The sequence below is a fragment of the Mycobacterium sp. genome (assembly GCF_965229105.1).
In the GTDB taxonomy this organism is placed as follows: domain Bacteria; phylum Actinomycetota; class Actinomycetes; order Mycobacteriales; family Mycobacteriaceae; genus Mycobacterium.
Genome location: NZ_OZ245858.1, coordinates 2555104 through 2612774 on the forward strand (window position 1 = coordinate 2555104; position 57671 = coordinate 2612774).

Below are 57671 nucleotides of genomic sequence, written 5' to 3' on the forward strand. Positions count from 1 at the left end.
CGACTCCTGCCATTCGGGCAACGCCGGATCATGTTCGATGAAGGACACCGCGGTACCGAAATCATAGAAGTACCAGCCGAATCCGCAGTCGTCGAAGTCGATGACGGTGATGGCCGTGCCGTCTGTGAGCAGGTTGGCCAGGCGAAGGTCGGCATGCACGAGTCCGAACCGCTGCGGCCCGGAACCATAGGAGATCAGCCGTTGTTCGAGTAGCTGCGCGGCGCGGTCGAGCAGAGTGTGCTCGTGCTCACCGATACCCACCGCGTCCTGCCATCGGCCCCAGCGGGGCTGGCTTCCGAGGCTGTGCTCCCAGTCCCAGGAGAATCGGCCGAACTCCGGCGGGCGTGCCCAGTTCTGCGAATGATGGTGTAGCGCAGCAGTGATCTGGCCGAGGGTATGGAAGTCCTTGCCGGTCACCGTCGCCTCGTCGGGCTCCGTCCCGGCTACCATCTCGAAATGCACGATGTGGCGCCGGATTCCGTCCACATCTACCGTCACCACCTGTCGCCCGTCGCGGGCGGGTAGCACGGTCGGCACCGTGATATCGCTCTCGTGCCGCAGCGCGTCGAGCCAGGCGAGTTCGGACTCGATCTCGTGTTCCCGGTGATAGTTCTGCCGGTGCACGCGCAGGATGGATCGGGTGCCGGTAGCCGAATCGGTGACCGCGTATGTGGCGTTCTCCGAAAGGTTGAGTAGATTCAGACCGGAATCCGGGGGCAGATTGTACTCGGCGAGCGCTCGTTGCGCGACGGTGATGTCATCGGCAATTGCGTTGTCGGAGTCGGCCATCAGTGATCGCGCCCTACTATCCCGGCCAGCACCTCGGTGATCCGATCCCGCGCGCTGGTCACATCGTCGATGGTGCCGGCGATGTAGAGCCGGCCCGCTGCGCCGATCATCTGGACATCCACCATCGTCAGACCCGGCGCCACCCGTTCTGCTTCGTTGGCGGCTACCGCCGCGAACAGTGCGGGTGTCATCTCATAGACGAGCAGCGCCTGGCCGGGCAAGATCATCGACGCCTGCCGGTTGCGGTTGAGGATGACCGCGTGCTGATCGGTGATGTCTTCGATGATGTCGTGGTAGAGCACCTGCGGTCGGAGCTGCCCCGATGCCTCGTTGCCGGTGCCCGTCAGGATCGCATTCCCGGCGCGCTGTACGTCGGCGAGGTTGTCCGAGTGAATTTCCAGTACACCGAATTGCCGTTCGACGTAGAGGATTCCGGGTTGGATCCCTGGCACTTCCCGCAGCGCGAGGTCGATGACTCGTTCGATCGCCAAGGCGGGGGATACTTCGACGATCAGTGCGTGATCGCCGGCGTAGGGCGGGTAGCCGCGGGCCCGGGTGGGTGTACCGAGGTAGGCGGCGAACTGCTGTTGCAGGTCCTCCACCAGGAGGTACACCCGAATATCGGTGCGTGTCCCCGCACTCGGGTGGGTGTCGGTTGACGTCATGACGGGTCGAGATTACTTATCGGACACGGAGAAGTGCGCGCCGAGTTCGCTGTGCGGGCGGGGGATGACGTGCACGCTGACCAGTTCACCGACCTGTGCGGCGGATTCGGCGCCGGCTTCGGTAGCGGCCTTGACGGCACCGACCTCACCGGTGACGATGACGGCAACCAGACCGTCGCCGACCTGCTGACGGTCGGTGATGGTGACGTTGGCGGCTTTCACCATTGCGTCTGCGGCCGCGAGTGCGGCGACGTAACCCTTGGTCTCGATCATTCCGATAGCGTTGCTGGACATGGTTTTTCTCCTTAGGTGTTGCGGTGCTTGTTCTGTTGGCACCAGTTGATCGCTGAGTTATCCGTTGATATCGGCGTCGATGGATCCGATGATGAGCGCGTCGATCGGTGGCGGGGTGCCGACGAACCAGTTCGCGGCCACCGAGCCCTGCGCCACCAGCACCCGCTCGCCAAGCCCACTACCGAGCACGTCGAAGGCGATGAGACGGGATCCGGCTGATCCGTCCACTTCGACCTCAAGGAGGGCGCCTGCGGGCAACCCGTCGATGCGGCGGGTCGACCAAACGTGGCCGGTGACGGTTGCTGAGATCATGTGCGTTCTTTCTCGATGGTGAGGCCCAGTGCCCTGGCCTTTTCCCTGGCCAACGGTGTGAGCACAGCCTTGCGGCCGAGGACGAGAACCCCGCCGGTCGCCGCCAGATCAGCGATCTGGCGCTCGGTGACCGCACCGTTGTCGAACCGATGGGTCGTCGCGCTACCGGGTCGACCTGGCTCCAGGAGTTGGTAGGTCAGTCGCCCGGCCCGCAGGTCGGCGCGGTTCTTGGGATTGTCAAACAGTGCCAACAGCTTTCGGATGAAGTCCTGCAGGTCGCGGTCGTTGGAGATGCGGACGGTGTCGGTCCGATTCTTCTGGCCGGCGGCCAGCGGGCCGGTGGGAGTGATGCCGATCGGATCGGCCGGGGGAGCGGGCTGCGACTTCGGCGGTGGGGCAGGCCGGGGCTTGGCCGATGCCAGGTCGGGCAGTGCGTCTCGCAACACCTCCCTGACCAACAGGCGCAGTTGCGCGCGGTCGATCGGCAGTGGATTGCGCAGTGGGTCGGTCACGACGAACTCCTGGCCAACGCGTCTTCGGCGGCGGCAGCGGCTTGGCGGACGTCAGCCTCGGTCCCCGATAAATAGACCCGGCCGGTGGCACCCATCATTCGAAAGTCGACAACCTTGATATCGGCCGCCTTCTCGGCCTCGTTGGTGGCCAGGATGGCGTACGACGCAGGCTGGACCTCCAGGACGTACAGCGATTCCCCGGCCAGCACCATCGAGCCGATCTTGTTGCGGTTGACCAGAAATGCATGCTGCTTGTCAATGCTGGAAATGATCCTGGCGGCGAGGATGGTGGGGCGAACAGCGGAGCTGCGATCGCCGCCCAGTTCATCGAGGGCGGCCTCGGCGGCGGCCTTGACCGAGCCCGTCTCCCCGTGGAATTCCAGGTAGCCGAATTGACGCTCGACGACAAGGACACCGGCCTGGACGTCAGCATGTTTGAGCGCGACATCGGTGATGCCTTCGATATCGAGTCCTGGTGCCACCTCGATGATTTGGGCCGCCACATCGGCCCGGGGCAACACACCGCGGGTCCAGGTACCCAGGTAGGACATCGTTTGCGGCTGGAGCCGGTCGATGAAAATGAAAGAACGCAGTTCAGCCACGACTCACCTCTTGATCAATTGTGCGAGCTCTTCGACGACCAGCGCGCGCAGCTCGGCGCGCAACGCGTCGACGTCCGGTCCCAACGCCCGACCATGGCCGACGTTGGTGCTGCGCTGCGATGCAGGCCCAGCCATCGGGTCATTGGAGGCCCGCGGGTATTCGGGCACCGGGGCCACGGGCGCCTGCCACGGCGATATACCCGCGAAACTCGGCATCACCACGGCAGGGTCGCTGTTGTAGGCGATCCGTGCCCAATTCAGCAGGTGCTGCGGCTGTAGGTTCTCGCCGATGGAGCTGCGTCCGATGAATCCGGTACCGATCGTCATCGATGGTGCCAGGTTGGTCTCCAGACCGGAGCTTCCCGTGCTGTTGCCGACGTTGACCGAAACCCGAAGCACCGGCACCTGGGCAGCGAAATCGGTTATCACCGATGGGTTCTCGCTGTGTATTGCGGCGGAGTGCCCCGCGCCGCCGATGCGGACGACGGCCCGCGCCGCGCGGATGCCCCTGGCAGTGTCGGCGACCGTGGTCATACCGAGTACCGGCGAGAGCTTCTCGTGTGCCAGCATCTCTTCGGCGATGACGTGTTCGAAGGGTGCGACCAGCACCCGGGTCTTGGGAGTCACCCGAATGCCGGCTTGGCCGGCGATCCAGGCGGCGTCACGACCGACGACATCGGTGTTGAGGTGGCCATCGGCGAACATGAACGCGCTAAGCCTGCGCGCCCCATCGGCATCGAGAATATGGGCGCCATGGCGGGTCATCGCCGAGCATAACGAGGCCGCGATGGACTCCTCGGCGATCAGCACCGATTCGTTGGTGCACAACAGTGAATTGTCGAAGGCCTTGCTGTCGACGATGCGGCGGGCTGCGGCCGCGATATCGGCGGTCGAGTCGACAAGGACCGGTACGTTACCCGGCCCGACGCCGAGCGCCGGGTTACCCGACGAATAGGCGGCCCGCACCACGCCGGTACCACCGGTTGCCACGATCACGTCGGTGCGCTCGTCGGCCATCAGGGCCTCCACGAGCGGGATGGCCGGCTCGTCGATCACCTGCACAATGCCGTCTGGTGCACCCGCGTTCACCGCGACCTCGGCCAGCATCCGGGCGGCCTGCGCCGAGCAGATCTTGGCGCGCGGATGCGGAGCCACCACCACCGCATTGCGGGTCATCAGAGCGAGGATCACTTTGAAGTACACCGTGGACACCGGGTTTGTGGTCGGGGTCAAGGCCAACACCACGCCGGCGGGGCGCGGAATCTCCACTATCCGACGGGTGTTGTCCACGCGTGGCGAGACGAAATCCTCACCGCGGTAATAGTCGAGGATTCCGCGTGAACAGGCGCGGTTCTTGATGACCTTGTCGGCTACGACACCCATCCCGGTCTCAGCGACCGCCTCGCTGGCGAAGCGTTCAGACTCGACGTAGGCAGCATCGGCCACCGCGGTGACGATGGCGGATACCGCGGCCGCGTCGTAGTCGGCATAAGCCCTGGCCGCCCAGCGGGCGCGCTCGAGCACATGACCGGCGTGCGGAATGGTTGTCATGATCGGCTCCGTTGGGTGGCGACGATGTGGGCACGGCCGATAGCGACCTCGAGCCGATCCAGCACGTCCTCGCACAGGTCGCGGCCGAGCAGGATGCCCGGTTTGAACTGCAGCACTCGGGGATCCAGGGTGGAGAAGATCGCCCACACCCCGTTTTCGTAGAGTTCGCGCATCACATACTTGGCGCCTTCTGGATGATTGAACTCCAACCCGAACACCACGCCGTTCTGTCGGATGCCGATGAACCAGTCCGGGTAGTCGCTCTGGATGCGGCGCATGCCTGCACCAAAAAGGTCGGAGATGTAATGCACCATTGACCGAACTTCGGGCCGGGTGGAGATCTCGAGGGTCTTCAGAGCGGCGACACAACCGAGTTCGGCGCCACCGAATGTCGAGATGTGGCCAAACCCGTCCTGGTTCAGCCATTGGGCGGCTCGGTCGGAAAGCAGTACGGCCGAAATGGGGTACATCCCCCCGGATAGCCCTTTACCGCTGACGATGATGTCCGGCTCGATACCGTGTTTGGTGATTGCCCACAGCTCACCGGTGCGCATCAAGCCGGTCTGCACCTCATCGGCGATGTACAGGGCGCCGTAGCGCACGGTCAGGTCCTTGACTGCTTCCAGGTATCCCATCGGCGGCAACGGGAAGCCGTAGGTTGCCGGGATCGTCTCCATGATGACCGCAGCTACATCGTTGCCGGACAACGCTTTTTCCATCGCGGCGATGTCACCGAAGAGCACCTGGCTGAACTCGTCGGGCCGGTCGGACAGGAAGAGCTTGGCAAATCGATCGTCGCCGGTGGCCACCGCCAAACCGGTGTGGCCGTGATAGGCCTTGACGATCGAGACGATCTTGCGGCGCTGGGTGGCGTGGCGGGCGCTTTTGAGCGCGATATCGATGGCCTCGCCGCCGCCGGAGCCGAAGGCGACCTTGCTGATCGACGCGGGGGCTGTCTCGACGAGCCGTTGAGCCAACGCCGTGCGTGCCACCGAGGGAAAGTGGTGGTTGCCGATGTCGAAATGCGCCATGCCATCGGTAAGTGCCTGCATCACTTCGGGATTGCGATGACCGAGGTTGTAGGTTCCACCGTTGAGATGCATGTCGATGAGGCGTCGCCCCGCCATGTCCCATAGGAAGTAACCTTCTCGGCGATCGATCACCAGATCGACGCCTTCATCGGACCAGAACTGTGTCTTGTCCGGATTCCAGAACGTCTTCGCCCGCTCCAAGACATCTGCCTTGGAATCGAACGAGAACGTGCCGTAGTCGTACATTCGGCCCCTCTGTTCGGATTCGCCGCACCGCGACCCGCCCAACATAAATGGGTGGACCATTTATGTCAACGGTCTGAAATGGGTCTTGCGGATCTCGATCCGCGATGCCAATATACGAACCGGTCGACGTGTGGCCCAGGCCACAACGATCCCCTCTCACAGTCAGGAAGGTTCGTCGGTAGATGACAGAACAAGCGATATCACGCGAGGAAAATGCAGGTGGGGGTGTCCAGCACCTGAAGCGCAACGCCGTCGGCACCGTCGGCGTGATCTTCATGGCGGTGGCAACGGCAGCGCCGATCACCGCAATGGTCGGCAATGTTCCGATTGCGGTTGGGTTCGGAAACGGTTCACACGCCCCGGCGGGGTACATCGTCGCGACGGTCGTACTGGGGCTGTTCGCCATCGGCTACGCCACGATGGCCAAGCACATCACCACCACGGGTGCGTTCTATGGCTACATCTCTCACGGCTTGGGTCGGATCGTCGGCATGGCCAGCGGGCTGCTGATCACGATGGCCTACGTCGTTTTCGAGGCGTCACTGATCGGGATCTTCTCGTTCTTCTTCCAGAACCTGATGAAGACCCAATTCGACGTCAGCATCCACTGGATCGTCCCCGCGCTGCTGATGCTGGTGCTCAACACGATCCTGACGTACTTCGACGTGAACTTGACCGCCAAGGTGCTCGGGGTATTCCTGGTCACCGAGATCGCCATGCTGTCACTCGGTGCCCTGGCGGTGCTGTTCCACGGCGGCGGACCTCAGGGCTTCGCCGTCGCTGAAACCCTCAATCCTGCAGGCGCTTTCCAACCGGCGGCCATCGCAGGGGCGAGCGCGGGCCTTGGGCTGTTCTTCGCCTTCTGGTCCTGGGTTGGTTTCGAATCCACCGCCATGTACGGCGAGGAGTCGCGTGAGCCCAAGAAGATCATCCCTCGGGCCACGATGCTCAGCGTTCTCGGAGTGGGCATCTTCTACGTGTTCGTCTCATGGATGGCGATCGCCGGCACCGGTCCGCAGGAGGCCGTCGCGCTCGCACAGGACCCCAGCACCTCCTCGGAGATCTTCTTCGGGCCGGTGCGGGGATACTTCGGCGAGTGGGCGATCACGATGTTCAATTTCCTGCTGGTCACCGGATCCTTTGCCTGCGGGATGGCGTTCCACAACTGCGCGTCGCGTTACCTGTACGCGCTTGGCCGCGAGGGCTTGTCTGTCGGGCTTCAGAAGAGCATCGGCGCAACACATCCCAAGCACGGCTCGCCCCATATCGCATCTTTCGTGCAGACCGGGATCACCCTGGTGATCATCCTGGCGTTCCTGGCCGCGGGGATGGATCCCTACGTGCACATGTACACGTTGCTGGCCATTCTCGGTACCATGGCGATTCTGATCGTGCAGGCGCTGTGCGCGTTCTCGGTGATCAGCTATTTCCATTTCCACAAGAACCATCCGGTCAGCGCGCACTGGTTCAAGACGTTCCTCGCCCCGCTGCTCGGTGGTCTTGGCATGCTCTATGTGGTCTATCTGCTGTGGGAGCACAAGGACGCAGCCGCAGGTACCGCATCCGGGACCCTGCTGTTCACGCTCACGCCGTGGATTGTGTTGGGACTGTTCCTATTCGGCGCGGCGATGGCCACGTACTTCAAGTTCAAGGACACCCGGCGTTACGAGATGATCGGTCGTATCGTGTACGAGGACAACGTTGTAAGGGACTAGTTGTGAGGGACTAGTTGTCAGGGACTAGTTGTGACGGACTAGTTGTCAGGGATTGAGTAGCTCCAGCACCGCCGTGCGGTGAGAGGATGAAGGCCGGCGACCCAGGACCACTGGGTCGCCGGCTCCAGTACTGAGGAGGGCCGGCCCGGTGGATCACGTCGACAAGGGCGAGGACACGTACGAACGAGATCTCGATCTGGGGCGGATGCGGGTTCTCGACGCCAAACCGGTGAACCTGGACGGCTTCAGCGTCGTCAACCCGGGCCTCGGGTTGGTCGCGATGCACAGTCCTCATGATCCCGAGCCTTCACTGGTCATCCGGGATACCCCCGATGGCAAGCAGGTCGTCGAGCTCGACGGTAAAGCGGCGGCGGACTTCGACGTGATCGACGAGTTCATCGCGCTGTACGGCCTGGATCTCGAATCTGCACAAGAAGCCATGGCGCTCGAGGACAGGACGCTGGCCAGGATGGCCGTCGACGTCAACGTGCCACGGGCCGAAGTGGTGCGCCTGATCGGTGGGACCACGCCGGCCAAGCTGGCCCGCGTCGTGGCACTGCTCACGCCCGTCGAGATGCAGATGGCGATGAGCAAGCTACGCGCCAGGAAGACGCCGAGTAACCAGGCGCACGTCACCAATCAGCTCGACGATCCGCTGTTGATCGCCGCCGACGCGGCCAGCGCCGTCGCCTACGGTTTCCGGGAGGTCGAGACGACCGTCCCGGTGCTTGGCGATGCGCCGTCCAATGCGGTCGCGCTGTTGATCGGCAGCCAAGTGGGAGTCCCAGGAGCGATGGCCCAATGCTCCATCGAGGAGGCGATGGAGTTACGTCTCGGGCTCCGCGGCCTGACCAGCTACGCCGAGACCATCTCGATCTATGGCACCGAACAAGTCTTCATCGACGGGGATGACACCCCGTTCTCCAAAGCGATCCTCACCTCTGCCTACGCCTCGCGCGGACTGAAGATGCGGGTGACCAGTGGGGGTGGCGCCGAGGTGCTGATGGGCGCGGCCGAGCAGTGCTCCATCCTCTACCTGGAATCCCGGTGTGTGTCGCTGGCCCGAGCTTTGGGATCACAGGGTGTGCAGAACGGCGGTATCGACGGTGTCGGTGTGGTGGCGTCGGTACCGGAAGGTATGAAGGAGCTGCTTGCCGAGAACTTGATGGTGATGATGCGCGACCTGGAATCCTGCGCAGGCAATGACAACCTGATCTCCGAATCCGATATCCGCCGCAGCGCGCACACATTGCCGGTGTTGCTTGCAGGCGCAGACTTCGTCTTCTCGGGTTTCGGATCGATCCCGCGTTATGACAATGCCTTCGCCCTGTCGAACTTCAATTCCGACGACATGGACGATTTCCTTGTGTTGCAACGTGACTGGGGAGTCGATGGTGGCCTGCGCACTGTCTCCGTCGAGCATCAGGCGAGGGTGCGCCGGCGCGCGGCGACCGCGGTACAGGCGGTCTACCGCGATCTCGGTCTTGCCGACTTCGGTGACGACCGGGTCGACGCGGCTGTGGTGGCCAATGGGTCGCGTGACCTACCGGCCGGTGACCCGAAGGCCGTCGCAGAGGCGGCTACCGCCATCGAGGCCAAGCAGCTCACCGTGTTCGACGTGATCGCATCGCTGAAGCGAACGGGGTTCGATTCAGAAGCCGAGGCCATCATGGTGTTGACCCGTGAGCGGTTGCGCGGTGATCAGCTGCAGACCTCGGCGATTTTCGACGAGAACATGCAGGTGCTGTCCAAACTGACAGATCCGAACGATTACGCGGGCCCGGGTAGTGGCTACGCGCTGACCGATGCTCGGCGCGCCGAGATCGACGGCATTCGCCAGGAACGGACCACCGCAGAACTGACCGCCGATCAAGCCGAGCATCGGGACCACATCGTCCTCGCCGATGTCGAGCCCGCCCGCCAAGGCAGTGATCCCCGGGAGGTTTGCATCGGGCTCTCGCCGGCGTTCGGCCGCACGGTCTGGCTGAGCCTGTGCGGACTCACCGTGGGTGAAGTGTTGCGCCAACTCTCGGCCGGTCTGGAGGAGGAAGGGTGTGTGCCGCGACTGGTACGTGTTCGCTCGACCATCGACGTCGGGATGATCGGATTGACCGCGGCCCGATTGTCCGGGTCCGGGATCGGAATCGGGTTGCAGGGCAAGGGAACCGCACTCATTCACCGCCGGGATCTGGCTCCGCTGGCCAACCTCGAGCTGTTCAGCGTCGCCCCGCTGTTGACTGCCAAGAACTACCGCGAGCTGGGCAGGAACGCGGCGCGGCATGCCAAGGGAATGGCCCCCGTCCCGATTCTCACCGGCGGTACCGATGAATCGATCTCCGCGCGGTACCACGCGCGGGCAGTTGCGCTGGTCGCACTCGAACGGGACTGTTGCGAACCCGGCCAGGCCCCTATCACGGTGGAGGTGACGCGGCGATGAACGACGAAAAGTTCACCGTCCAAGCTGCGGTCGATGGCAAACTACAGCTAGCGGATCTTCGGATGGACCCGCAGACACTGGCTCATCAAGCCGCCGTCGCCGAAGCCGGCGGGAATCCGCAGCTTGCCGAAAACTTCCGGCGTGCAGCAGAACTCACCAGCATCGATGACGAAGAGGTGATGAACCTCTACGAAGCACTGCGTCCACACCGCTCTTCTGCCGAGCAGTTGGAGGCGCTGCGGGTGTCGCTGGAGGCGCGCGGCGCGTCGCGATGTGCAGAGTTGGTGAGCCAGGCGGCCGAGGTCTACGCCAGGCGAGGCCTATTGCGGTGAGCAGCGGGATTGTTGTCGCTGGCATCGATATCGGCAACCACACCACCGAGATCGTCCTCGCTCGCATCGCGCCAGGAACCCCCGCGGCTCCCGTCGAACCGATCGCCCAGGGTCAGGCTCCGACGCGTGGTCGCAAGGGCTCCACGGAATCGCTGGAAGGCGCTGCCGCGCTGCTGCAGAAGATCGAAGTCGATGTCGGTGTGATGGCCGACCGCTTGTTGTTGTCCGCTCTTCGCCCGGTGGATACGGCGACGGCGCCGCTGCCACCGCCGTCGTCGCCCCGATCGCCGGTGCGAAGTCTGCGCAGGCCCGACGCCAGCACGCCGGCCGGAACGGGCTCGGGAGTCGGCAGGCACGCGCCGTTGAGCTCCCTTGACGGCGACGTCTTCGACGGTCCGGCAATCATTTCCGTTGATTCCAGCACCGATTTCGAAGTGGCGGCGCGTGAGATCAACGCCGCGGTTGACCGCGGCTGGCACGTCGTCGGGGTGATCGCTGCCGAGGACGATGCGGTGCTGATCCGCAACCGGATATCCATCGATGTGCCGGTTGTCGACGAGGTGGAGCTGGCTGGTCTGGCGGCGGGGGCGTTGGTTGCGGTGGAGGTCGTTGCCGAGGGCCGCGCCTACCGCGCGATGGCGGACCCGATAGCGCTGTGCGTCGCTCTGGAACTCGGGCACGAGCAGATTCGGCATGTTGCCGAGTTCACCCGCGAGCTGGCGGATTCCCCGGCGATCGCCGTGGCCCGCCGCACCGGACGCCCTGATCCTCCCGCGGTCGATGACGACTATGTCGATTGCACGGTCGACGGGCAGTTACGGCGCTACTCACCCGCGCAGGCACACAGCGTGCTGCGTGGCCAAGCACCCGGCAATGTGGTGGCGGTCCGGCTGCGTTCAGTTCCCACGGCCAAGCACGGCATCGCAGTGGACGACGCGTTCTTCACTGACCTGTCGTCGATCGATAACGGTGCGTGGCTGCGGCGCGGCGTGGCCGACACCCGCGGCACTGTCGTCGCGCTGCTGGCCGCCGAGCATGCCGCCGACGCAGCCGCGACTCTGCAGGCGTTGACCGGCCGTCCCACCGAGACACTCGCCAGCGAACCGGAGGCTGCGGCAGTCGGGGCGCGAACCACGCCAGGATTGCCTCCGGAGGCCGTGGTGTGCGATATCGGCGGGGGCACAATCGATTTGATCGGCCCACGCCACACGGTGATCGCTGCCGGTGCAGGGGAGGCGATCACCACGGCGGTGGCGCAGGTCCTCGGTATCCCACGAGCGCTGGCGGAACGGGTGAAGCGGTCGCCGGCGCTGCGGGTGGAGGGCCCCCACGTCGCGCATGAGGAGGACGGCCGTCGACTGTTCCTGGACAGCCCTGCCCCGGCTGACGCGATCGGCCGGTTGTGCACGCGCGGCGGGGCAGGCCTGGTGCCGTTTTCCTACAAGCTGGCCGCCGAGGAATGGCGCAGCCTGCGACTGGCAATCAAACAGGAAACGGTCGCGGCGAACATCACCCGGTGTATGCGGGCCTTCGAGGAACCACCTGCGGCGCTGGTGCTGGCCGGCGGAGGTGCGCTTGACGATGAACTCATGCGCACCGTCGGCGAGTCGCTGCGTTCGATCCCCGTCGCGGTGGGCCGGGCGAATATCGATGGCGTGCACGGTCCGCGGTTCGCGGTGGCCTCCGGCCTGGTGCACCTGTATGCCGCCGGACACGGCTAGCGTTTCAACACCCGGTCTGCCGCAGCCCAGTGCTCGTCATCAACCCAGAGGTCAGCGAACGCGCTGACAGCCTCGGCGGGTGTGGCGCCCCTGATGACTCGTTTGATCGACGTGGCAGGCCGGTTGGTCAGCGATCTGGCGATTGCGCGCCAGCCCTCCTCGAAGGAGGCTCGGGGCAGCACCTGATCGACCAGCCCGACGCGTTCGGCCGCGGCCGCATCCAGGATGGTGCCCGCGCCGGCGAGGAGTAGCGCCCGACCCGGTCCGACAAGCGCGGCAAGGCGTTCGGCCCCACCCCAGGCGGGCATGATCGCCAGCGTGACCTGGTTGAAGCCGATCCTGATGTCATCGGCTGCGATGCGGATATCGGCCGAGACCGCAACCTCGGCGCCGCCGCCGAGCGCGTGGCCATTCAGCGCCGCGATAACCGGTGCCGGGAAACCGGCGATCTGATCGCAGATCGATCGCATCCGATTCGCCATCGCCGACGCCTCGTCGAGCGTGCGCAGCTTGGCGAGTTCCTTGAGGTCGCCGCCGGAGACGAAGGCACGGTCCCCGCCGCCGCGGATGACCAGGGCCAAAGCGCCGTGCGCCCGCTGCAGCGCATCCTCCAACTGATCCATGGTTTCCGGCGCAATCGCGTTACGGGCAGCGGGACGGTCGATCGTGATGACGGCAAGGCCCTCGACGCCGCCACTGTCCAGCTCCAGTTCGACCATGAATGCGTTCTCCCGACTCGGTATTGAGATTCTCAAAAAAGAGAATAGTTCGCCCGCCACGGCCGTTCCGCGGCGAGATGCGTGTCGATCCAACCACTCCGGAACCCAGGTCCTCGCGGCAGACGCCGGTCGAGCCGCGTGAGCGGTATCCGAACGGGGTTGGTGTCCGCCAACGACGAGCTCCGAGGGCATTCGGTAGTCGTACCCATTGCCTCCACAGCGGTGTGAGAATATGATTCTCACTAACTGCAAAGGAGAATTCCATGGGACAGCTTTCCCACAGGGTCGATATCCCGTTTCCACTTTTCGACGCGGATAACCATCTCTACGAGCCGCCAGAGGCGCTGACGAAGTTCCTGCCCAAGGAATACAAAGATGTCGTCCAATACGTCGAGATCAACGGCCGGACGAAGATCGCCCTGAAGGGGCAGATCAGCAACTACATCCCCAACCCCACCTTCTCGGTCGTCGCCAAGCCAGGCGCCTGGGAGGAGTACTTCAAGTTCGGCAACCCGGACGGCAAGAGCAAGCGTGAGCTGTTCGGCGAGCCGATGAGGGCGATCCCCGCCTTCTTCGAGCCCGGTCCGCGCCTGGAGAAGATGACCGAACTGGGCATCGACCGATCGCTGATGTTCCCGACCCTGGCCAGCCTGATCGAGGAGCGTCTGTCCGACGACCCGATCGCCATCCACGTCATCGTCCATGCGCTCAACGAATGGCTGCACGAGGTCTGGGGCTTCAACTACAAGAACCGGATCTTCACCACCCCGGTGATCACCCTGCCCATCGTCGAGAAGGCGATCGAGGAGTTGGAGTGGGCGGTCAAGCGCGGTGCCCGCGCCATCCTGATCCGCCCGGCGCCCGTGCCCGGCTTCCGCGGACCGCGGTCCTTCGCGCTGCCGGAATTCGATCCGTTCTGGCAGAAGTGCGTCGAGTACGACATCTTCGTGGGGATGCATTCCAGTGACAGCGGTTACTCCCGCTACACCTCCGAGTGGGACGGCGGCGCCCAGGAGATGCTGCCCTTCCAGACCAACGCGATGGGCATTCTCAACGAGTGGCGCCCGATCCAGGATGCGGTCGCGTCCTGGGTGATCCATGGCGCGCTGTTCCGGTTCCCGACGCTGAAGGTGGGCATCGTCGAGGCGGGTTCGAAGTGGATGTTCCCGCTACTGGACTCGATGGCCGAGGTCTGGAAGAAGGCACCAGAAGCCTTCCTGGGCAACCCGATCGAAGAGATCAAGAACCGTATCTACGTCAGCCCGTTCTACGAAGAGGGCATCGACGACCTGATCAACCTGATCGGCGTCGAGCAGGTGCTCTACGGCTCTGACTGGCCGCACCCAGAGGGCCTCGCGGAGCCGACCCATTACGTCACCGCACTCGAGCACCTCGCCCTGGAAGATCAAGCAAAGATCATGGGCGGCAACCTGAGTCGCCTCGTCACTCTGTGACGGAACATCAATGGCAGACCATCCCGGAAATGGTCTTGAGCGTCGGCGACCGCTTCGGTGATTCCGAAGCGGTCGTCGACGGGTCGACGCGACTGACGTTCAGGCAGTTTGCCGATCGGATCCGCTGTGCTGCCGGGGCGTTCGCCGAGTTCGGGATCGGCAAAGGCGACCGCGTCGCGATCTGGGCCCCGAACTCCTATCGGTGGATGATCGCGGCCTTCGGTCTGATGGCCGCAGGCGGTGTGCTGGTGCCGGTGAACACCAGGTATCGGGCCGAAGAGGCCGCCGATATCATCACCCGCAGCGGGGCCAAAGCCGTGCTGATCCAAAAGGGCTTTCTCGGAATGGATTACGACACCCCGCCGGGGGTGCCGGTGATCGACCTGGAGTCTGAGTTCCTCGCCAGCGGCCCGCCCTTCGAGTTGAACGCCGATGCTCTGAGCGGCGCAGATGTTGCCGATATCGTCTACACGTCGGGAACCACGGGACGCCCCAAGGGCGTCATGATGACCCACCAGCAGACGCTTCGGCTCTATAGCGAGTGGTGCGATCTGGCCGACCTGCGCGAGGCCGACCGCTATCTGATCGTGAACCCCTTTTTCCACACCTTCGGGTGGAAGGCGGGTTGTATAGCGGCGATGATCCGCGGCGCGACGGTATTACCGGTACCGGTTTTCGATATCGACAGGGTGGTCGACCTGATCGAGCGCGAGAATGTCACCATGCTCCCAGGACCGCCGACCCTGTATCACTCGCTGCTCGAAGTGCCGGATAAAGACCGGTTGTCGAGCCTGCGCGCGGCAGTCACCGGATCCGCTGATATCCCGGTCGAACTCATCCGTCGCGTGCGCAGTGAGCTGCCTTTCCGGTCGATCATGACAGGCTACGGACTGACCGAGGGCGGAACTGTCACCGCCTCGCGCCCGGGCGACTCCTTCGAGGACATCGCGACCACCGTCGGGGTGGCCTGTGAGGGGATGGAATTGCGCGTCGCCGACGACGGTGAGCTCTTGGTTCGGGGCTACAACGTGATGAAGGGGTATCTCGACGATCCCGTGGCGACCGCCGAGGCGATTGACATCGACGGTTGGCTGCACACCGGTGATCTGGCCACGATCGACGGTGACGGCCGGGTGCGGATCGTCGGTCGCAAGAAGGACATGTACATCGTCGGTGGATTCAACGCCTACCCGGCCGAGATCGAGGGCTTCCTGATGGAACACCCGGCCGTCGCGCAGGCCGCGGTGATCGGTGTGCCCGACGAGCGACTTGGGCAAGTGGGCAAGGCCTTCTTGGTATTGAAGCAGAACTCGGAATCCGTTGTCACAGAGACGGATCTGATCGCCTGGAGTAAACAGCGGATGGCCGGGTTCAAAGTGCCGCGCTCCCTGGTGATCCTCGAGGCCTTACCGCTGAACGCAACGGGCAAGGTGATGAAAGACCAGTTGCGGTGAGCGTGTCCGACGTTTACCAACACTCCCTGGTGATCGCGTTCGACTACCGCATTCCGGATCCGTCACGGGTGGGCCCGCTCCTGGAGAAGCGGACAGCTGCTCTCGCAGAGATGGGTGCGCATCATGTTCTGGTTTACCGATCGATTCATGAATACGGCCGCGTGCTGGTGATGACCGGCGTGCACAGCCGGGAGCCGATCGTCAATCTGATGCGCTCGGGCCTTCTGATGGATTGGTTCGATTCCGTTGGTGTCGAAGATATTCCGGCAGTCTTCGCCGGCGAGATCGTCGAACGGTTCGATCTGACCGAACCGTCCGAGGCGCCGCTGGCACCCGGTGTTGTGGTGGCGGGAATTGTCTCGGTCGATGATGTGGCGATCCTGACCGCACAGCTGCGGGTAGCGGCGGATCGGTTCAAATCATTCGGGATCAGAAAGCTGTGGGTGTTCCAGGCGTTGGACGACTCGCGGGAGGTCCTGATCCTGCAGGAGGTCGACGACGAGGACAGTGCCCGCCGCTGGATGGATTATCCGGACGTGGCGACCGAATGGATGACGCACTCAGGCGTGGGGGTGTACCCACCGCTTTTCATCGGTGAATTCGATCGCATGGTCCGCATCGCCGGAGCGGAGTAGAGCTGCGCCGATGTATGTCTGCCTGTGCGTCGGCGTGACCAGTCATACCGTCGCTGACGCCGTCGCCGCCGGCGCGTCGACCTCGAACGAGGTGGCCACGATGTGCGGTGCGGGCTCGGAATGCGGGCGCTGCCGCCGGTCCGTGCGGGCGATCATCGAGTCGGCCGCCCGCCCGCGAACCGTCCTCAGACCGGATTGAACTCCGAGATCAGCCAGTTGCCGTCGACCTTCGTCATCTTCACCAGCACGCTGCTGGCGGCCATTGCCGGGTCGGGGCGGTCCTTGCTCAGGGTCGTCTGATTCACGAACACCAGGACCGTCGCTGAATTGGGCTGTATCTCCGAGACGGCTGCCTGCACCACTTTGGCGTCGGTCTTGACCTGCTTCTGCTGCACCGCCGGGCGCACCACCTGATCGGTGAAATCGCTGTAATAGCTGAGGAATTGACCGGTCAGGCGGGATTTTGCGTTGGCGAGATCCTTGTCGAGAGATTCGGGTCCATACGACAACACCGCAACCGTGCCGTCGCGCGCTGCGGCGACCGCGGACTGCTGAGCGCTTGGTCCGACTTGCTGATCAGGCCGAAACTGAAAGAAGTAGAGCCAAGCGGTCAGGCCGGCAGACGCGACCAGGGCTACCGCGAGCACGATGGCGCCGACCAAAGCGTAGGGCCGCCTGCCGTCGCTGCGGGCGAACCGCTTCCGCGGTGCAGCGGCGGATACCGTCTCCGGATCTGACTCTGCGGGCTCTTCGACTGCCTCGGACTCGTCGGAAACCTCGGACTCGTCGGAAACCTCGGACTCGTCGGAAACCTCGCCAGGTTCTGTCAGCGCAGGTTCCGTCAGCGCGGCGGCGGACGTCGTTGTGTCGCTGGTGGTATCGGCAGGTGCATCCCCGCCATCGTTCTTATCGCCATCAGTGCTCACGGGACAAACTCGACTTTCGACATCTTGATCTGGTCGTTCTCTTTGATCACAGTCACCGACAGTCGCCAGTTCCGTGGGCTGGGCTGCTGGCTGGCGTTGTTGGCGACCTGCGATGTTGCGGTCAGCAACACCACGGCTGAGTCATCGGTCATGGACTCTACGGCGGTGGCCGTGACGGCTGTGGAGGTCACGACCTTGGAATCCTTCATCACGGTGAGGAAGTCCTGCTGGCTTTTCTGGAAGTCGTCGTGAAACGAGCCGGTGGTGCTGTCCAGGACGCGCTGCAGATCAGCCTGGCCGTTGTTGAAGTTCAGCGACATCAGGTTGACGACGCCCTGCCTGGCACCGGTGGCGAACGCGTTTGCGCGATCCTCACGTTGCACGGCGTTGCGATGGCTCCAGATCATCAGGCCGCTCAGCACGAGGAAGGCCACCAGCGCGATGACGGCGACACCGACCGCGACGGGCTTCCACCCTGGCACCCATGTGCGTGTGCGTTCGGCCGGGAAATCGACAGGCGCTTCGGGGTCGTCTTCGGTGACAGCTTCTTCGGAAGCAGCCTTTTCGGAAGCAGCGTCCGGTGCGTCGCCCTCGTCGGTATCGACGACGGTGTCGGCCGTGTCAGCAGCGGCAGCCGCTCGTTCGGCGGCCTCACGCTCGATCAGAGCTGCCCGGGATTCTTCAGCTTGTTGGCGTAGGCGGGCCGCCTTGGCGCGGGCGGCGGTGGCGGCGGCCAGGGCCTCCGCTTCGGCGGCGTCGGCCTCAGCGGCGTCGGCCTCGGCCGCGAGTACCGCGGGATCGGTGTCGCTGGCTGGAGTCCCGTTGGTGGAACGTGCCGCCATCAGAGCCCCGACACCGACGGAGAGCCGTCGCCAAATGGGTGCATGACAGTGCGTGTCCGCTCGTTGGACGGCATCGTTACCTCCTGGTCCGTCCTGACGGTACGGGTGAGAATGACGTTACTCCCCGAATCTGAGAGCGCACCCAATCGCACTCGGCCGCAGCAACAAACCACAGCTGATCTGCGGAAATGTCATTTCCGATTTTGAAATTACCCTGTGCGTGACACCGTGTAGGCAGGCCTGCTGACCTGCGGGTGTCCGGCCACGAGGATGACGGTGCCGCCGGGGATTGTCAAGGTTGCGCGCGGCATGTCGATGGCATAAGCCGGCCCGCTCATTGGTCCCCGCTTGTGGGGCTATGCCACTAGCGTTACTGACCATGTCGTTCTCGCTCAGCGATGCTGCGCTGGACGCATTGTTGGAGCAGCTGCCGCTGTTGGCCGGACGACCGCGGCGGGTCGAGGATCTCGCCGGCGGTTTGACGAACCGCAACGTCAAGGTCACCACCGAGACCGGGGTGTACGTCGCTCGTTGCGTGGATCCGGCCAATCTGTTGGGAATCGACCGGGACCAGGAGTACTACAACACCAAGGCCGCCGAACTGGCCGGGGTTGGCGCGCCGGTGTACGACTATCGCCCAGACCTGGGCATCCTGCTGCTTGGCTACCTCAATGGCGCCACGTTGACCAATGACGATTTCGCCCGGCCTGGAGTGATCGCCAAGGTGGCCAAGGCCTGCCGCGCGCTGCACGACGGACCCCGCTTTCGCGGTGAGTTCGATATGTTCGCCCAGCAGCCCGCCTATTTGAAGGTGGTGCTGGATAACGGGTTCCGAATCCCGGATTCCTACCTCGACTTCGCGGACCAGTTCGACAGGATTCGACAGGTACTGGCGGCCACTGCCGAGCCGACCGTCCCGTGCAACAACGATCTGCTGGCCGCGAACTTCGTCGAGGATGGCGACAAGATCTGGCTGATCGACTACGAGTACTCCGGTAACAACGACCCCTGTTTCGAGCTGGGCAATATCTGGCGCGAATGCCGGCTTTCGGTCGACGGACTCGAAGAACTGGTCAGTGTCTACTACGGACGGCCACTGCGGCATAAGCTCGCACGGGCCCGGCTGCAGGGCACCGTTTCCCAGTACGGCTGGACGCTGTGGGGATGTATCCAGAATGGCTCCAGTCCACTGGAATTCGACTTCTGGGAATGGGCGATGGAGCGTTACGACAATGCGGTGGCCGAGTTCGGCCGCCCTGAGTTCAGCCGATTGCTCGACGAGGCGTCGGCCGATGACTGAAGTGAAAGGATGCCCGCCCCGTGGCTTCGATACCTTTACCTGACCGGGCGCAGGTCGTCGTCGTCGGCGGCGGCGTCATCGGAACCAGCGTCGCCTATCACCTGACGAAGCTCGGCCACACCGATGTCGTGCTCATCGAGCAGGGCCAGCTGTCGTCGGGAACGACCTGGCACGCGGCCGGGCTGGTCGGACAGTTACGCGCATCCGAAAGCGGGACCCGCCTCGTTCAGTATTCAACCGAGCTCTACGCCGAACTGGAAGCCGAGACGGGTCTGTCCGCCGGCTACAAACAGTGCGGCGGTGTCACGGTTGCCCGATCCGAAGACCGGATGGTGCAACTGCGCCGGACCGCCGCCAACGCCGCCGCCTACGACCTCGAGTGCGAGCTGCTGACTCCTGCGCAGGCCTTCGAGCGTTATCCGGTGATGCGCGTCGACGATCTCGTCGGGGCCATCTGGCTGCCCGCCGACGGCAAAGCCAACCCGACCGACCTGACCGGTGCCCTGGCCAAGGGCGCACGGCAGCGCGGTGCGCGCGTCATCGAGCACACCAGAGTCATCGACATCCTGATCGCCGACGGGCACGTCACCGGGGTCCGCACGGATGCCGGTGACATCGAGGCGGACATCGTCGTCAACTGCGCGGGCCAGTGGGCGCTGCAGATCGGGCTGATGGCCGGGGTCAATGTGCCGTTGCATTCGGCCGAACACTTCTATGTCGTCAGCGAAACCATCCCGGGTGTCCACCCTGACATGCCGATCCTGCGCGATCCCGACGGCTACACCTATTTCAAAGAAGAGGTCGGCGGCCTGGTCGTCGGCGGTTTTGAACCCGAAGCCAAGCCCTGGGTGTCGCCGAACAACATTCCCTACCCGTTCGAATTTCAGCTGCTGGACGAGGACTGGGACCATTTCCAGATCCTGATGGACAACGCGATGTTGCGGATTCCGGCGCTGGAAGAAACCGGAATCAAGAAGTTCTACAACGGGCCGGAGAGTTTCACTCCCGATAACCAGTTCATCTTGGGCGAGGCGCCGGGACTGAGGAATTTCTTTGTGGCCGCGGGCTTCAACTCAGTCGGTATCGCCTCGGCAGGCGGCGCGGGCCGCGCCCTGGCGGAGTGGATCGTCAACGGTTCGCCCACCAGTGATCTCACCAGCGTCGACATCCGTCGTTTCGCGCCCTTCAACGGTAACGTCACCTGGTTGCATGACCGGGTCGCCGAAATCCTCGGCCTGCATTATGAGATCCCTTGGCCGAACCGGGAAATGACGACCGCGCGGCCGTTCCGTCGCTCGCCGGTCCACCACCTCCTGGTGGACGCGAACGCCAATTTCGGCAGTCGGATGGGGTGGGAACGCGCGAACTTCTTCGCCCCGCCCGCCGCCGCGCCGATCATCGAATACTCCTGGGGTAAGCCGAACTGGTTGCCGTGGTCGGCCGCCGAGCAGACCGCCACCCGCACCGGCGTCACCGTCTTCGACCAGACGTCGTTCTCCAAATATCTCCTCGTCGGCGAGGACGCCGAAGCCGCGCTGCAGTGGCTGTGCACCGCCGATGTGGCGGTGGACATCGGCACCACGGTGTACACCGGCATGTTGAACGCCGGTGGCACCTACGAGTCGGATGTGACGATCACCCGCACCGCGCGCGACGAGTTCCTGATCGTCAGCAGCGCGGCCACCACCGAACGCGATAAGGACCACATCCGGACGAACCTGCCCGACGGTGCACGCGCGACGCTGGTCGACGTGACATCGTCGTTGGCGGTGTTCGGTGTGATGGGTCCACGCTCTCGTGAGCTGTTGGCCGCCTTGAGCGACGCTGACCTATCTGATGAGGCGTTCCCGTTCGGGGCCAGCAGGCAGATCTCACTGGGCTATGCGACCGTTCGGGCGACCCGGATCACCTATGTGGGCGAATTGGGTTGGGAGATCTATGTTCCCACTGAGTTCGCGGTCGGGGTGTATGAGGACCTGATGTCGGCGGGGGCAGAGTTCGGGGTGGTGCGCGGCGGCTATTACGCGATCGAATCGCTGCGATTGGAGAAGGGCTACCGCGCGTTCGGTCGTGAGTTGACCCCCAACGACAGCCCGGTCGAGGCGGGTCTGCTGTTCGCCTGCAAGCTCACAACCGATATCGATTTTCTGGGCCGCGCGGCCGTCGAGCAGGCGAAGGCGGCAGGGCCGCGGCGCAGACTGGTCAGCTTCGCGGTCGACGATCCAGCTGCCATGTTGTGGGGTGGTGAACTGGTCCTGCGCGACGGGGTCGCGGCCGGACAGGTCAGCTCGGCGGCCTGGGGCGAGACGACGGGAGCATGTGTGGGCCTGGCGTATGTGCGGTCCGCCGATGCTGCGCCCGTCACTGCAGATTGGGTCAAGGCCGGCCGCTACCAGGTCAACGTCGGGGGCGAGCTGTTTCCGATCACGGTGTCGCTCAAGGGTATCTACGATCCGGCTAACTCACGGATCCGCTGAGCCCGCGGGCCGATCGGACCGCCCCAATGCAGGCCACCGACACCAGGGCAATAGCCAGATAGCCCAGCGCACCCAACTGCTGCCCGAGCACCAGCCAGCCGGCTATCGCCGCTGTCACCGGTGAGATCGAGGTGAGGATCGCAAACGTCCCTGCCGAAAGTCGTCTCAGCGAAAGCAGTTCCAGCGAGTAGGGAATGACCGAGGACATCAGACCGACGGCCAGGCCGAGGCCGACGACATGCCAGTGCAGCGCGGCGAAGGTGTCCAGCGATGTCACCGCAAAGGGCGCGATGGCGATGGCGCCGATCGCCGTCGCGATGGCCAGCCCGTCCAGCCGAGGGAGCTCCGCACCGGCCCGTGCCGAGGCAAGGATGTACGCCGCCCATGCCACCCCGGCACCGGTAGCGAACACCACACCTTTCGCGTCGATACCGCCGAGCTGGTGCTGCATCAGACCCAGCAGTGCGACCCCCGCGAAGGCCAACGCCGCCCACAGCCATGCGACCCCGCGGCGGCTGACGACCACGGAGAGAACAAGCGGTCCCAGTACTTCGATCGTCACGGCAACGCCAAGTGGAATTCGGTTCAGCGCGAGATAGAAACAGGTGTTCATCACCGTCAACGCCGCTGCCAGCGCGACCGCAGACAGCCAGGCCCGAGAGGTCAGCCCACGCAGCCGGGGGCGCATCACGGCACAGAGCACCAGTCCCGCCACGGCCAGCCGGACGAACACCATGCCCAGCGGTCCCAACGCGTCGAACAGCGTGACCGCCAGGGCGGCGCCGAGTTCTTGGCTGATGGCAGCCAGGACTACCAGGACAACAGGTCCGACCGGTCGATCCCGTCGCGGGCGAGTGTGGACTTCAGCGACGTTTCTCAATGCGGAAGCGTGCCTGAAGTCCACACTCGGCCAACAGCTTTAGACGACGTAACCGTCAGCGACGGTCAATGCAGCGTCCAGGATGCCCAGGCCTTCGGCCACTTCGGCGTCGGTGATATTGCAGGCCGGCACCGCATGGATACGGTTGAAGTTCGCGAACGGCAGCAGGCCGCCGGACTTGCAGGCGGCGATGACGGCGTTCATCGCGGGGCTGCTACCGCCGTAGGGCGCCAACGGCTCACGGGTCTTCTGGTCCTTGACCAGCTCGATGGCCTGGAAGACACCGAGGCCACGGGTTTCACCGACCGATGGGTGCTTGGCAGCCAGCTCGCGCAGACCGGGGCCGAGCACGTCTTCGCCGATGCGCTTGGCGTTGGCCACCATGCCTTCGTCTTCCATCGCATTGATGGTCGCCACGGCGGCAGCACACGCCAGGGGATGACCGGAGTAGGTCAGGCCGCCCGGGTAGGCGCGGTCGGCGAACGTCGAATAGATCGCATCGTTGATGGCGACGCCGCCCAGCGGCACGTAACCGGAGGTGACGCCCTTGGCGAAGGTGATCAGGTCGGGGACGACGTCAAAGTTCTGGATGGCGAACCATTCACCGGTCCGGCCGAACCCGGCCATCACCTCATCAGCGATGAACACCATGCCGTACTTATCGCAGATCTCCCGCACGCCGGCCATATAGCCCGGCGGCGGCACCATGATGCCCGCGGTGCCGGGTATCGACTCCAGGATGATCGCGGCGAACGACGCCGGACCCTCGTGCTGGATGAGCCGCTCCAGGTAGTCCAGTGCGCGCTCGGTCTCCTGCTGTTCGTTCTCGGCGTAGAACGACGAGCGGTAGAGGAACGGGCCGTTGAAGTGCACGACGCCGCCGCTGGCGTAATCGTTGGGGTAACGCCGCGGGTCGCCGGTCAGGTTGACCGCGGTGTCGGTGCCGCCGTGATAGGAGCGGTAGCGCGAGAGCACCTTGTAGCGACCGGTGTGCAGCCGCGCCATCCGGACCGCGTGCTCGACGGCGTCGGCGCCACCGTTGGTGAAGAAGACCCGGTTCAGGTCACCCGGGGTGCGCTCGGCGATGAGCCGGGCCGCTTCCGAGCGGGCCGCGTTGACGTGCTGGGGTGCGATGGTGCACAGCTTGGCCGCCTGTTCGGCAATGGCGGCAACAACTTTCGGATGCTGATGGCCGATGTTGGTGAAGACCAACTGCCCGGAGAAGTCGAGCAGCTTGTTGCCGTCACCGTCCCAGACGTACTGCCCGTCGGCGGCGATGATCGTCATCGGCTTGATCTGCGCCTGCGCCGACCAGGAGTGGAAGACGTGCTTGCGGTCGAGTTCGTAGGCGTGGGCGCCCTCGGCGATCGCGCTCTCGACGTCCTGGCCGTTGGGCAGAAGGTGAGATTCAGTGGTGGTCATGGGATAGGAGCTCCTGACTCAGTTGTTCTGGGGGAAGCCGAGGTTGATCCCACCGTGGCTGGGGTCCAGCCAGCGAGTGGTGACAACCTTGCCGCGGGTGAAGAAGTGCACACCTTCCGTTCCGTGTGCGTGGGTGTCGCCGAACAGCGAGCTCTTCCAGCCGCCGAAGCTGTAATACGCGGTCGGCACCGGGATGGGCACGTTGATGCCGACCATACCGACCTCGACTTCGTTCTGGAACCTGCGCGCGGCGCCACCGTCATTGGTGAAAATGGCGGTGCCGTTGCCGTACGGGTTGGAATTGATCAGGTTGAGCGCTTCTTCGTAGGAGTCGACCCTCACCACCGACAGCACGGGTCCGAAGATCTCGTCGGTGTAGACGCTCATGTCGGTGGTGACATTGTCGATCAGGGTCGGGCCGAGCCAGAAGCCATCGGCCTCGCCGTCGGGTGTGACATCCCGTCCGTCGACCACAATCGTGGCCCCATCGGCTTCGCCTGCGTCGATATAGGAGGCCACCTTGTCGCGATGAGCCTTGGTGACCAGGGGGCCCATATCGCTGTTGCGGGTGCCGTCGCCGGTCTTCAACGGGGTGGTGCGGGCGGCGATCTTGGCGACCAGCTCGTCGGCGATCGGGCCGACCGCCACCAGCGCGGAGATGGCCATGCAGCGCTCGCCTGCGGAGCCGAAACCGGCATTGACCATCGCGTCGGCGGCCAGGTCCAGATCGGCGTCGGGCAAGACGATCGCGTGGTTCTTGGCCCCGCCGAGCGCCTGCACACGCTTGCCGTGACGGGTCCCGGTCTCGTAGACGTACTGCGCGATGGGGGTGGAGCCGACGAACGAGATGGCCCGGATCTTCGGGTTGGTCAGCAGTTCATCGACGGCGACCTTATCGCCCTGGAGCACGTTGAATACGCCGGCGGGCAGGCCGGCCTCGGCCCACAGTTCGGCGATCCACAGCGCGGCCGACGGGTCCTTCTCGGACGGTTTGAGCACCACGGTGTTACCGGCGGCGATGGCGATCGGGAAGAACCACATCGGCACCATGGCCGGGAAGTTGAACGGGGAGATGATGCCGACCGGCCCGAGCGGTTGCCGGATAGATGCCACGTCGACGTTTGTCGAGGCGTTCTCGGTCATCCCGCCCTTGAGTAGATGTGCGATACCGCAGGCGAATTCGACCACTTCCTGGCCGCGGCTGACTTCACCGAGGGCATCGGAGACGACCTTGCCGTGCTCGGAGGTGATGATCTCGGCCAGCTCGTTCTTGCGCGCATTGAGCAGTTCCCGGAAGGCGAAGAGCACGGTGGTCCGCTTGGCCAGGGAGGTGTCACGCCACTCCGGGAAGGCGGCGGCGGCGGCGTCGATCACGGTCCTGGCGTCTTCGACATCGGCCAGGGCCACATCGCCGGTGACCTGACCGGTCGCGGGATTGGTGACAGGGGCGGTGCGGTCGCCGGTGCCGGCGAACTTCTTGCCGTCGGCCCAGTGGCTGATAGTGCGAACGCGGGTGGAAGTCATGCCTTGATTCTCGGGGTATAGGGGAACAATTGGCTCCGACGTTCTGTAACTGATCGGACTAGAACCTTTACACTACGTAAATGCAGCCGACGATTCGGGAGATCCTGGCGCTGCCAGTCGTGACCGCCGGCGAGCCTGAGGTGGTGCTCGGGTCGACGGCGCGGGGAGCGCTGGACCAGCCGGTGCGGTGGGTGCACGTCAGCGACCTCGCTGACCTGTCGAACCTGCTCGAAGGTGGCGAGCTCGTGCTGACCACCGGCCTCGCCCTGACCGACCGCGAACACCGGGTGGATTACCTACCGCGGCTGGCGGCCGCCGGTGCGGTCGCGGTCGTCGTCGAACTTGGGCTGCATGTCGATGCGATACCGGCCGATGTCCTCGATGCGGGCCGTGGACTGACGCTGGTGGTGATCGCGTTGCACCGGCCGGTGCGCTTCGTCGAGGTCACCGAAGAGGTGCACCGCCGGATCGTCGCCGAACAGTACGCCGAGGTCGACTACGCCCGTCGCGTGCACGAGGCATTCACCAACCTGAGCATGAGCCGGGCGTCGCTGGACGAGATTGTCGCGGCCGCGGCCGAAATCCTCTCCACCCCAGTAATATTGGAGGACCTCAACCGGCAGGTGCTGGCTTTCGCCGGCCACGGCGTCCCGACCGCCGAACTGCTCGCGAACTGGGATCGCCGGTCACGGCTGACACCGGCCTCTGGCGACGGGTCATGGTCGGTCACCGCAGTCGGCCCCTACCGCCAGGAGTGGGGCCGCCTGGTGGCGCCGAATGTCGTTGGCCCCGGCGACCCTGCGGTGAGCACCACCCTGGAACGTGCGGCGCAGGCGCTGGTACTGCATCGCATGATTGAGCAGGACCGCACCTCGCTGGAACTGCGGGCGCAGGGTGGGTTGGTCGAGGACCTGCGCCGGGGGCGGATCCGCGACGAGGCCGAGGCCACCAGCCGGGCCTACGCCCTCGGGTTGCGTCCCGCCCTGACCTACGTGCCGGCCTGTGTGCGGTGGGCCGAAAGCACCGGCGTCGATGCGGTGCTGGTGCAACAGCGCAGGGCCAGAACACTCGATGCCGTTGTACACGCGATACGTTCGGCCGGGCATACCGTCCTGGCCGCCGGCTCCGATGGCGGTCAGATCGACCTCCTGCTGGCGCCGCAGCGCACGGCTGCGGGCGCTGGTCTGCCCGTCGCGGTGCTTGCAGAGGTCTGCACCTCGATCCGCCGAGCGGTCACCCGCATCGAGGGCATCGCGGACTGCGTGACCGGGGTCGGGCCGGAGTCAAGCCGCCTTGTCGACGCGGCCGGTGGACTGGCCGAGGCCGAACACGTCGCAGAGGTCGCGATAGCGCTGCCGGTCGGGGACAAGTCCTTCTACCGCGCGGCCGATGTGCGACTGCGCGGACTCGTCGGGTTGATCCGGTCCGATCCGCGGGTGCAGGCGTTCGCGGAGACCGAGCTGCGCGGTCTGCTCGAGTATCGGGCCAAGCACGGCGATCGCGGCGTGCAAGCCTACGAACTGTTGCGCAGCTTCCTCGACGTCGGCGGCAACAAGACTGAACTCGCCAAGCGGACCCACCTGTCCCGTCCCACGCTGTATTCGCGTCTTGCCGCCCTGCAGCGGTTGGTGGGCGTCGACCTTGACGACGCGGAATCGCGAACGTCACTGCATGTGGCGATGCTCGTGCTGGACAGGTAGCGCACTACTCGCGGTAACCGGGCCGGGCCGCCATACGTTCGATGGGCTGGCGCCTGGGCAGTCGTCGGCTCAATCGATGGCAAGGGGGCCATGATGGCGTCGAACAGGACTGGCTGCAGTAAAGCGATGATCATCGTGTGCATCGCAGGTGCTCTGGTAGCGGCGGCCTGGGCAGTACCCCTGGGCAGACTCGCGTACGACACGAGCCTGATCAGGTTCACCTTCGGTGACGCCTTGGGTGTCGTCGATCACCGCAAACTGCTATGGGATCTGGCCTTCATCGCTTGCTATGGCCTCGCACTCCTGTTCTGCGGGTGGCTGTTTCGAAGTCTCGCCATCTCCGGGTTCGGTACGTTGATGGCGAAGATCATTCTCGTGGCGGTTTTCGTCACGATGGTCGCGGACGTGGCCGAGGATGGCTTTTTGTGGTCTGCGCAGGCTGGCACGTGGCTGCAGGATGCCGCGGGCGCGGCGGCAACGGTGAAGTGGTGCTCTGCAATCATCGCGGTGCTGGCAGTGCCCGCGGCCGTTCTCGTAGTGGGGCGGCTGCTGTGGACCAGCTTCCGTTTCCGCTTCGCGAAGACTGGCGACCCGCAGACCGGTAAACCGTGGTGGGAGTCTGTCATCGCCAAAGCAGACCCACCGGAGTTCGCTCCTGAAGAGTTGGACCTCGTCCTGCGAGAACAAGGCGGCTGGGCCAAGGCTTATCGAGTGCCCGGGACAGCCGAAGTTCTGCAGCGAAGCATGACGCGGGGCGAACCGACCACCGCGATCTGTCTTTCCGGCGGTGGCGTCCGGTCCGCATGCGTTGCGATGGGTGCCACCCAGGAATTCGCCGAGAACGGACACCGGGAGGAGAGCAACCTACTGGACAACGTCGACTACATCATCTCGGTATCCGGCGGCGGATACACCGCTGGGGCAAGGCTGCTCACCACCCAGCCCGAGGATCAAAGTCCCACGCTCACTCCTGGCTGGAAGAGGAAGAAGGCCCGGCGGGGGTCATCTGAGGCCGAACCTTGGAAGCCATTGAAATTATCGGACCGATACAGCCAGGGGTCCCTCGAATTCGACTATTTGCGTAGGCATTCCAGCTATATCGCCGATTCACCCAGCGGCCTGGTGGTCGCGCTCGGTGAGGTATTGAAGAATCTGCTCGCCTCACTTGTCGCACTGTTCTGGATCCCTGTGGCACTGGGCTTCGCGGTCGGACTCTTCTACGTCTGGCAGCCGCTTGCCGCCATTGTGCCGGCATCGGCAGATGCCGTGTCCAACGCAGGCGCGGACTCGATGTCTCTGACGGGAAATGCGGTGGCTTGGTGGGCGGTGGTGGTCTTCGTCGTCGGTGCCTTGGCATTCCAAACATTGGCCATGGTGATGGAGTGGCTGGGCGTGGCCGGCGGCTGGGAGTGGCTCCGCGAGCGCTTCACCGTCGCAGCCAACGGCGCGGCCCTGTTCGCGGTGGTCACTCTGGCGATCACCATGGCAGTTCCGGAACTGATGAAACTCTGCGGCAATTTTTTGCCCTACGGCGTTGGTGGCCACGTCGGCGGTATCGCCGGGGTGGTCGGCTTGCAGTACCTCGTGTCGGTCGGTGCCATGGTGTGGCGCAAGAAGTCTGCGGTGCCCAAGAAAGACGGCGGCGTGAAGTGGACGCAGCGCTTACCTCGCGCGATCTTCCAGTACGCCATGGTGGTGCTGACGCTGACGGTATTGACGGCTCTGTGGCTCTTGGTGTTTGGCTCGGTCGCCGCATACGTCTTCAGGTCGGTGATCGGTTCTTCTGGCGTGCTGCTAACGGCGGTGCCGCATTGGCTGATCTGGATCACGGTACTGAGTGGCGTAGCGATCTTCCTCGGCGTCGCCGATGTCACGTCGCTGAGCTTGCATCCGTTCTATCGGGGCAGATTGGCTCGCACGTTCGCGGTGCGTCGGCTACAGATCCTCGGCATGTCACGATGGCGCGCCCAACGGTATGCGGGGAGCGAGGCGACCTGGCTCGACGCCTACGGGACAGTCAAAACCGTTGATGAGAAGGGTGTTCCGTGCCCGGACAAGACGGCGCCTCAATTCGTCTTCGCGGCGGCAGCGCCGATATCCGGTGACGAGAAGCCCGCGCCAGGGCTCAACGCCGTTTCCTTCGTGATGACCGCAGATTACGTGGGAGGGCCAGAACTCGGTTGGCTCAAGACGCCGGAACTCATCCGAGTTGCGCCGCCGCGGGTGCGGCGTGACCTGACAGTGCAAGCCGCAGTCGCGGTCAGCGGTGCCGCCTTCGCCTCAGCGATGGGACGCCAAAGTTCCTGGGCATCAACGCTGCTCGCGGTCTCTGGGGCGCGGCTCGGCACCTGGTTGCCCAATCCGTTCTTTGTCAGGCGGCTCGTGGGTTCGCTCGACGACGACGTCGCGAAGCCGGATGGTAAGGAGCTCGCGAACCTGCGCGCCGACATGGAGTCGGCCAGGACCGCGACGTCTGCGGTGAACACCGATGACACGGTCAGGGTCTGGCCGAAAGGCCTTCCCACGATGCGAGGTAACGGATATTTCTACCGGGAGCTGCTTGGACTGCATAAGAAAGGCGGTAGGTTGCTGCAGGTCACCGACGGCGGACACTACGAGAATCTCGGGCTCGTCGAAGCGCTGCGCCGTCGCTGCCAGTTGATCTACTGTGTCGACGCCAGCGGAGATACGCCCCCGCTGGTCACGGGTTTGGCCGACGCCATCAGGCTGGCCGAGAGTGAGTTGGGTGTCACGATCGCCTTTCGTGAGGGTGAGGACGAGACCTACACGTTGGCGAACCTCGCGCCAGGATCCGGCGAGCAGTTCGCGGAGCCGGATGGTCTCGCGTCATTGAACAAACGCGTGACGCGTCAGGCGGTACTGGTCGCCGATATCACCTACCCGGAGGCGGCAGGCCTGGACAAGAGTCGCCGCCGCGGTGTGCTGATCGTCGCAAAAGCGGTGCTCTGGCAAGACTGCCCACCTTGGCTGCTCACCTATGCTGCGGCGAAGGGCAACGAGATCTTCCCGCACGACCCGACCTCTGATCAGTGGTTCAACGAGGCGCAGTTCAGTGCATACACCGAATTGGGCCGGTTGATCGGAAAGAGCGCGGTCGACGTGGGCACCGCCGAATACGACAAGCTGGTCGAGAACTATCCACGCCCTCCGCAACCGCCGCCGGTGAATGGCGGTGTTGTGCCGAAGACTGTGCTGGGATTGTCCGATGACGGACGGTTCAGAGGATCGACCACCAACCCCCGCGATCACGGCGCGAGGAATCAGGGTAAAGGGGCCGTGGGGTCCGATCTACGGCCCCATCGATCTGGACATCAACGCTGGGGGAGTCACAGCGTTGGTATGTCCTGGTGGTTCAGGGCGCACCGCGCTATTGATGACGCTGGCCGGGCGGATGCGGCCGGACGATGGTGAGCTGACGGTTTTCGGGCATACCCGGGCGAAGGACATCTTCGGCGCATCTGCCCTGGCCGGTATCGACGAACTCGACACGGTGGCCGAATCGGTCACGGTGGGTGACCTGATCACCGAACAACTCCGCTGGGACGCGCCGTGGTACCGCCTCGTCAGGCGATCCGATGAGGCGGATCGCGCGCGGGTCTGCGGCCCGGTGTTCGGTGAACTGCCCTTGCCGTCGCTGACGGAGTATTTCGAGGAGCTCAGTGAACTGGATCGGCTACTGCTGCGGATCGCACTCGCCAACACAGCGCGGCCCCCGCTGCTGGTGGTCGGGCACCTGGACTTCGTCACCAGTGATCTCAACCGGGAGCTCCTCATCGAGCGCCTCGTCGACCTGGGCCGGCAACAGACCGTCATCACCGCAACCGTCAACGAAATCGTCGGTCACGACGTCCGGCAGCTGCCGGTCGCGAATACTTCCCGCGCTGAAGCGGGTCACACGGAAGGTGCCAAGTAGCCGTGCTTGCCGGAATGTCCTTGGGCACCGATCTCAAGAAGTACTCCCGTGGCGTGTTACCGCGGATCGCCCTGGTAACCATCATCTTGATGCCGCTGCTCTACGGAGCCATGTACCTGTGGGCGTTCTGGAATCCGTTCGCCGAGGTCAACAAGGTGCCCGTGGCGCTGGTCAACGAGGACACCGGCGCCGTCGCCGACGGTAAGCCCTTACGCGCAGGAGACGAGGTCGCCGAGGCCCTGCTGAAATCGGGGCAACTGGACTTGCATCAGGTGTCTGCTGCGGACGCGGCTGCCGGTGTCGCGAGCGGCAAGTACTACTTCTCCATCACGTTGCCCGCCGAATTCAGCGCTGATATCGCCTCACCGTCCGGCGGCCAACCCAAGCAGGCGCCGCTGCGGTTCACGTTCAACGATGCCAACAACTATCTCGGCTCGATCATCGGGCAGAACGCGGCCAGGGAGGTGCTCAGCGAGGTCAATGCCAAGATCGGTGAACAAACCGTCGGAACCGTACTGACCGGTTTGACCGATGCCGGTGCCGGATTGGTCAAGGCCGCCGACGGTGCCGATCAGCTGGCCACCGGACTCACCACGGCCAACACCGGAGCGCATCAGCTGGCCACCGGGGCAAACACATTGGCCACCAGCATGGCGGTCGCGCGCGATGGCAGCGCGAAACTTGCCGCGGGAACGCGGCAACTGTCGACGTCCATCGACAAGGCCACCGACCCACTGCTGCACGTGCTGGATCGGGTCGGCAATCTCAATCTCGATCCGAACGAGGTCGGGATGGCGGCGCAGCGTCTCAGCGGTGCGGTGCGCTCGACCACCGACCGGATCGCGGCGCTGAACATCGACCAGCAACAAGCGGCGGCCATCGTCGACCAGGCGGTGAACCTGTTGCGCGCCAACCCAGATCCCAGTGTGCGCGACCTGGGCGACTTTCTCGGCGGTGCGCAGAACCTGCTCAATGCACAAGGGATAAACCCGGCCACCGACGAGGGGCTGGTGAAGCTGCGCGATAGCGCCGCTTCGCTCGAGACCGAGCTGGGTGATCCCAACAGCCAGTTGCGCACCTTCTTGACCTCCGCGCTCAACGGTGGGCTACGGGCGGATGTCGTCAAACTGCGCAGCGGCGTCGACGAGCTCAACTCAGGTGCGCAGCGGTTGTCGTCGGGGCTGGTGGCGCTCACCGACGGCAGCCGCCAATTAGCCGGCGGAGCAACCAAACTCGCCGACGGGACCCAGCAGCTGCAGGCTGGGAGCCAGGAACTTGCGGGCAAGCTACGTGAGGGGTCCACTCAAGTACCGTCCTGGACGCCTACCCAGCGCACCGAGGTGGCGCGCACGCTGGCTGCGCCCGTGGCACTGGATTTGGTGTCGCATAATCAGGCCGCCACCTTCGGTACCGGATTCGCACCGTTCTTCCTGCCGTTGGCGCTGTTCATCGGCGCACTCATCATCTGGATGTTGTTGACGCCGTTGCAATCCCGGCCCATCATCAACGGGCTCGGTGCGCTGCGGGTGGTACTGGCATCCTATTGGCCCGCACTCCTGGTCGCCGTGTGTCAGGTCGTGGTGATGTACGCCGTCGTGCACTTCGGCGTCGGTTTGCACGCCAAATACCCGATCGCGACGGTGGCGTTCCTGCTGCTGGTCGCCGGGTGTTTCCTGGCGCTGATTCAGGCGTTCAACGCGGTGCTCGGCGTCGCTGTCGGCCGGGTGGCGACCCTGGCGTTCCTGATGTTCCAGCTGGTCTCTGCGGGTGGGATCTATCCGGTGGAGACCACCGCCAAGCCGTTCCAGATCATCCATCCCTTCGACCCGATGACGTACGCCGTCAACGGTTTACGTCAGCTCACCGTCGGCGGTATCGATTCGCGGCTGTGGATCTCGATCGCGGTGCTGACCGGGGTGCTGACGGCGGCATTGGCGGCTTCGGCCTGGGCGGCGCGAAGAAACCGGCAGTACACCCCGGCGCGGCTGCACCCGCCGATCGAGGTCTAAACGGCTAACGGGTGCCGAGCAGCGCCTGCGGGCCGCGGTTCATCAACTGGCGGGCCACGATGATCCGCTGAATCTCGCTGGCGCCTTCCCAGATACGCTCCACCCGCAATTCACGGAACATCCGCTCGGCGACGTTCTCGCGCATATAACCCCGGCCACCGAACACCTGCACGGCGCGGTCGGCGATCCGCCCGGCCGTTTCCGAGCAGTACAGCTTCGCCATCGAGGCCTGACCGTGCAGGGTCTTGCGATCGAGACCCGCGTCGATTCCACGGGCCACTTCGTACAACATCGCGCGGGCGGCGAACAGCTCGGTGGCGCTGTCGGCCAGCATGCCCGCGATCAGCTGATAGTCGCCGAGGGGCTTGCCGTCGATGATCCTGGTCTGCGCGAACGCGGTCATCTCGTCGACCAGTCGTTGGGATGCACCGACGCAACGGGCGGCGACCATCTGACGTTCAAACCGGAACCAGTCCTGGGTAAACGTCATGCCCTCACCCTCGGCTCCCACCAGGTGCGAGACCGGTATCCGGACGTCGGTGAAGGACACGATGGGATGCTCGTCGGCGATGTGGTGCGAATAATGCGGTGTGCGAACAACTTCCACTCCCGGCCAGGGCAGATCAACGACCAGCAGCACGTGGTCACCAGCGTGCGGACCGTTCTCCAGGACCGCCTGCACGAAGCAATACTCGGCCAGGTTGTAGGAGGTGACATGCCATTTGACCCCGTTGACCACGTAGTCGTCGCCGTCTCGGCGAGCGCTGGTGCGCAGGTCGGAAACGTCCGAACCCGCGAATTCCTCGGTGATCGCATACGCCTCGTGCTTTTCGCCGCGCACCGCAGGTAGCAGCCAGCGTTCGCGCTGATAGTCGGTGGCCACGTCGACCCACCACTGCGGGGGAGTATGTGCCACCCAGGCAAGTCCGTTGGTGACGCTACCGACCTGCTCCTGCACCAGAACTTGTTGCAGCGCTGTGCATCCCGGACCACCGACGGACACGGGCATATTGGTGGCGAACAGGCCGAGCTCGATGGCGCGGGCCTGATGTTCGGCCGTCAGCTCTTTGGGCAGCACCCCGCCTGCCAGCTCGGCGTCGACTTCGTAGGGCATCAACGATTCGGCGAACTCTCGCGCCGTGTTGCGGATCCGCACATCCTCGTCCGACAGACCGTACATCCGGCTGCACCCGCCCTCTCGAAGTCCCAAAGACCACTTGACTGAGCGTTCAGTCTATGTCAGCGTTTCGTAGTATGACCAGCTCCCAAACCGCTGAAGTTGTCGTGGTGGGTGGTGGAACGGTCGGTGGGTGGACGGCCGTGCTGCTCGCCCAAGCCGGAATCAACCCGAAGAAAATAGTTTTACTTGAGGCGCAGACCCTCGGCGAGGGTGCCAGCAGTCGGGCGGCGGGCATGGTCCGCGCGCAGGGCGGCACCGAGACCGCGATCCGCCTGGGGATGCGGGCGCAGGAGTTTTATCGCGCCAGCGGCGACCGATTCCCGCTGGACTGCGGATTCCGGGCCCAGGGATACCTGATGCCGTGCTTTAGTCAGTTCGAGGTCGACCAGGCGCATGCGCGGATCGCGCTACAGAAATCTCTCGGGCTGGACGTGGAATGGCTCTCGGCCGCCGATGTCGACAACCGCGTGACAGGGATGGCGCCCGGCGTCACCATGGGCGCCTCGAATGCCGACGGTGACGGCTATATCGATGCGCCACGCAACGTGCTTGCCTACACCGCGGCGCTGGCCGCCGTCGGCGTCGATGTGCGGGAACGGTGCGCGTTCACCGGTCTGCGTACCTCGGGCGGGCGGGTGATCGGCGTTGACACCTCCGATGGACCGATCGACACCGACCACGTCGTGCTCACCGGAGGTCCGCAGCTCGGCGAGGTGGGAGCCTTGGCCGGCGGCCGGATCCATGCCGGAGGCACCCGCCATCAGGTGGTGGTGACTGCGCCAGTGCCGTCCCAGAATGTCTATGACCTACCGATGGTGTTCGACGTCGTCTCGGGAATCTACTGGCGGCCAGGGGAATCCGGCGGTCTTCTGTGGGGGATGAGCAATCCCGATGAGGCGCCGGGCGTGGCAGGGGAGTTCGACTGGATCTACTACCAGAAGGCCCGGGACCGGATGGAGGAGCTGTACCCGGCCATCGCCGGCCTCGGTCTGCGCCGCACCTGGGCCGCGACCATCGACTACACGCCGGACCACCTCCCGATCCTCGGCCCGCTGCTGGGTGACGACGGACCCGTCGCGGGCACCGTGGTGGCTAGTGCGGCCGGGCACGGAATGATGTGGGGCCCAGCGGTATCGGAGGTGGCCGCCGATCTGACCACCACCGGTCAGTGCGACTGGCTCGACCTCACCGATTTGGGTCTGGACCGTTTCGACGCGCAGGGACGTAGCCGGGTGGCGCCGGAGCCGATCTCCTTGCCGTTCCCGGAAAGCGTTGCCTGAGAACCTTTTAGCCCGCTGACGAACAACACCAACAGAAAGAACTCCAATGACACAAGCTGTGATCACCCCGATTCTCGCCGGCGCCGTCGATGCCGAACTCGAAGATTGGGGCCCGCTGGATGAAGCCACCGGTGATCCGATGGCTACCCACGGCGTCGAGATCTGGGTCGATGGCGAGTCCTCCGCGGGCATCTGGCAGTGCGCGCCAGGTCCGTCGCATTGGACCCTGGAGACCAACGAGGTCATCTACCTGGTGGCCGGCCGGATGACGGTGACCCCGGATGGGGGAGAGCCCGCCGAGATCGGTGTCGGCGACGTCGCAGTGTTTCCCGTGGGCTGGACCGGAACGTGGGACATCCACGAGACGGTGCGCAAGGTGTACTCAATCTTCTGAGCCGGGCTGTCGACCGCTCGACAGTTAGGTTATCCAATGCTAACTTCGTCCAGTTAACGCTGGTGGAATTAGCGAAGGAGACGCGGGACGGCTGGTGCAGCGTTCTGGATACACGATATGGCCATCGGGACAACCAACCCCCGCGTAGACCGTGACGTGCAATGACCGCGCCGGTCTGGTTCGCCGCGCCGCCTGAAGTGCACTCGGCCCTGCTCAGTAGCGGTCCCGGCCCGGGGGCGCTACTGGCATCGGCCGGTGCGTGGCAAGCGCTCAGTGCCCAATATGCCAGTGCAGCAACCGAACTCATCGCCATCTTGGGCACAGCGCAGGGTGCGTGGGAAGGCCCCAGCGCGACGCAATACGCGGCGGCGCACGCACCGTATCTGACGTGGCTGACGCAGGCCGGCGTCGACAGCGCCGGCATTGCCGCGGCGCAGGAGAGCGCCGCCGCGTCGTACTCGGCGGCGCTGGCGACGATGCCGACGCTGGCTGAACTGGCAGCCAATCACGTCGTGCACGGTGTGCTGCTCGGCACGAATTTTTTCGGAATCAACACCATCCCCATCGCGGTCAACGAGGCCGATTACGCCCGGATGTGGGTCCAGGCGGCCACCGTGATGAGTACCTATCAGGCGATCTCGGCACTCGCCCTGGCGTCCGCGCCGCGGCTCACCCCGGCGCCGGTTGTGCTCATCCCCGGTGTGGGCGAGGCGGGTGCAGCGTCGGCCACGGCGACGGGAACGACCGCACAGCTCCGGGCCGCCGACGCTGGTACGGCGCTGGCGGCTGCCGATCCGATCGAGGAATGGCTCTCGGGGTCCCAGCACTTCCTCAGCATGTACAAGGCCCTCAAAGGGTTGATCACTGACCCGATCGGCACGATTGTCCAGATCATCGCGGACTTCGCAGCGAACCCGGCCGCGGCGGCGGTCACGTGGCTGCCGCTGTTCTACGTATTCGCCTACGCGGCTACCTTCGCCCTGATGGGCTCGCCGATCTATGCCGCGATTGCCGGTGGGGCGGCGGGAATAGCCCTGCCGCTCGTCCTCGGCATCGCCGGACTGGCCCAGATGGCTGAGGCCCCGGCCGCCGCCGTCGACGCGGAGATCGCCCCGCCTGCCGAGCAGGCCAAAGTGTGGCCGGTCGCCGGCATGGCCCCGACCCCCGTCAGTCCTGGCGTCGCCGCGCCGGCGCCGGCGCCCGCCCCCGCACCCGCTCCTGCGGCACCGAGCCCGGCGCCGCTGCCGGCAACCGGTGCTGAAGGTCTCGGCTATGCGGTACGCGGTGACTTTCCTCCCGGTTTCTCCCCGACGCTGCGGACGTCTGCGGTGGCCGTCGCGCCGGATTCGGCTGCCGCGGCGGCAGTGGCCGCGGCGGTGGCCTCCAGTCGGGCGCAGGCCAGGGCTCGTCGCCGCCGCACGTCTACCGCGAAGGACCGCGGATACCGCGACGAGTTCATGACCCTGGATGAGCAGGCTCCTGGCCCGCCTCGCGATGGCGAACCGGCGACAGTGACGGCATCACGTACCGGTGCCGGCACCCTCGGATTCGCCGGTGCCGCAACTACATCAACGACTGCGGCGACGGGGCTGACGACATTGGCCGGGGATTCTTTCGGCAACGGGCCGACCGTTCCGATGGTGCCGGGGTCGTGGGGCGCCGAGAGCACCGCCGAGCACAAGGACTAAATAGGCGCTGCGGACGCTCTGGCCACCGTCTTGTTTCGCCGCGCTTTCGCCACCGTTGTTTCGCTGTAACGCACGCGTCGCCATGGTGCCTCGGCCGTGGTCCCGAGGTGCGTCGCAATAGCCCGTGAGGTAACGCCGTTACCGTCCAACTTTGGAATGTTGCCGACGTCTTGCTATAGACAGGCTAATTAGATAGTTTAACTCAGCTGGACAGCTGTCCAGCTGTGGGGAAACTGGCGTTGGCGGGTGCACTTCTTGGTGCTCGCTGACGGCCTGCGGCTCCGCGGATCGTGACCTACCCGGTCACTGAGCGCCGAAAGGTCAATGAGCGAATGGCATCTCGGCGATGAACCTGTTGAAGCGGGCCTGGATTCCGGTGCTCATTCTGGTGGTCGTGGTCATCGGTGTTTTCACCGTCTTGAGAATCAAGACGTTTTTCGGTGCTCCTGATCCAGCGAGTCAGTCCAGTAAGCCCGCCGAGGACACCAAACCGTTCAACCCCAAGGTCGTCAAATACGAGATCTGGGGCAATGGCAGCTACGCCGATATCAACTATTTGGATCTCGATGCGCAGCCGCAGCGGATCGACGGTGCAGCCCTGCCTTTCACATTGACGTTGAGCACCACCGATCCCTCGGTGTTTCCGAATATCGTCGCCCAGGGTGACAGCACCGATATCACCTGCCGCATCACTGTCGACGATGAGGTCAAGGATGAACGGGCGTCCTCCGGTGTCACCGCCCAGACCTTCTGCTTGGTGAAATCCGCATGAGCGCGACGGAGAACGACGCCAGGACTGATGCCATCCCGACCAGGGATGTGCAGGGTGCGGACAAAGTCGAGCACCACGACAGGCGGCGGGAATCACCCGGCGGGATCGCCCTGTGGATCCGTCGGCTCGCGGTCCCGGTCATCCTGGTCTGGATCTTCATCATCGCGGTTCTCAACGCCGTGGTTCCGCAGCTGGAAGTGGTCGGACAGCTGCGCTCGGTGGCGCTGAGTCCGTTGGATGCGCCGTCGATGGTGGCGATGAAGGAGGTCGGGCACGTCTTCAACGAGTTCACCTCCACGAGCTCGGTGATGGTCGTGCTCGAAGGCGACCAGCCCCTCGGTGATGCGGCCCATGCCTACTACGACGGGCTCGTCGCGAAACTGGAAGCGGACACCAAGCACGTCGAGAACGTGCAGGACTTCTGGGGCGACACGCTGACCGCATCCGGCGCGCAGAGCCCGGACGGGAAAGCGTCCTACGTCCAGGTCCATCTGGCCGGCAATCAGGGCGAGGCCCTGGCCAACGATTCCGTCGGCGCTGTGCAGGACATCGTCAAAAACAGCCAGCCGCCACCGGGGCTGAAGGTCTTCGTCACCGGTCCCGCAGCGATCTCAGCCGATCAGCACATCGCCGCCGACAAGGCCGTCAAGATCATCACCGGGCTGACGTTCACGGTGATCATCGTGATGATGCTGCTGGTCTACCGGTCGATCGTCACGGTCCTGGTCGTGCTGGTCATGGTGGTGCTCGAATTGGCCGCGGCGAGAGGCACAGTGGCATTCCTGGGCTTCCACAACATCATCGGGCTCTCGACGTTCGCGACCAACCTTCTGGTGACGCTGTCCATTGCCGCGGCGACGGATTACGCCATCTTTCTCATCGGCCGGTATCAGGAAGCTCGCGGGGCAGGCGAGGACAAGGAAACCGCCTATTACACGATGTTCCACGGCACGGCCCACGTCGTCCTCGGCTCCGGTCTGACCATCGCCGGCGCCACCTTCTGCCTGCACTTCACCAACCTGCCGTACTTTCAGACTCTTGGTATCCCGTTGGCCATCGGCATGGTCATCGTGGTGTTCGCGGCGCTCACGCTGGGGCCGGCCGTCATCACGGTGGCCAGTCGCTTCGGGCTGTTAGAGCCCAAACGCGCAATCCGGGTGCGGGGCTGGCGCAAGGTCGGTGCCGCCGTGGTGCGTTGGCCGGCGCCGATCCTCATTGGGACGATCGCACTGGCCCTGGTCGGTCTGCTCACGCTGCCGGGCTATCGGACCAATTACAACGACCGGAACTATTTGCCGAAGGATCTGCCCGCGCAGCTGGGATATCAAGCCGCCGACCGGCATTTCTCGCCGGCCCGGATGAATCCTGAACTGTTGTTGATCGAATCCGATCACGATCTGCGGAACTCGGCAGACTTCCTGGTGATCGACAAGATTGCCAAGGCCATCTTCCGGGTGCCGGGAATCTCTCGCGTACAGGCGATTACACGACCGCAGGGCACCCCGATCGAGCACACGTCGATTCCGTTCCAGATCAGCATGCAAAGCACGATGCAGAAGATGAACGAGAAGTACAACCAGGACATGACGGCCAATATGCTCAAACAGGCCGACGATATGCAGACCACCATCAACACGATGACCAAAATGCAGAGCATCACCGAGCAGATGGCGGCCACCATGCACGTCATGGTGGCGCAGATGAAGAACATGACCGTCGATATCCAGCAACTGCGCGATAACATCGCCAACTTCGACGATTTCCTGCGGCCGCTGCGCAACTATTTGTATTGGGAGCCGCACTGTTTCGACATCCCGGTCTGCTACTCGATCCGCTCGGTGTTCGACACCCTTGACGGTATCGACACCATGACCGATGACATCCAGGCGTTGATGCCGCAGATGGAAAAGCTCGACATCCTGATGCCGCAAATGGTGGCGCTGATGCCGTCGATGATCGCGACGATGAAAAGCATGAAGACCATGATGCTGACGATGTATGCCACGCAGAAGGGTTCACAGGATCAGCAGACGGCCGGCTCGGAGAACGCCACCGCGATGGGCCAGGCTTTCGACGCGTCGAAGAACGATGATTCGTTCTATCTGCCACCGGAAACGTTCAACAACCCCGATTTCAAACGCGGTATCAAACAGTTCATCTCGCCGGACGGCAAGGCGGTCCGCTTCATCATCAGCCATGACGGTGATCCGATGACGCCCGAGGGCATCAAGCATATCGACGCCATCAAGCAGGCCGCCAAGGAATCGATCAAGGGCACGCCGCTGGAAGGATCGAAGATCTTCCTCGGCGGCACCGCTGCCACCTTCAAAGACATGCAGGAAGGCTCGAACTACGACCTGTTGATCGCCGGAATCGCCTCGCTCTGTTTGATTTTCATCATCATGTTGATCATCACGCGGGCCGTTGTCGCCGCTGCCGTCATCGTCGGGACGGTGGTGTTATCCCTGGGCGCATCGTTCGGCCTGTCGGTGCTGATCTGGCAGCACATCATCGGGATCGAGCTGCACTGGATGGTGCTGGCGATGTCGGTGATCATCCTGCTGGCCGTGGGAGCTGACTACAACCTGCTACTGGTATCTCGCTTCAAGGAGGAGATCCATGCGGGGTTGAACACCGGGATCATCCGGTCCATGGGTGGCACTGGTTCCGTCGTGACGGCGGCCGGCCTGGTCTTCGCCTTCACCATGAGCTCGATGGCGGTCAGTCCGCTGACGGTGATGGCTCAGGTGGGTACCACCATCGGACTCGGGCTGTTGTTCGACACCCTGGTGGTCCGGTCGTTCATGACGCCGTCCATTGCGGCGTTGATGGGTAAATGGTTCTGGTGGCCGCAGCGGGTCCGGCAGCGCCCGGTTCCCGAACCATGGCCGACTGTTCCTCCCAAAGAGGAAGCGCAGGAAGCTCTTAGCTCATGAGCGGCGTGACTGAGACTGCGACCGACGAACCGGAGACTGCGACCGAACCCCAAGCCGCGACCTTGGACGCGGAACTGCACCAGGTCTTGGTGAAGCTCTCGTTGTTCCTGCGTCGCGGGCAGTCGCATTACCTCAAGACCGGCGGCGGCTTGACAATGGCCCAGTTGTCCATCCTGCTTACGCTATTCGACCAGGGCCCGATGCGACTGGCGAGTTTGGCCGCGCATGAAAGGCTGCGCGCCCCCACCATCACGGTGGCAATACGCAGACTGGAAAAGCTGGGTCTGGTCCAAAGGTCTTCTGACCCAGCGGATCAGCGTGCTGTCCTGATCGAGGTCACGCCGCTGGGGTTGAGAAATCATCAACAATCACTGTCTGATCGACTGGCGGTGCTGACCACGGCGCTGACTGATCTCAGCGACGACGAACTGGCAGCCATTGCGGCGGCGGTGGGACCCCTGGAACGTCTCGCGGGACTCACCGACACGTCGCCGTCAACTGTCTAGGTATCGGATGTTGTCTCCGAGCGGATTGCGCGGGACTGCAAGGTCATTGGCTGGAAAGTCGGGGTCCGGGTACCCGATTGCGATGCCGCACAGCACGCGCATATCCTGGCCGATACCGAGCTGTTCGCGCACCGTATCCGGGTAGCCGGCAATCGATACCTGGACGCAGCTGTCGAGGCCGCGGGCAGTCAGCCCGAGCAGGAATGTCTGCAGAAACATCCCGACGCCAAGGCTGTCGACAAAATCCAGATCGCGGTGCATACAGACGACACAGGCCATCGGGGCCCGGAAGAACTCCCAGTTGCGGCGCACGGCCACCCGCCTGGCCTCCGCGTCGTGCCGGGGAATGCCCATGGATCCGTACACCAGGGAGCCGAGGTCTCGCCGGAACCGAGCGAACTCCTCCGGCAGCGGAGGAACCTGCGGGGGTCCGGCGTCGGCCTCTTCCAACAGCGCCTCGACCAGGCGGTCGCGGGCCGGCCCGGAGGCGATCACCACTTGCCACGGTTGAATATTCGAATTGGAGGGGGCCTGGATGGCGAGCTGGAGGGCGTCAGACACCAACTCCCTGGGTACCGGCTTGTCCCGGAGAAACAGCCGCGTCGAGTGTCGTTGCGAGACTGTCTCTTCGAAGTCGAACATCGCAAGGCTCCTTGCCTAGTCGCGGACGATCAGGACGGTCTTACCGGGCCGCCGGTGCGGCAGCCTGCCGCTTTCGAATGCCGCTCTGCCGTCGGTCAACGCGAAGGTGCCGGCGATGGCGATATGCAGTCGGTCGTTGTCGATGAGATACGCAAGGTGTGCCAGCTGGGACGTGTTGGGCGTGACGATGAAGAACACCGCTTCGACCTCGAAGGCGTCGGCTTTGCCGACCGGGGGAGGGGCAGACAACGTGACCAGTCGACCACCGGGCCTCAGGACGGCGAAGGAACGTTCCAACGTCTCACCTCCGACGGTATCGATGACGACGTCGAACTCGCGATCGGCAGTATCGAAAGCCTCGGTCCGGGAGTCGATCACCCCACCGGCGCCGAGCGCGATGACCTGGTCGTGGGCATCGCTGCGCACCGTGGCGGTGACCTCGGCGCCGAGGCCGCTGGCAAGTTCGACGGCCAACGCACCGACTCCGCCCGCGCCGCCGTGGACCAGCACCCGATCACCCTCGTGTACCTCGGCGTGGTCGACGAGCGCCTGCCAGGCGGTCAGTCCGGCCAGCGGTAGTGCGGCCGAGACGATATGCGAGACCGACCTCGGTCGGGGTGCGAGGTCGGCGGCGGGCACGGTGACGTACTCAGCCGCCGCCCCGTCGCGATCGAACTGGATCAATCCGTAGACTTCGTCGCCGACCGACAGTTCCGTGACGTCGGGACCAACCGTGGCCACGACGCCGGAAACTTCATGGGACGGGATGATCGGCGTCCGGTCGAGGCCGTTGCGGGTCCAAGTTTCCGGCCAGGTCAACTCATCGAAGGTGATGGCCGCCGCGTGCACGGCGACCAGCACTTCTCCGTCGGCGGGCACGGGAACCGGCACCCGCTCGATGATGAGCTCCTCGGGGCCGCCGCGGCGATGGGCACGTAGAGCAATCATCTCACTCATCGTCGTGCTCATCCGTCGTAGCCGTGCTCGGAGAACAACTCCAGCCAGGGCTGCCGTGCACTGGAGTGGATCCACAGTCCGTGGATGAAGATGACGGGGTTCGCTTTGCTGGCGGTCACGTTAGTTCCCTTCGGGCGGTGAATGATCCGGCGGAGCGAAGTGTCAGAGGGTGGTGACGTAACCGCCGTCGATGCGGACGTCAGATCCGGTGGTATTCGCAGAGCGACTGCTGGCGAGGAAGACAGTAAGGTCCGCCACCTCTTGCGGCGTGGTGAATCGGCCGGTGGGTGCACCGGCGGACACCGCAGCCACCACATCGTCTGGACTGGCTCCGCTGGCGTTGGCGAACTTCGCGGCCACCCCGTCCTCGGCTAGCCACAGGTCGGTTGAGACTGGGCCCGGGCTGATCGTGTTGACGCGGATTCCTTTCGAGCCGAATTCCTTCGACAGGCTCTTGGTGTAGTTGGCCAGCGCGGCTTTGGTGGCGCTGTAGTCGACGAGATTCCATTCCGGCAGCGTCGCGTTGACCGAGCCGATCATCACGACCGCTCCGCCTCCGCGGGTCAGCATCTGCGGGATGGCTTCGCGGGTGGTGCGCACCGCCGAGAGGAAGTTCAGCGATAGTGCTGCGTCCCACTCCTCATCGGTGACCGACAGGATGCCGTCAAATCGCGTGGCGACCGCGCCGGCATTGTTGACCAGGATGTCGGCGCCGCCGCGCTCGGCGGCTGCGGCCATCAGCGTGCGCGGGCCCTCGGAGGTGGCCAGGTCCACGGCAATGAACGTCGCCGATCCGGCGGCTTCCAATGCCTGCAATTCGGGGGAGTTGCGCCGGGCGCCTGCGATGACGAAGGCCCCTTCGGCGGCGAATTCCTGGCTTACCGCCAGACCGATACCCTTGCTGGCCCCGGTGACGACGACGATCTTGTTGGTGAGGTTCATGTCCATGCCTCATACCTTGCCGCAGGTTGGCGGACCGAACATCAGTCAAATGACTTCATCGGCTGCGGTGTCGATGACTGCGTCTTGCCTGCCGAGGTACGCAATGTGCAGTAGAACAATGATGTGCGAGCGGGACTCGGTCTGGTCGGCCGCGAGAATGAGCTGGTCGAGCTGGATCTGTTTCTCAGCGCGGCGGGTTCCGGGGCGGTGGCGATTCGTGGTGACGCCGGCGTGGGCAAGACTGCCTTGGTCAGTGAGCTGTCTGCGCGGGCGACTGGGTCGGGGTGGCGGGTGCTGCGCGCCGTCGGTGTCGAGGCCGAGAAACCGTTCACACTCGGGGGCCTCAACCAGATGGTGTTCGGGCTGCGCGATCAGTTGGCAGGGCTCGACGCGCACGACCGGGACGCGCTGGCCCCGGTATTCGGTGCCGATCCTGTTCTCCCGCCATCGCCGATGACCCTGGCGTTGGCGGTGCTGGATGTGCTTTCCGCGGCGGCGCGCAGTCAGCGGATCCTGTTGGTCGTGGACGACGTGCACTGGCTCGACGAGCTGAGTGCAACGGTGCTGAGCGTCGCAGGGCGGCGTGTCGCTGAGCCGAATGTGCGCATCCTGGCGTCCTACCGCCCCCACGCCGGTGCCGAGTTCTCCACCGCTGGCTGGGCGGAGTTGACGCTCGGTCCGTTAGATGAGGTCGGCGCAGCGCAGCTGGTCGACCGGATGGCATTGCCGCTGAGCGCAGCGACCCGCCGCGCGATCCTCGATGCCGCAGCGGGTAATCCGCTTGCGCTGGAAGAGTTGCCGCGCAACGCCGATCAGATCGCGGCGTGGACATCGGCGCTGCCGCTGACCGACCGTCTGGTGACCGTATTCGGCGGCCGGTTGCGGCAACTCGACGAGCGGGTGCGCACCGAGCTCCTGCGGGCCGCCCTCGACGGTGCCCGGGCGAACTCGTCGGCCGAATCCAGGTCGCGCTACGTGATGGTCGATGTGCAGGCGGCCATCGACCAGGATCTTCTCATGGTGGACCCGTTGGGCGACATCATCTTTCGGCACCCGCTGGTTCGGGCCGCGGTGATTCATCAGGCCGGCCCCGCCGAGCGCCGCGCCGCACACGCCCACCTCGCCGGCTTCTACGGTGACGTGCTGGTGCGCCGCGCCGCTCACCTGAGCGAAGCCGCGATTGTCCCGGATCAGTCGGTGGCAGATCTGCTCGACGACGCCGCCCGGCTGTCGATCCGTCGCGGCGGTGCGGCCACCGCCGTTGACTGGCTGCGGCGGGCGGCCGAGCTCTCGACGGATCCGGCGCGGCGCTCGGCCCTGCGAGCCGAGGCCGCTTTCGTTGCGGCACAGTCGAGTCGATTCGACGACGCCGAAGCGCTGGTCGACGCCCAGGACGGGACCGATTCCGTGGCAGGGGTCCTCACCGGTGCCTACCTGTCGCTCTACCGCGACGGCGACGTGGTGGGCACGCATCGGCGCCTCCTTGCGGTATGTCGCACCATCGACACCGTCGATGACGTGATCGCATCGCGGTTGGTCAAGCTTCTTCTCGCCATCACCCAGTACGCGGCCGATCCGCAGCTGTGGCAGCAGACCGATGAAGTCGTCGATCACGTCGAAGGCCGGGTCGATGCCATGGCGGTGCTCTACCTCGATGCGTGGGGTGATCTCGGACGGCGGGGCCACACCGTGCGGAGTCGACTTGCCCACTACCGGGACACGTTGGCGACTCTCGAACCATGGGAGGTGATGCGCTTGGGTGTCACCGCCTACTACGTCGACGGTCTTGGTGACTTCCGCGGCACTCTCACCCGGTTGTTCGACCGCGAACGTGACCGCGGCGCGGTGACCAATGCGATGACCATGCTGCACCTGCTGGTGTTGGACCAGGTCGCCTCCGGTCGGTGGGCACAGGCGCGGGAGTCGGCAGCGCTCGGTATCGAGCTGACTTCGATGCACCACAATGAGCTGTTCCGCTGCCAGTTCGTCGCCTACGACGGGTTACGCGCCGCCAGCGCAGGCGATATCGCGACGGCCCGGCGGTGTGCTGCCGAGGTGATCGCGTGGGCCGGGCCCCGTCGGCTGGGGCTCCTTGTTGGTTTTGCGCACCGTATCGCGGTGCTGACCGCGCTCGCCGAGGCTGACTATGACGCGGCGTACGCGGCTGCGGTGCGGCTCGGACCGCCAGGGCAGTTTCCGCCATACGCGCAGCAGGCGGTCGACAGCGTGCTCGACCTGGTCGAGGCGGCCACCCACTCCGGCCACCTTGCGGAGGCGCGCGCGCATGCCGCGGCAGCGGTGGCGTTGCACCTCGGCGACATCTCACCGCGGATGGGGATGCTCACCTGTGCGGCACAGGCGTTGACCGCCGATGATGCGCGGGCCGGCGCACTGTATGAGTCTGCCTTGCAGAATCCGGCGGCACCGGAGTTTCCCTTCGAGCAGAACAGAATTCGACTCGCCTACGGGATGTGGTTACGGCGTCAACGTCGCCACACCGATGCGCGGGAAGTGCTCGCATTGGCGGCGGACGCCTTCGACGCCCTGCCCGCACACCCTTGGGCGCAGCGCGCCCGAACCGAATTGCGCGCCGCCGGCGCCGGCGTCAAACGATCGGGTGCCGATACCGTCGCGCTCAGTGCGCAGGAACGCACGATCGCCGAACTTGCCGCTGCGGGTCAGTCCAACAAACAGATCGCCGCGCAGCTCTACCTGTCACCGCGCACGGTCGGTGCGCACCTGTATCGCATCTTTCCCAAGCTGGGGGTCACCAGTCGCGCAGCGCTTGGTGAAGCCTTGCGTGCATTGGCCGGTGACTGAGCTGCGCAGTGGTCAGCGCCTGCCGCTCGACTGTGAATATGGCGACGCAAAAGTGCTTGTTGGCGTCGCCATTTTCACGCTCGGCGAGGCGAGCGCGGAAAATACCCAGGTACATATCGATGGTAGCCAACCGGTCACCTATCCTCGGGTGAGCAACTGCCGATACCGTGGGTGGGTGCGCCCCGTCCTGATTCTTCGAATGGCACCGCTGGTGCTGGTGCCGGTGATGTTGGCGGCGAGCACCTTTCCCGGCGAGTTCCACGTCTCGCCCGCTTACTGGGCGGTGTCCTGTTGCGCGGCGGTCGTATTCGCGTGCGGGCATCGGTGGCCGGTCGTCGCGTCGCTCATCCTGTCGGTCCTGGCGGTGCCGTTGTTCGCCGCCGAGGCGTGGGGGTTGTCGGGTCTGGTTCCGTACCTGGGCGCGGTGGCGGTCGCCGATGTGGCCGCGCGCAGCGACCGCGATGATGTGATCGGCGCAGTGGCGGCCTGCTGGTCGGCGGCGCTCCTGGTGGGCAATTGGCTCGACGCGCATACGTCGCTGTGGAATGCCGTCAACGCCGTGACCATCGTGGCCGGCGTCGGCGTTCCAGTGCTGCTCGGTGTGTATCTTCGGGGGCAGACACGCTTGGCTGCCGCCTACCGCGACCGCGCTGTGGAAGCCGAGTTGCGCAGGGCAGCAACTGAATCTGCGGTACGTTCGGAGGAGCGGGCAGCGATGGCGCGGGAGTTGCATGACCTCGTTGCGCACCACATGGCGTCGATCGTGCTCCGCATCGGTGTTGCCGAGCACGTACTCGACGGGGTGGATCCGCAGGTGGCCGAGGTTTTCGACGATGTCCACCGCACCTCTGCCGATGCGCTTGCCGACATCCGGCGACTACAGACAGCACTGCGCGATCCGGCGTTGAGAGATGTTGCCCTCATTGAGCACGATGCGGTCTGGACCGAGATCGATGCGGCGGTCGAGCGGACCCGCGCCGCTGGCTTCACCGTGATGGCGCACATTGCCCGCGATATCGTCGGATTGGACGCGCTGGCGCGGCTCACCGTTTTGCGCGTGACGCAGGAGGCGCTGACCAACGTGATGAAGCATGCCCTCACGTCAACTCCGGTCGAACTGACGATCCGTCCAGAGGGCAACGGGGTGACAGTGCGTGTAGAGAGCGCGAACGCGCACGAGGTCGCATCGAGTACCAAGGGGCACGGCATCATCGGGATGCAAGAGCGGCTGGACCTCATCGGCGGCCGACTCGATATCGTTCAGAGTCAATGCGATTGGGTGATCGACGCATGGTTACCGCAAAGCGCAGCCACGGTGGCGGAAGTACGGCGATGACCGGAATCCGCGTGCTGATCGTCGACGATCAACGATTGGTGCGGGCTGGTCTGCGGATGCTGTGCGCGTCCACCGCCGACCTCGACGTGGTCGGAGAGTCCGCAGATGGAGCGCAGGCGGTCCGAGCGGCCGCTGAGCTGGCCCCAGATGTCATCCTGATGGATCTGCGGATGCCCGGGCTGGGCGGTATCGATGCCACCCGGCTCGTGATGTCTGCCCGACCGGAGTCAAAAGTATTGGTGCTGACGACCTTCGACGATGATGAACATTTATACCCGGCTCTCGCGGCCGGCGCCGCGGGGTTTCTGGTCAAGGACAGCAGCCCGGCGGATCTACTTGACGCCATTCGTCGGACGGCAAACGGAGACTTCGCATTGTCACCGCAGGTGTTACGGCGGGTGGTCGACCGGGCCGCCCAATCTCAAACTGCCCAGGCTGCCGGGCAGGTGGTCGCAGATCCCGTGTCGCTTTCTGCGCGTGAGTTGCAGTTGCTGCCCTTGGTCGTCGAAGGGCTGTCCAACCAGGAGATCGCCGATCAGTTGCATCTCGGCGTCACCACCGTGAAGACACACATCGCGAACCTGATGACCAAAACCGGTTCAGAGAACCGGGTTCGGCTAGCCGTCTACGGGTATCAGCGCATGGCGTGACCGGCCATGTCCATCGTCATCTGGGCGGGTTCCTGGCCGGGCTCGAGCACCAGGAACTGGCCCATCATGCCCTGATCCTCGTGCAACGCGAGGTGGCAGTGGTACATATAGGGGTAGGTCGGGTCGGTGTAGTCGGTGAACCGGATGGCAAGCCGAATCTGTTGTCCCGGAGGGGCATACACCGTGTCCTTGTAGCCGGCGAGTTCCGGAGGAGGCGGAGAACCGTCGATGTCGAGGATACGAAACTGGGCGTCGTGCACGTGAAAGTTGTGCGGCCAGTTGTCGACATTGCGGACTGTCCAGATCTCGGTCGCGTCGGCAGTGGTGCTGAAGTCGATGCGATTCATGTCCATGCGGTTGTGGTTGATCATGAACCACTGCAGGTCGAACGACCGCTGCACCGCCGTGCTGGAGATGTCGGGTGTCGGCAGATCGGCCAGCGTGGCGGGCAGAGGAGCACTCGATTGCAGCGACGGCTCGGGGCGCAGCTCGAGAATCTGAAAGGTGTTCTCGACGCCGAATCGGGCAGCCTCAGAAGGGTGCAGGCCGGCGCCGTTCTCGATGGGAAAGGCCTGCAACGAGATCGGTGGCCCAGATTGCACGCCGACGACGATCTCGACGCGTTCACCTGGGCTCAGCTGAATCCGACGCAGTGTTGCGGGCGTGGACAGTAGGCCGCCGTCGCTGCCGACGACCTGGAATTCGCGGTTGTCGCTGAAGCCCAGGCTGTACAGCCGGCCGCCCGAGCCGTTGAGGATCCGCAGGCGGGTGCGTTCGGATTTCACCCGAAGATATGTTCCCGCAATGCCATTGGTGACAATGGTATCCCCGAGCAGACCGATCTTCGTCGAGTCGGATTCGTCCAGAGCGCCTGATGCGGTGAACCGTCGGTCCTGAATGATCAGCGGAATATCGTCGACGCCGTAGGTGTGCGGCAATTCTGCGGGCTGCTCGCCATCGTCGACGATGAACAGGCCGGCCAGGCCGCGGTAGATGTGCTTCTCGGTTTCGCCATGCGGATGCGGGTGATACCAGAGGGTGGCCGCGGGCTGACGCACGGTCCAGGTCGGCTTCCAACGGCCGCCCGATGGGACGGTCTGGTGCGGGCCGCCGTCACATCGCGCAGGCAGATGCATGCCATGCCAGTGCACGGTGGTCTCTACCGGCAGAGCGTTCTCGAACTGCACAGCGACGGTCTCCCCGTTACGGGCGCGCAAGGTCGGTCCGAGGATCGATCCGTTATAACCCCAGGTGGGCGTGTCGGTCCCGGCGAGCATCTGCGTCGTTCCGGCCGCTGCCCGCAGCGTGAACACCCGCGTTCCGTTCGGTTCGACAGTCGAGTCGGCAAGTGGCGGGATGGGCAGCGGGCGGAGGTCGTGGTCGCGTGCTGCCGCGTTGCTGAGGTTCGAGTGGGGCTTCGAGCAGGACAGTGACAACGCGATCGGGCTCACCGCCAGGCCGAGCAGGAAGTGTCGTCGAGCCAAAACTGCGGGTAGCACGCTTCCTCCGAAGGGTTGTGGTCGACCAACTGACCCTTCAAGTCTTCGGTGCCGCGCGGCACCGCGAATCGGCCCGCAGGCCGACGAAACCCAGCGTGAAGTCCTCCCGCGGGACCTTGTGCCGCGCGATCTGGCGTGGTAGAGGTCAGACCGTCGCCGGCACCCGCGCCGAGGCGGCGGATTTCGTCATCGCCTGCCGCAACGCGGTGAAGTCCGAGATGGTCTTCGACGCCACGGTGGCCACCGGTCGTTTATCGCGACCGGTGGCTTCCTTCTTCGACACCATCACCACACTGTCGATATAGGGCTGGATGGTGGTGGCGTTCTGGACGGTGGCGACGATGACCAGCTGAAAGCCGAACTTACGGAACGCCTGCAGCGCTTGCTGGGCGAACTGTGGGTCGGACTTGGAGAACGCCTCGTCCAGCATCAGCTGAGCGAAAACCGGCTTGTTATCCACACTTTCGGGACTGGCAAGGTTGAAGCTCAGCGCACCGGCCAGGCAGAAGGCCATCAGCTTCTCCTGCTCGCCACCGGAGTTGTCACCGGCGTTGCTGTGGGTGCGGATCAGCTCTTCGCTGCTGACATCCCATTCGGCGCAGTCGAAGGTGAACCTGTTGCGGACGTCGAGCGCATCACGCGTCCAGGCTTTGTCTTCGGGAGCGGTGGACGCCATCCGGTTGCGTAGCCGAAGGATGTCCGCGTATTGATCCAGGATCGCCTGCTTGTCACCGAGCCCGACTTCGGCGATCCGCCGGGAGATGGCCTTGACGATGTCGGTGAGTTCGGCCACCGCGGTCAGGCTGCGTGGGGTGGCGCGCAGCGTCAGCCTGGTGCCGCGGTTGAACTCGACGGACCCCAGACCGGTGTTGACCCGCGCGATCTGCTCGGTGATCCGCCGGGTTTCCTGCTCGGCGACCCGGTGCAGGGTGAGGATGGCGTCGGGCGCCTGCTCGGTGACCAGGCGCATCATCCGCTCGTAGGCCTCGGGCAATTCCCGCTCGTCGATATGTCGACACAACGCCACGTAGTCATGCACGCGCTCATCGAAGACATCGCTGTTGTTCGGGATCGCGTCGGGGAACGCCGTATCGAAGGTGTTGAGGATGCGGGCGAGTTCGTCGTAGGAACGCCTGCGGCTTTCGCGCAGCTGCTCGCGCTCCCGGCGGATCGCGTTGAACACGGCCTCCCGGTGGGGTTCCGGGTTGAGTAGTTCCAGGGTCACCGGCACGTCACTGGCGTAACGGTTCAGTAGCTCGGTCAGTGGCTCGGAGACGAACGTCGGGGCGAGGCGTTCCTGGAGTTCCAACAGTCGGGTCCGTCGACCATCGAGGTCATCGCGACGGGTCGCAATGGCACCCCGGCGGGTCATCAGGGTCTGGATCTCATCCCAGCACTGTTCGGCGCGCGCGTTGAGGGCCTCGATATCGGGATGGTCGGCCAGTAGGAGTTCGTACTGTTCGCGCAACCGGTCCGCGTGACCGTCGGCGCTGTCGGTGTCGATCTGATTCCACTGTGGAAACTGCTCGCAGATGGCCTTGCATGCGGCAGCCCGGTCCCGGGCCTGCTGACGTTCTGTGGCGATATCGTCGGCGGCGCGTCGGGCCTGCAGATAGGTTTCCTCGGCATTGGCGAGGTCGACGGTCAGCGCGTCGATCTTCGCCGCCACGTCCCCCTGGAAGAGATAGTCCGACTGCCGCAACGGCCGCCGGTCGTCCTTGATGGCGAGGCGATCGGAGTCTTTGTACAGGCCGGTATCGGTCACTGCCCGACGGAACCTGTCGAACACATCGGGAGTGTCGACGCAGATGTGGTCACCTGCGGCGGAGATGACGTCGGCGGCCTCGGCGGCACAGGTATGCGCCGGATCGACCACGAAGAGCTTGCCTGCCAACGTGTTCGGCTCGGCTTCCACCGGGTTCGCTCCGACGAAGGAGGCGCGGACATGGTGCAGCTGAAGCCGGCCATTCATGTTCGTCTCGTTGACGAAGCGCAGCACCGCCGCATAGTGGCTGTCAGGCACCAACAGCCGCAGACCCACCCCGCGCAGCACTTTCTCGACGGCCACGCGCCAGCGGCTCTGCTCGGGCCGCAGGTCCATCAGTTCGGCGATATAGGGCAGCTCGCGAGGGTCGACACCGACTGCGGCGCAGATATGTTCGCGCATGGTGATCGCGAACTCAGGTAGCGCCGAGCCGACGTGCTCGACGCGCTTGAGCTCCTTGGCGGCGTCGTCGCGGGCGATCCGGGCGGATTTCTGGGCATACTCGGCGTCGGTGGACGCCTCACGGCTCCGGTCGAGCTTGGCCAGTAGTTCGGTGGCGGTGGTGGTCAGTTCTTCGCGCAGGTTCCAGAACTGGTCGGCGGTGGTCGGGATGTCGAGGTTTTGCGCGTTGATCAGCGATTCGTAGGCGGCGCGGCGGCGCGACACCTCCTCGGCTTGTGCCTCGGCGCCCGCCACCTGCGATTGCAACGGCCCGAGGTTCGCACTCTGCCCGCTGATCTGTGCGTTGAGCGAATCTCCTTCGGCCTTAGCGAGATTCAGTGAGCGGGTGACGTCCTCGTACTCGTTGCCGAGTTGGTCGATGGTGGCGTCCATCGAATCGATCTGGGCCGGGCACTGCGCCAGCCGGACGTGGTCGGTATAGGCCCGGACCATCGGTTGATCCACCAGATCGATGATGCCCAGGTCGGAGGACTCGGAGCCGTAACGCTGCTGGATTATCTCGATATCGCCGAGGATCTTGCGCTTGCGCTGCGCGACGGCCAGCAGTTCGCGGGCGTCGACCAACGGATCGATCTGCCGCAGCGCGTCGGGCAACCGCGTCAGGCTGCTCGGCTCGTCGAGCATGAACTCGCGGACGAACTGCTCCAGTCCGCCAACACTTTTCAGTGATTTTGCTTTGCCGAGCAGCTGCTGGGCGGCGTCGGACGCGCGGATACCGATGGTCGCGTAGAGCTGCGCGAGATACTGCGACTCCACCTTGGTGGAGAACCGCCAATCGTCCTTGAACACGCCCGAATCGAAGCGGCCGGCCGCCCAACGGTTGCAGATGTCCTCGATATCACGGTCGCCATCGGCCAGGACGAACCTGCTCGACGAGTCCGAACGGGATTCGCCCGTAAGCCATTTGAGTACCAGGCCGGTGATGGTGCGACCGGTGTTGCTGGTGTAGGTGACGGCGACCGCGGACCATGCGGTGCCCCCGCCCCGCAGGTACATCACCTTGCTTGCGCCTGCGTCGCTGCGTTGGCCCCAGGCGCCGCGGACGTACTTGTCGACGGTGCGACGACCCGCGTTGGAGCCGGCGGCCGAGTTGTCGCCGGAGGCGTTGAAGTTGCGGCGGTTGAACGGGAGGAAGCCGAGCGAGATCGCATCCAGCAGTGACGATTTACCGCTGCCGGAGGCGCCGGCAATGAGTGCGCCACCCTCGCTGAACGGGATGGAGTGATACCCGTCGAACACGCCCCAGTTGATCACCTGCAGGCGAGACAGGTGGAATTGCTCAGTCGTCAAGTGCTTCATCCCCTTCGGCAGGCAGAGCCGGGGTGCCCCCGTTGAGCAGTAGCTCGAACTGCTGCTGCAATTCAGTGATCACCGAGGCCGTCATGATCGCGGTGATCACCGGGCTGACGGTGTAGCTGTCGTCGTCATCGCGGGTCTTGCGCAAGATCTCCAGACCGGTGAGTCGGGCGATGGCCGCGTCGATGCGCGCGGTGAACGTCACGACGTCGCGGTCGGTGTCGTTGAGCACACCGGCGAACAGGCCGTGCACCTCGTCGCGGCTGATCAGGATCGCCTGGTCGCCGGAGGCACGCATCATCTGGGCCAGGTGCAGCGCGAGAATCGAATCGTAGGTGCCCAGCGGCTCGCGACGTAAAAGCTTGACGCCCCTTGCTGATTCGTAGCGGGCCTGCTCGACGAACGCGACCCCTTCGCCGGGCAGGGTGGTGTCGACGATGCGCAGCAGCAGGTCCAGCTCAGAAAGTCGCACGCTCAGCTGTGCGCGGTATTCCAGCACCCAGGTGTACAGGTCGCGGTCGGATTCCGCGCTGATGTAGCGCCGCGTGAGCAACTGCTGCAGCGCCCAGCAGGCGCGGTCGGGCAGTTCGCTGACATCTCCGTCGAAGCGGGGCCGGCGTTGGTGTGGAGCCCGTCCGGTTTGGTCGACCTGGGGCAGGGAGGAAAAGTCCGTGATGTCCAGATCAGTGGGTTGCTTCACACGCTGGCTCCTAACAGGCTGGAGATCGGCTCGGTGAACATCAGGTGCGGGACCTCCATCTCACGGTCACGTCCGTCCAGGGACTGGAACCGGACAGTGACCGACTCTGGGGGTGCGTCCGTGGTGCCGGCGGGGGCGGGTTGTTTCAGCGCCCACGACCACAGCACGATGACGTGGCCCAGATATGCCGAATCCAGCAGCGACACCGCATCAGGCAGTGACAGCGGGCCCGCGCTGATCGCGGTGTTGATCAGGTCGGACATCGCGGGCGCATCGACCTGGGTGGTCAACGCCGAGAAACTGGACAGGTCGACCTCGCTGCCTGCGGCATGCGCAGGTTGTGGATTGGACAGGTCACCGATGCGGAAACTCAGGGCACCGACCGAGCTGATGGCGTGCCGGGCCAGGGGGAGTTCGAGGTCGATACGTGAGTCGGTCAGCGACGCCTTCAGCAGTGCGCGTGCGGCGCCGATCGCTTCATTGAGCTGGCGGGCCACCCCTCGGCTCTGTTCGAGCGTGCCGAACGCGGTGAACCGTTTGACGCGCTGGGCGCAGCGCTGCTGAATGCGTTCCACCTCGTCGATCTGGTGGCCGACGAGTTCGAAGAACCCGGCCATCACTTTGCGCAGCGCCGGGTCCAGTGCAGGCAGAGCCTCGGCGACGGCCGCGACGTCGGCCTCGAACTCGGCGCGTTGGTCGGGGTCGTTGATCATTCGCAGGAAGGCGCGATGCGAGTCGCGACCCTGCGAGTCCCACGCGGCCTGATAGTCGGCGTACATCTGGCGCTGGCGGTCGCGGTACTCGAGGTTGGTGTCGATCGGTTCGTCCAGTGCGGCGGTGGCCTGCTCGATCATCGTGCCGTATTGACCGATATCGGTGATCAGCCGTTCCATCTGCAAGGCGATGGCGCGGGCCTCATCGTAGGAGTCGGTCAGATCGGGCTCGGCTCGGGAGATGTCTTCGGTGCCGCGATCGAGTGCATCGAGCGCGGCGTGCAGTGCCGCGATCTCAGCTTCGATACCGGCCCGGACCCGGTCGGGGTCGTTGCCGACGCGGATGGCGACCTGCTTGAGTCGCGAGGCGATGCCGTTGATGGAGCCGCCGGTGGCGATGGTGTCCTGTCGGCGCATCCCGCGCAGGAAGTCCAGTGCCCGGCGCGCCTCCTGAGTGAGGTAACAGAGGTTGCGTTCGATGCCGGTGCGCTGGTCGGCGACGCGGTGCAGCCAGCCCTGGCTCGCCCACGATTTGATCAGCGCCAGCCCGGACTGCTCGGAACCTGGGAGGTCGAGCACGTCGAGGTCTCGTTCCAGTCGCACCACCAGATCGGTCTCGCCGATCACGCCGCCGCTGAGATGGCGTTCCATCAGCGTGGCGTAAACGCCCAGGTTGAGCGTGGCCAGAAGGCGGATCGTGGGGGAACCCTGGATATCGCGATTGAGGTCGAGGAGCTCAGCAGCCGATATCGCGGATGCATCGTCCACTGGTACTCACCGTCCCTCCGGTCTCCATCGCGGCACATGGCTGTGTCGTACACCGACGGTCCAAGATAGGGCACCGCGGGGACATCGAGATCCCGTGACAGGCGGGCCGGGAGCACGTATTGGGTCGGCTCTGCCACAGGAGTCTCAGCAGTCGCGTCCGCCCCACCAGCGATGTCTCTTACTGCTAGCAGGTACTCACAGTTAGTTGCCAGCGTCGATGTTCCAGCACGGCATCCACGGGATTCTCTATGGGACCCGCTCGAGACCTTCTGGAAGGAACCACCATGGACATCGGCGAAGCATCCAAGGCCACGTCGACCGCGAAGTCATTGACCACGAAGGCCCGACCGCATGCGCTTCGTTGGCTGGCTCCCGCGGTGCTGTCAGCCGCAGCGCTACTGGGGCCGCAGTCCACCGGTACCGCGGCTGCCGAGGATCCGTCCTGTGCCGCCGTCGAAGTGGTGTTCGCTCGCGGCACCTTCGAGGCACCTGGCATCGGTGATACCGGCCAAGCGTTCGTCGATGCGCTCAACGCCCGCCTGGGCGGCAACCCCGTAGACGTCTATGGCGTGAATTACCCCGCATCGTTGGACTTCGGTGCGGCCGCGCAGGGCGTCGGCGACGCCAGCGCGAAGATCGAGCAGATTGTCGCGAGCTGCCCCGATACCAAGATCGTGCTCGGCGGTTACTCGCAAGGCGCCGCAGTGGCCGCCTATACGACCTTCGATGCGGTTCCGGCCGGTTTGGCCTTACCCGACGGCATCACCGGCCCGATGCCGGCGTCGGTGGCACCCCACGTGGCGGCGGTGGCATTGTTCGGCACCCCGGACAATTGGTTCCTGAATCTGGTCGACAGCAGCGCCCCACCGATCACCGTCGGAC

General features: G+C 64.7%; 47 protein-coding genes (2 of these 47 only partly in view). 24 read left to right on the forward strand and 23 right to left on the reverse strand.

Annotated elements, in window-relative coordinates:
* The 8 genes in view from ADBZ9O_RS12270 to ADBZ9O_RS12305 are tightly spaced (at most 57 nt apart) and all read right to left on the reverse strand, a layout consistent with a single transcriptional unit that may run on beyond the window.
* A protein-coding gene (locus ADBZ9O_RS12270; RefSeq protein WP_526531534.1) for a phosphotransferase enzyme family protein crosses the window boundary here: on the reverse strand, positions 1-789 show its 5' portion. The gene continues 210 nt to the left of window position 1, outside the view; only the first 789 of its 999 coding nucleotides appear in the window; the start codon lies at positions 787-789; the stop codon falls past the left edge of the window.
* Positions 789-1454: a microcompartment protein gene (locus ADBZ9O_RS12275; protein ID WP_526531536.1), complete on the reverse strand. Its 666-nt coding sequence runs from the start codon at positions 1452-1454 to the stop codon at positions 789-791. The genes ADBZ9O_RS12270 and ADBZ9O_RS12275 overlap by 1 nt, the downstream gene beginning before the upstream one ends.
* Before the next feature lie 12 nt (positions 1455-1466).
* Positions 1467-1748 carry a BMC domain-containing protein gene (locus ADBZ9O_RS12280; protein ID WP_526531538.1) on the reverse strand — a complete coding sequence of 94 codons (282 nt, stop codon included), beginning with the start codon at positions 1746-1748 and terminating at the stop codon, positions 1467-1469.
* A 57-nt stretch (positions 1749-1805) separates the two neighbouring features.
* Positions 1806-2060, reverse strand: a complete 255-nt coding sequence (locus ADBZ9O_RS12285; protein WP_526531540.1) for a EutN/CcmL family microcompartment protein — start codon at positions 2058-2060, stop codon at positions 1806-1808.
* Positions 2057-2548 (reverse strand): hypothetical protein, encoded by a 492-nt coding sequence (locus ADBZ9O_RS12290; protein WP_526533102.1) that lies wholly within the window; start codon positions 2546-2548, stop codon positions 2057-2059. The genes ADBZ9O_RS12285 and ADBZ9O_RS12290 overlap by 4 nt, the downstream gene beginning before the upstream one ends.
* 20 nt (positions 2549-2568) lie before the next feature.
* Positions 2569-3174 (reverse strand): BMC domain-containing protein, encoded by a 606-nt coding sequence (locus ADBZ9O_RS12295; RefSeq protein ID WP_526531542.1) that lies wholly within the window; start codon positions 3172-3174, stop codon positions 2569-2571.
* Between the two features lie 3 nt (positions 3175-3177).
* Complete coding sequence (locus tag ADBZ9O_RS12300) at positions 3178-4725, reverse strand: aldehyde dehydrogenase family protein (RefSeq protein ID WP_526531544.1); 1548 nt, start codon at positions 4723-4725, stop codon at positions 3178-3180.
* Entirely contained in the window at positions 4722-6002 is a 1281-nt protein-coding gene (locus ADBZ9O_RS12305) for a class-III pyridoxal-phosphate-dependent aminotransferase (RefSeq protein ID WP_526531546.1), read from the reverse strand. The genes ADBZ9O_RS12300 and ADBZ9O_RS12305 overlap by 4 nt, the downstream gene beginning before the upstream one ends.
* A gap of 182 nt (positions 6003-6184) precedes the next feature.
* On the opposite strand from ADBZ9O_RS12305, the gene ADBZ9O_RS12310 reads away from it, so the two are divergent.
* The 4 genes from ADBZ9O_RS12310 to ADBZ9O_RS12325 all read left to right on the forward strand — a co-directional run bounded on the left by ADBZ9O_RS12310 (position 6185) and on the right by ADBZ9O_RS12325 (position 12207).
* The gene (locus ADBZ9O_RS12310) at positions 6185-7717 is read left to right on the forward strand and encodes an amino acid permease (RefSeq protein WP_526531548.1); all 1533 of its coding nucleotides are present in this window, start codon (positions 6185-6187) and stop codon (positions 7715-7717) included.
* A gap of 205 nt (positions 7718-7922) precedes the next feature.
* Positions 7923-10154: a propanediol/glycerol family dehydratase large subunit gene (locus ADBZ9O_RS12315; RefSeq protein ID WP_526533104.1), complete on the forward strand. Its 2232-nt coding sequence runs from the start codon at positions 7923-7925 to the stop codon at positions 10152-10154.
* Positions 10151-10486: a diol dehydratase small subunit gene (locus tag ADBZ9O_RS12320; protein WP_526531550.1), complete on the forward strand. Its 336-nt coding sequence runs from the start codon at positions 10151-10153 to the stop codon at positions 10484-10486. Before ADBZ9O_RS12315 ends, ADBZ9O_RS12320 begins: the two co-directional genes overlap by 4 nt.
* Positions 10426-12207: a diol dehydratase reactivase ATPase-like domain-containing protein gene (locus ADBZ9O_RS12325; protein WP_526531552.1), complete on the forward strand. Its 1782-nt coding sequence runs from the start codon at positions 10426-10428 to the stop codon at positions 12205-12207. Before ADBZ9O_RS12320 ends, ADBZ9O_RS12325 begins: the two co-directional genes overlap by 61 nt.
* Here the strand turns inward: ADBZ9O_RS12325 and ADBZ9O_RS12330 are convergent.
* Complete coding sequence (locus ADBZ9O_RS12330) at positions 12204-12926, reverse strand: enoyl-CoA hydratase/isomerase family protein (RefSeq protein ID WP_526531554.1); 723 nt, start codon at positions 12924-12926, stop codon at positions 12204-12206. The genes ADBZ9O_RS12325 and ADBZ9O_RS12330 overlap by 4 nt on opposite strands.
* A gap of 263 nt (positions 12927-13189) precedes the next feature.
* Here ADBZ9O_RS12330 and ADBZ9O_RS12335 point away from each other — a divergent pair, with 263 nt between their 5' ends.
* Genes ADBZ9O_RS12335 through ADBZ9O_RS12350 form a run of 4 tightly spaced genes read left to right on the forward strand, consistent with a single transcriptional unit; the run spans position 13190 to position 16668 of the window.
* Positions 13190-14380 (forward strand): amidohydrolase family protein, encoded by a 1191-nt coding sequence (locus ADBZ9O_RS12335; RefSeq protein ID WP_526531556.1) that lies wholly within the window; start codon positions 13190-13192, stop codon positions 14378-14380.
* Between the two features lie 29 nt (positions 14381-14409).
* A complete protein-coding gene (locus ADBZ9O_RS12340) occupies positions 14410-15834 on the forward strand; it encodes a FadD3 family acyl-CoA ligase (RefSeq protein ID WP_526531558.1) in 1425 nt (474 codons plus the stop codon).
* Entirely contained in the window at positions 15831-16469 is a 639-nt protein-coding gene (locus ADBZ9O_RS12345) for a fatty-acid--CoA ligase (protein WP_526531560.1), read from the forward strand. The genes ADBZ9O_RS12340 and ADBZ9O_RS12345 overlap by 4 nt, the downstream gene beginning before the upstream one ends.
* 10 nt (positions 16470-16479) lie before the next feature.
* On the forward strand, positions 16480-16668 hold the full coding sequence (locus tag ADBZ9O_RS12350) for a (2Fe-2S)-binding protein (protein ID WP_526531562.1): 189 nt from the start codon (positions 16480-16482) through the stop codon (positions 16666-16668).
* Here the strand turns inward: ADBZ9O_RS12350 and ADBZ9O_RS12355 are convergent.
* The 3 genes from ADBZ9O_RS12355 to ADBZ9O_RS12365 form a co-directional block, all read right to left on the reverse strand.
* Positions 16655-17395: an Rv1363c family protein gene (locus tag ADBZ9O_RS12355; protein ID WP_526531564.1), complete on the reverse strand. Its 741-nt coding sequence runs from the start codon at positions 17393-17395 to the stop codon at positions 16655-16657. The two genes, ADBZ9O_RS12350 and ADBZ9O_RS12355, sit on opposite strands and share 14 nt — an antisense overlap.
* Positions 17392-18237 carry an Rv1363c family protein gene (locus tag ADBZ9O_RS12360; RefSeq protein ID WP_526531566.1) on the reverse strand — a complete coding sequence of 282 codons (846 nt, stop codon included), beginning with the start codon at positions 18235-18237 and terminating at the stop codon, positions 17392-17394. Before ADBZ9O_RS12360 ends, ADBZ9O_RS12355 begins: the two co-directional genes overlap by 4 nt.
* Positions 18238-18446: 209 nt before the next feature.
* Positions 18447-18575: a hypothetical protein gene (locus tag ADBZ9O_RS12365; protein WP_526531568.1), complete on the reverse strand. Its 129-nt coding sequence runs from the start codon at positions 18573-18575 to the stop codon at positions 18447-18449.
* 41 nt (positions 18576-18616) lie between these two features.
* Between ADBZ9O_RS12365 and ADBZ9O_RS12370 the strand changes: the two genes are divergently transcribed.
* Positions 18617-19537: a phosphotransferase gene (locus ADBZ9O_RS12370; RefSeq protein WP_526531570.1), complete on the forward strand. Its 921-nt coding sequence runs from the start codon at positions 18617-18619 to the stop codon at positions 19535-19537.
* A gap of 20 nt (positions 19538-19557) precedes the next feature.
* On the forward strand, positions 19558-22014 hold the full coding sequence (locus ADBZ9O_RS12375) for an FAD-dependent oxidoreductase (RefSeq protein WP_526531572.1): 2457 nt from the start codon (positions 19558-19560) through the stop codon (positions 22012-22014).
* Here ADBZ9O_RS12375 and ADBZ9O_RS12380 read toward each other — a convergent pair.
* From ADBZ9O_RS12380 to ADBZ9O_RS12390, 3 genes are read right to left on the reverse strand one after another with little or no spacing between them, the layout of a single operon-like run.
* Positions 21995-22894: an EamA family transporter gene (locus tag ADBZ9O_RS12380; protein WP_526531574.1), complete on the reverse strand. Its 900-nt coding sequence runs from the start codon at positions 22892-22894 to the stop codon at positions 21995-21997. The genes ADBZ9O_RS12375 and ADBZ9O_RS12380 overlap by 20 nt on opposite strands.
* 39 nt (positions 22895-22933) lie before the next feature.
* Positions 22934-24316, reverse strand: coding sequence for an aminotransferase family protein (locus tag ADBZ9O_RS12385; protein WP_526531576.1), 1383 nt, complete (start codon positions 24314-24316; stop codon positions 22934-22936).
* A gap of 18 nt (positions 24317-24334) precedes the next feature.
* Positions 24335-25840, reverse strand: a complete 1506-nt coding sequence (locus tag ADBZ9O_RS12390; RefSeq protein ID WP_526531578.1) for a CoA-acylating methylmalonate-semialdehyde dehydrogenase — start codon at positions 25838-25840, stop codon at positions 24335-24337.
* Between the two features lie 80 nt (positions 25841-25920).
* On the opposite strand from ADBZ9O_RS12390, the gene ADBZ9O_RS12395 reads away from it, so the two are divergent.
* The 4 genes from ADBZ9O_RS12395 (at position 25921) to ADBZ9O_RS12410 (ending at position 33483) form a co-directional block, all read left to right on the forward strand.
* Positions 25921-27540, forward strand: a complete 1620-nt coding sequence (locus ADBZ9O_RS12395; RefSeq protein ID WP_526531580.1) for a PucR family transcriptional regulator — start codon at positions 25921-25923, stop codon at positions 27538-27540.
* Positions 27541-27666: 126 nt separating this feature from the next.
* Complete coding sequence (locus ADBZ9O_RS12400) at positions 27667-30972, forward strand: hypothetical protein (RefSeq protein WP_526531582.1); 3306 nt, start codon at positions 27667-27669, stop codon at positions 30970-30972.
* On the forward strand, positions 30872-31474 hold the full coding sequence (locus ADBZ9O_RS12405; RefSeq protein ID WP_526533106.1) for a hypothetical protein: 603 nt from the start codon (positions 30872-30874) through the stop codon (positions 31472-31474). Before ADBZ9O_RS12400 ends, ADBZ9O_RS12405 begins: the two co-directional genes overlap by 101 nt.
* A gap of 14 nt (positions 31475-31488) precedes the next feature.
* Complete coding sequence (locus tag ADBZ9O_RS12410) at positions 31489-33483, forward strand: YhgE/Pip family protein (RefSeq protein ID WP_526533108.1); 1995 nt, start codon at positions 31489-31491, stop codon at positions 33481-33483.
* Between the two features lie 4 nt (positions 33484-33487).
* On the opposite strand, the gene ADBZ9O_RS12415 is transcribed toward ADBZ9O_RS12410, so the two are convergent.
* Positions 33488-34663: an acyl-CoA dehydrogenase family protein gene (locus tag ADBZ9O_RS12415; protein WP_526531584.1), complete on the reverse strand. Its 1176-nt coding sequence runs from the start codon at positions 34661-34663 to the stop codon at positions 33488-33490.
* 74 nt (positions 34664-34737) lie between these two features.
* Between ADBZ9O_RS12415 and ADBZ9O_RS12420 the strand changes: the two genes are divergently transcribed.
* The 6 genes from ADBZ9O_RS12420 (at position 34738) to ADBZ9O_RS12445 (ending at position 42239) form a co-directional block, all read left to right on the forward strand.
* Positions 34738-35943, forward strand: a complete 1206-nt coding sequence (locus ADBZ9O_RS12420; protein WP_526531586.1) for an NAD(P)/FAD-dependent oxidoreductase — start codon at positions 34738-34740, stop codon at positions 35941-35943.
* Between the two features lie 46 nt (positions 35944-35989).
* Positions 35990-36337, forward strand: coding sequence for a cupin domain-containing protein (locus ADBZ9O_RS12425; RefSeq protein ID WP_526531588.1), 348 nt, complete (start codon positions 35990-35992; stop codon positions 36335-36337).
* 161 nt (positions 36338-36498) lie between these two features.
* Complete coding sequence (locus ADBZ9O_RS12430) at positions 36499-38025, forward strand: PPE family protein (protein WP_526531591.1); 1527 nt, start codon at positions 36499-36501, stop codon at positions 38023-38025.
* 346 nt (positions 38026-38371) lie between these two features.
* A complete protein-coding gene (locus tag ADBZ9O_RS12435) occupies positions 38372-38797 on the forward strand; it encodes an MmpS family transport accessory protein (RefSeq protein ID WP_526531593.1) in 426 nt (141 codons plus the stop codon).
* A complete protein-coding gene (locus tag ADBZ9O_RS12440) occupies positions 38794-41733 on the forward strand; it encodes an MMPL/RND family transporter (protein ID WP_526531595.1) in 2940 nt (979 codons plus the stop codon). Before ADBZ9O_RS12435 ends, ADBZ9O_RS12440 begins: the two co-directional genes overlap by 4 nt.
* Positions 41734-41738: 5 nt before the next feature.
* Positions 41739-42239, forward strand: a complete 501-nt coding sequence (locus tag ADBZ9O_RS12445) for a MarR family winged helix-turn-helix transcriptional regulator (protein ID WP_526531597.1) — start codon at positions 41739-41741, stop codon at positions 42237-42239.
* Here the strand turns inward: ADBZ9O_RS12445 and ADBZ9O_RS12450 are convergent.
* The 3 genes from ADBZ9O_RS12450 to ADBZ9O_RS12460 all read right to left on the reverse strand — a co-directional run bounded on the left by ADBZ9O_RS12450 (position 42228) and on the right by ADBZ9O_RS12460 (position 44786).
* A complete protein-coding gene (locus tag ADBZ9O_RS12450) occupies positions 42228-42881 on the reverse strand; it encodes a nitroreductase (RefSeq protein WP_526531599.1) in 654 nt (217 codons plus the stop codon). The two genes, ADBZ9O_RS12445 and ADBZ9O_RS12450, sit on opposite strands and share 12 nt — an antisense overlap.
* A gap of 15 nt (positions 42882-42896) precedes the next feature.
* On the reverse strand, positions 42897-43829 hold the full coding sequence (locus tag ADBZ9O_RS12455) for an NADP-dependent oxidoreductase (protein ID WP_526533110.1): 933 nt from the start codon (positions 43827-43829) through the stop codon (positions 42897-42899).
* 171 nt (positions 43830-44000) lie between these two features.
* A complete protein-coding gene (locus ADBZ9O_RS12460) occupies positions 44001-44786 on the reverse strand; it encodes an SDR family NAD(P)-dependent oxidoreductase (protein ID WP_526531601.1) in 786 nt (261 codons plus the stop codon).
* A gap of 117 nt (positions 44787-44903) precedes the next feature.
* Here ADBZ9O_RS12460 and ADBZ9O_RS12465 point away from each other — a divergent pair, with 117 nt between their 5' ends.
* From ADBZ9O_RS12465 to ADBZ9O_RS12475, 3 genes are all read left to right on the forward strand, one after another.
* On the forward strand, positions 44904-47600 hold the full coding sequence (locus ADBZ9O_RS12465; RefSeq protein ID WP_526531603.1) for an AAA family ATPase: 2697 nt from the start codon (positions 44904-44906) through the stop codon (positions 47598-47600).
* A gap of 175 nt (positions 47601-47775) precedes the next feature.
* Positions 47776-48936, forward strand: coding sequence for a sensor histidine kinase (locus ADBZ9O_RS12470; RefSeq protein WP_526531605.1), 1161 nt, complete (start codon positions 47776-47778; stop codon positions 48934-48936).
* Entirely contained in the window at positions 48933-49586 is a 654-nt protein-coding gene (locus tag ADBZ9O_RS12475; protein ID WP_526531607.1) for a response regulator transcription factor, read from the forward strand. The genes ADBZ9O_RS12470 and ADBZ9O_RS12475 overlap by 4 nt, the downstream gene beginning before the upstream one ends.
* Here the strand turns inward: ADBZ9O_RS12475 and ADBZ9O_RS12480 are convergent.
* The 4 genes from ADBZ9O_RS12480 to ADBZ9O_RS12495 all read right to left on the reverse strand — a co-directional run bounded on the left by ADBZ9O_RS12480 (position 49571) and on the right by ADBZ9O_RS12495 (position 56789).
* The gene (locus ADBZ9O_RS12480; protein ID WP_526531609.1) at positions 49571-51085 is read right to left on the reverse strand and encodes a multicopper oxidase family protein; all 1515 of its coding nucleotides are present in this window, start codon (positions 51083-51085) and stop codon (positions 49571-49573) included. The two genes, ADBZ9O_RS12475 and ADBZ9O_RS12480, sit on opposite strands and share 16 nt — an antisense overlap.
* 145 nt (positions 51086-51230) lie before the next feature.
* Complete coding sequence (locus ADBZ9O_RS12485) at positions 51231-54602, reverse strand: ATP-binding protein (protein WP_526531611.1); 3372 nt, start codon at positions 54600-54602, stop codon at positions 51231-51233.
* Complete coding sequence (locus ADBZ9O_RS12490) at positions 54592-55308, reverse strand: DUF4194 domain-containing protein (protein ID WP_526531613.1); 717 nt, start codon at positions 55306-55308, stop codon at positions 54592-54594. The genes ADBZ9O_RS12485 and ADBZ9O_RS12490 overlap by 11 nt, the downstream gene beginning before the upstream one ends.
* A complete protein-coding gene (locus ADBZ9O_RS12495) occupies positions 55305-56789 on the reverse strand; it encodes a DUF3375 family protein (RefSeq protein WP_526531615.1) in 1485 nt (494 codons plus the stop codon). Before ADBZ9O_RS12495 ends, ADBZ9O_RS12490 begins: the two co-directional genes overlap by 4 nt.
* A 284-nt stretch (positions 56790-57073) precedes the next feature.
* On the opposite strand from ADBZ9O_RS12495, the gene ADBZ9O_RS12500 reads away from it, so the two are divergent.
* Positions 57074-57671 carry the 5' portion of a cutinase family protein gene (locus ADBZ9O_RS12500; protein WP_526531617.1) on the forward strand. 185 nt of this gene lie beyond the right edge of the window, so only the first 598 of its 783 coding nucleotides appear in the window; the start codon lies at positions 57074-57076; the stop codon falls past the right edge of the window.

What these genes read in the sequence shown, in the direction of transcription:
- ADBZ9O_RS12275 (WP_526531536.1), bottom strand. Translation starts at nt 1,454, where the DNA reads ATGACGTCAACCGACACCCACCCGAGTGCGGGGACACGCACCGATATT.
- ADBZ9O_RS12280 (WP_526531538.1), bottom strand. Translation starts at nt 1,748, where the DNA reads ATGTCCAGCAACGCTATCGGAATGATCGAGACCAAGGGTTACGTCGCC.
- ADBZ9O_RS12285 (WP_526531540.1), bottom strand. Translation starts at nt 2,060, where the DNA reads ATGATCTCAGCAACCGTCACCGGCCACGTTTGGTCGACCCGCCGCATC.
- ADBZ9O_RS12300 (WP_526531544.1), bottom strand. Translation starts at nt 4,725, where the DNA reads ATGACAACCATTCCGCACGCCGGTCATGTGCTCGAGCGCGCCCGCTGG.
- ADBZ9O_RS12305 (WP_526531546.1), bottom strand. Translation starts at nt 6,002, where the DNA reads ATGTACGACTACGGCACGTTCTCGTTCGATTCCAAGGCAGATGTCTTG.
- ADBZ9O_RS12310 (WP_526531548.1), top strand. Translation starts at nt 6,185, where the DNA reads ATGACAGAACAAGCGATATCACGCGAGGAAAATGCAGGTGGGGGTGTC.
- ADBZ9O_RS12315 (WP_526533104.1), top strand. Translation starts at nt 7,923, where the DNA reads ATGCGGGTTCTCGACGCCAAACCGGTGAACCTGGACGGCTTCAGCGTC.
- ADBZ9O_RS12320 (WP_526531550.1), top strand. Translation starts at nt 10,151, where the DNA reads ATGAACGACGAAAAGTTCACCGTCCAAGCTGCGGTCGATGGCAAACTA.
- ADBZ9O_RS12325 (WP_526531552.1), top strand. Translation starts at nt 10,426, where the DNA reads ATGTGCAGAGTTGGTGAGCCAGGCGGCCGAGGTCTACGCCAGGCGAGG.
- ADBZ9O_RS12330 (WP_526531554.1), bottom strand. Translation starts at nt 12,926, where the DNA reads ATGGTCGAACTGGAGCTGGACAGTGGCGGCGTCGAGGGCCTTGCCGTC.
- ADBZ9O_RS12335 (WP_526531556.1), top strand. Translation starts at nt 13,190, where the DNA reads ATGGGACAGCTTTCCCACAGGGTCGATATCCCGTTTCCACTTTTCGAC.
- ADBZ9O_RS12340 (WP_526531558.1), top strand. Translation starts at nt 14,410, where the DNA reads ATGGTCTTGAGCGTCGGCGACCGCTTCGGTGATTCCGAAGCGGTCGTC.
- ADBZ9O_RS12350 (WP_526531562.1), top strand. Translation starts at nt 16,480, where the DNA reads ATGTATGTCTGCCTGTGCGTCGGCGTGACCAGTCATACCGTCGCTGAC.
- ADBZ9O_RS12360 (WP_526531566.1), bottom strand. Translation starts at nt 18,237, where the DNA reads ATGGCGGCACGTTCCACCAACGGGACTCCAGCCAGCGACACCGATCCC.
- ADBZ9O_RS12365 (WP_526531568.1), bottom strand. Translation starts at nt 18,575, where the DNA reads ATGAGCGGGCCGGCTTATGCCATCGACATGCCGCGCGCAACCTTGACA.
- ADBZ9O_RS12370 (WP_526531570.1), top strand. Translation starts at nt 18,617, where the DNA reads ATGTCGTTCTCGCTCAGCGATGCTGCGCTGGACGCATTGTTGGAGCAG.
- ADBZ9O_RS12385 (WP_526531576.1), bottom strand. Translation starts at nt 24,316, where the DNA reads ATGACCACCACTGAATCTCACCTTCTGCCCAACGGCCAGGACGTCGAG.
- ADBZ9O_RS12390 (WP_526531578.1), bottom strand. Translation starts at nt 25,840, where the DNA reads ATGACTTCCACCCGCGTTCGCACTATCAGCCACTGGGCCGACGGCAAG.
- ADBZ9O_RS12395 (WP_526531580.1), top strand. Translation starts at nt 25,921, where the DNA reads ATGCAGCCGACGATTCGGGAGATCCTGGCGCTGCCAGTCGTGACCGCC.
- ADBZ9O_RS12400 (WP_526531582.1), top strand. Translation starts at nt 27,667, where the DNA reads ATGATCATCGTGTGCATCGCAGGTGCTCTGGTAGCGGCGGCCTGGGCA.
- ADBZ9O_RS12410 (WP_526533108.1), top strand. Translation starts at nt 31,489, where the DNA reads ATGTCCTTGGGCACCGATCTCAAGAAGTACTCCCGTGGCGTGTTACCG.
- ADBZ9O_RS12415 (WP_526531584.1), bottom strand. Translation starts at nt 34,663, where the DNA reads ATGTACGGTCTGTCGGACGAGGATGTGCGGATCCGCAACACGGCGCGA.
- ADBZ9O_RS12420 (WP_526531586.1), top strand. Translation starts at nt 34,738, where the DNA reads ATGACCAGCTCCCAAACCGCTGAAGTTGTCGTGGTGGGTGGTGGAACG.
- ADBZ9O_RS12425 (WP_526531588.1), top strand. Translation starts at nt 35,990, where the DNA reads ATGACACAAGCTGTGATCACCCCGATTCTCGCCGGCGCCGTCGATGCC.
- ADBZ9O_RS12430 (WP_526531591.1), top strand. Translation starts at nt 36,499, where the DNA reads ATGACCGCGCCGGTCTGGTTCGCCGCGCCGCCTGAAGTGCACTCGGCC.
- ADBZ9O_RS12435 (WP_526531593.1), top strand. Translation starts at nt 38,372, where the DNA reads ATGAACCTGTTGAAGCGGGCCTGGATTCCGGTGCTCATTCTGGTGGTC.
- ADBZ9O_RS12440 (WP_526531595.1), top strand. Translation starts at nt 38,794, where the DNA reads ATGAGCGCGACGGAGAACGACGCCAGGACTGATGCCATCCCGACCAGG.
- ADBZ9O_RS12450 (WP_526531599.1), bottom strand. Translation starts at nt 42,881, where the DNA reads ATGTTCGACTTCGAAGAGACAGTCTCGCAACGACACTCGACGCGGCTG.
- ADBZ9O_RS12455 (WP_526533110.1), bottom strand. Translation starts at nt 43,829, where the DNA reads ATGATTGCTCTACGTGCCCATCGCCGCGGCGGCCCCGAGGAGCTCATC.
- ADBZ9O_RS12460 (WP_526531601.1), bottom strand. Translation starts at nt 44,786, where the DNA reads ATGGACATGAACCTCACCAACAAGATCGTCGTCGTCACCGGGGCCAGC.
- ADBZ9O_RS12475 (WP_526531607.1), top strand. Translation starts at nt 48,933, where the DNA reads ATGACCGGAATCCGCGTGCTGATCGTCGACGATCAACGATTGGTGCGG.